Annotated in this window: 48 protein-coding genes and 2 pseudogenes; 11 read left to right on the top strand and 39 right to left on the bottom strand. The window is 71.7% G+C overall.

All coding sequences use genetic code 11. The annotated features are described in order from the left end of the window. Window positions 1-24 precede the first annotated feature (24 nt). A complete protein-coding gene (fdxA, locus tag ACN6LD_RS14220) occupies window positions 25-345 on the bottom strand; it encodes a ferredoxin (protein ID WP_007495984.1) in 321 nt (106 codons plus the stop codon). 141 nt (window positions 346-486) lie between these two features. On the opposite strand from fdxA, the gene ACN6LD_RS14215 reads away from it, so the two are divergent. Both ACN6LD_RS14215 and ACN6LD_RS14210 read left to right on the top strand, forming a co-directional pair. Then, window positions 487-1,554 carry a GNAT family N-acetyltransferase gene (locus tag ACN6LD_RS14215; RefSeq protein WP_319188773.1) on the top strand — a complete coding sequence of 356 codons (1,068 nt, stop codon included), beginning with the start codon at window positions 487-489 and terminating at the stop codon, window positions 1,552-1,554. Continuing rightward, window positions 1,551-2,393 carry a transglutaminase-like domain-containing protein gene (locus tag ACN6LD_RS14210; RefSeq protein ID WP_319188775.1) on the top strand — a complete coding sequence of 281 codons (843 nt, stop codon included), beginning with the start codon at window positions 1,551-1,553 and terminating at the stop codon, window positions 2,391-2,393. The genes ACN6LD_RS14215 and ACN6LD_RS14210 overlap by 4 nt, the downstream gene beginning before the upstream one ends. A 506-nt stretch (window positions 2,394-2,899) precedes the next feature. Here ACN6LD_RS14210 and ACN6LD_RS14205 read toward each other — a convergent pair. From ACN6LD_RS14205 to ACN6LD_RS14160, 10 genes and pseudogenes are all read right to left on the bottom strand, one after another. Next, complete coding sequence (locus tag ACN6LD_RS14205) at window positions 2,900-3,514, bottom strand: response regulator (protein ID WP_445043338.1); 615 nt, start codon at window positions 3,512-3,514, stop codon at window positions 2,900-2,902. Next, a complete protein-coding gene (locus ACN6LD_RS14200) occupies window positions 3,511-4,710 on the bottom strand; it encodes a sensor histidine kinase (protein WP_445043347.1) in 1,200 nt (399 codons plus the stop codon). The genes ACN6LD_RS14205 and ACN6LD_RS14200 overlap by 4 nt, the downstream gene beginning before the upstream one ends. A 5-nt stretch (window positions 4,711-4,715) precedes the next feature. Continuing rightward, entirely contained in the window at window positions 4,716-5,456 is a 741-nt protein-coding gene (locus ACN6LD_RS14195; protein ID WP_107442064.1) for an ABC transporter permease, read from the bottom strand. Further along, the gene (locus tag ACN6LD_RS14190; protein WP_319193771.1) at window positions 5,453-6,391 is read right to left on the bottom strand and encodes an ABC transporter ATP-binding protein; all 939 of its coding nucleotides are present in this window, start codon (window positions 6,389-6,391) and stop codon (window positions 5,453-5,455) included. Before ACN6LD_RS14190 ends, ACN6LD_RS14195 begins: the two co-directional genes overlap by 4 nt. Window positions 6,392-6,481: 90 nt before the next feature. Beyond that, complete coding sequence (locus ACN6LD_RS14185) at window positions 6,482-8,914, bottom strand: hypothetical protein (protein ID WP_445043337.1); 2,433 nt, start codon at window positions 8,912-8,914, stop codon at window positions 6,482-6,484. A gap of 153 nt (window positions 8,915-9,067) precedes the next feature. Continuing rightward, window positions 9,068-9,478, bottom strand: coding sequence for a DUF6113 family protein (locus tag ACN6LD_RS14180; protein WP_319193767.1), 411 nt, complete (start codon window positions 9,476-9,478; stop codon window positions 9,068-9,070). Beyond that, window positions 9,478-10,362: an N-acetyl-1-D-myo-inositol-2-amino-2-deoxy-alpha-D-glucopyranoside deacetylase gene (mshB, locus tag ACN6LD_RS14175; protein WP_319193766.1), complete on the bottom strand. Its 885-nt coding sequence runs from the start codon at window positions 10,360-10,362 to the stop codon at window positions 9,478-9,480. Before mshB ends, ACN6LD_RS14180 begins: the two co-directional genes overlap by 1 nt. Before the next feature lie 129 nt (window positions 10,363-10,491). Next, window positions 10,492-11,372: pseudogene (locus tag ACN6LD_RS14170) on the bottom strand (hypothetical protein). A 24-nt stretch (window positions 11,373-11,396) separates the two neighbouring features. Beyond that, entirely contained in the window at window positions 11,397-12,266 is an 870-nt protein-coding gene (locus tag ACN6LD_RS14165; RefSeq protein ID WP_445043336.1) for a helix-turn-helix domain-containing protein, read from the bottom strand. A gap of 319 nt (window positions 12,267-12,585) precedes the next feature. Next, window positions 12,586-13,047, bottom strand: coding sequence for an ATP-binding protein (locus tag ACN6LD_RS14160; protein ID WP_445043335.1), 462 nt, complete (start codon window positions 13,045-13,047; stop codon window positions 12,586-12,588). A gap of 120 nt (window positions 13,048-13,167) precedes the next feature. Here ACN6LD_RS14160 and ACN6LD_RS14155 point away from each other — a divergent pair, with 120 nt between their 5' ends. Together ACN6LD_RS14155 and ACN6LD_RS14150 are read left to right on the top strand one after the other, a co-directional pair. Continuing rightward, the gene (locus ACN6LD_RS14155) at window positions 13,168-14,046 is read left to right on the top strand and encodes a helix-turn-helix domain-containing protein (RefSeq protein ID WP_445043334.1); all 879 of its coding nucleotides are present in this window, start codon (window positions 13,168-13,170) and stop codon (window positions 14,044-14,046) included. After that, on the top strand, window positions 14,043-14,252 hold the full coding sequence (locus ACN6LD_RS14150) for a DUF397 domain-containing protein (RefSeq protein WP_445043333.1): 210 nt from the start codon (window positions 14,043-14,045) through the stop codon (window positions 14,250-14,252). Before ACN6LD_RS14155 ends, ACN6LD_RS14150 begins: the two co-directional genes overlap by 4 nt. Before the next feature lie 5 nt (window positions 14,253-14,257). Here the strand turns inward: ACN6LD_RS14150 and ACN6LD_RS14145 are convergent, their stop codons facing one another. Next, entirely contained in the window at window positions 14,258-14,452 is a 195-nt protein-coding gene (locus ACN6LD_RS14145; RefSeq protein WP_062641281.1) for a hypothetical protein, read from the bottom strand. Between the two features lie 180 nt (window positions 14,453-14,632). Between ACN6LD_RS14145 and ACN6LD_RS14140 the strand changes: the two genes are divergently transcribed. Continuing rightward, window positions 14,633-16,750, top strand: coding sequence for a prolyl oligopeptidase family serine peptidase (locus tag ACN6LD_RS14140; protein WP_445043332.1), 2,118 nt, complete (start codon window positions 14,633-14,635; stop codon window positions 16,748-16,750). A 199-nt stretch (window positions 16,751-16,949) separates the two neighbouring features. Here the strand turns inward: ACN6LD_RS14140 and ACN6LD_RS14135 are convergent, their stop codons facing one another. From ACN6LD_RS14135 to ACN6LD_RS14085, 11 genes are all read right to left on the bottom strand, one after another. Then, a complete protein-coding gene (locus tag ACN6LD_RS14135; RefSeq protein WP_445043331.1) occupies window positions 16,950-17,990 on the bottom strand; it encodes an ABC transporter ATP-binding protein in 1,041 nt (346 codons plus the stop codon). Further along, on the bottom strand, window positions 17,983-18,966 hold the full coding sequence (locus ACN6LD_RS14130) for an ABC transporter ATP-binding protein (RefSeq protein ID WP_319193753.1): 984 nt from the start codon (window positions 18,964-18,966) through the stop codon (window positions 17,983-17,985). The genes ACN6LD_RS14135 and ACN6LD_RS14130 overlap by 8 nt, the downstream gene beginning before the upstream one ends. Before the next feature lie 7 nt (window positions 18,967-18,973). Beyond that, window positions 18,974-19,987: an ABC transporter permease gene (locus ACN6LD_RS14125; RefSeq protein ID WP_319193751.1), complete on the bottom strand. Its 1,014-nt coding sequence runs from the start codon at window positions 19,985-19,987 to the stop codon at window positions 18,974-18,976. Further along, complete coding sequence (locus tag ACN6LD_RS14120; protein ID WP_319193749.1) at window positions 19,980-20,903, bottom strand: ABC transporter permease; 924 nt, start codon at window positions 20,901-20,903, stop codon at window positions 19,980-19,982. Before ACN6LD_RS14120 ends, ACN6LD_RS14125 begins: the two co-directional genes overlap by 8 nt. 6 nt (window positions 20,904-20,909) lie before the next feature. Then, window positions 20,910-22,550: a peptide ABC transporter substrate-binding protein gene (locus tag ACN6LD_RS14115; protein WP_319193747.1), complete on the bottom strand. Its 1,641-nt coding sequence runs from the start codon at window positions 22,548-22,550 to the stop codon at window positions 20,910-20,912. A 421-nt stretch (window positions 22,551-22,971) separates the two neighbouring features. Beyond that, window positions 22,972-23,394, bottom strand: a complete 423-nt coding sequence (locus ACN6LD_RS14110; protein ID WP_445043330.1) for a VOC family protein — start codon at window positions 23,392-23,394, stop codon at window positions 22,972-22,974. Between the two features lie 152 nt (window positions 23,395-23,546). Beyond that, complete coding sequence (locus ACN6LD_RS14105) at window positions 23,547-24,695, bottom strand: ABC transporter ATP-binding protein (protein WP_445043329.1); 1,149 nt, start codon at window positions 24,693-24,695, stop codon at window positions 23,547-23,549. Next, window positions 24,688-25,734, bottom strand: a complete 1,047-nt coding sequence (locus ACN6LD_RS14100; RefSeq protein ID WP_319194075.1) for an ABC transporter ATP-binding protein — start codon at window positions 25,732-25,734, stop codon at window positions 24,688-24,690. Before ACN6LD_RS14100 ends, ACN6LD_RS14105 begins: the two co-directional genes overlap by 8 nt. 51 nt (window positions 25,735-25,785) lie before the next feature. Next, entirely contained in the window at window positions 25,786-26,709 is a 924-nt protein-coding gene (locus ACN6LD_RS14095) for an ABC transporter permease (RefSeq protein ID WP_057584382.1), read from the bottom strand. 33 nt (window positions 26,710-26,742) lie between these two features. After that, window positions 26,743-27,669 carry an ABC transporter permease gene (locus ACN6LD_RS14090; RefSeq protein ID WP_319194077.1) on the bottom strand — a complete coding sequence of 309 codons (927 nt, stop codon included), beginning with the start codon at window positions 27,667-27,669 and terminating at the stop codon, window positions 26,743-26,745. A 187-nt stretch (window positions 27,670-27,856) separates the two neighbouring features. Next, the gene (locus tag ACN6LD_RS14085) at window positions 27,857-29,509 is read right to left on the bottom strand and encodes a peptide ABC transporter substrate-binding protein (protein WP_445043328.1); all 1,653 of its coding nucleotides are present in this window, start codon (window positions 29,507-29,509) and stop codon (window positions 27,857-27,859) included. Between the two features lie 635 nt (window positions 29,510-30,144). Here ACN6LD_RS14085 and ACN6LD_RS14080 point away from each other — a divergent pair. Next, on the top strand, window positions 30,145-30,945 hold the full coding sequence (locus tag ACN6LD_RS14080) for a HEAT repeat domain-containing protein (protein ID WP_319194080.1): 801 nt from the start codon (window positions 30,145-30,147) through the stop codon (window positions 30,943-30,945). A gap of 185 nt (window positions 30,946-31,130) precedes the next feature. On the opposite strand, the gene typA is transcribed toward ACN6LD_RS14080, so the two are convergent. Together typA and ACN6LD_RS14070 are read right to left on the bottom strand one after the other, a co-directional pair. Beyond that, window positions 31,131-33,038, bottom strand: a complete 1,908-nt coding sequence (gene typA, locus ACN6LD_RS14075) for a translational GTPase TypA (RefSeq protein WP_057584386.1) — start codon at window positions 33,036-33,038, stop codon at window positions 31,131-31,133. Between the two features lie 161 nt (window positions 33,039-33,199). After that, a complete protein-coding gene (locus ACN6LD_RS14070) occupies window positions 33,200-35,629 on the bottom strand; it encodes an ABC transporter family substrate-binding protein (protein WP_445043327.1) in 2,430 nt (809 codons plus the stop codon). Between the two features lie 298 nt (window positions 35,630-35,927). Here ACN6LD_RS14070 and ACN6LD_RS14065 point away from each other — a divergent pair, with 298 nt between their 5' ends. From ACN6LD_RS14065 to ACN6LD_RS14050, 4 genes are read left to right on the top strand one after another with little or no spacing between them, the layout of a single operon-like run. After that, window positions 35,928-36,218, top strand: a complete 291-nt coding sequence (locus tag ACN6LD_RS14065) for a hypothetical protein (RefSeq protein WP_057584388.1) — start codon at window positions 35,928-35,930, stop codon at window positions 36,216-36,218. 46 nt (window positions 36,219-36,264) lie between these two features. Further along, entirely contained in the window at window positions 36,265-37,098 is an 834-nt protein-coding gene (locus ACN6LD_RS14060) for a hypothetical protein (protein ID WP_445043326.1), read from the top strand. A gap of 32 nt (window positions 37,099-37,130) precedes the next feature. Continuing rightward, entirely contained in the window at window positions 37,131-39,098 is a 1,968-nt protein-coding gene (locus tag ACN6LD_RS14055; RefSeq protein WP_319194084.1) for a fumarate reductase/succinate dehydrogenase flavoprotein subunit, read from the top strand. Beyond that, window positions 39,095-39,868, top strand: coding sequence for a succinate dehydrogenase/fumarate reductase iron-sulfur subunit (locus tag ACN6LD_RS14050; protein WP_319194085.1), 774 nt, complete (start codon window positions 39,095-39,097; stop codon window positions 39,866-39,868). Before ACN6LD_RS14055 ends, ACN6LD_RS14050 begins: the two co-directional genes overlap by 4 nt. On the opposite strand, the gene ACN6LD_RS14045 is transcribed toward ACN6LD_RS14050, so the two are convergent. Together ACN6LD_RS14045 and ACN6LD_RS14040 are read right to left on the bottom strand one after the other, a co-directional pair. Continuing rightward, window positions 39,846-40,181, bottom strand: coding sequence for a hypothetical protein (locus ACN6LD_RS14045; protein ID WP_445043325.1), 336 nt, complete (start codon window positions 40,179-40,181; stop codon window positions 39,846-39,848). The two genes, ACN6LD_RS14050 and ACN6LD_RS14045, sit on opposite strands and share 23 nt — an antisense overlap. A gap of 63 nt (window positions 40,182-40,244) precedes the next feature. Continuing rightward, on the bottom strand, window positions 40,245-41,621 hold the full coding sequence (locus ACN6LD_RS14040) for a hypothetical protein (RefSeq protein WP_445043324.1): 1,377 nt from the start codon (window positions 41,619-41,621) through the stop codon (window positions 40,245-40,247). 424 nt (window positions 41,622-42,045) lie between these two features. On the opposite strand from ACN6LD_RS14040, the gene ACN6LD_RS14035 reads away from it, so the two are divergent. Continuing rightward, the gene (locus tag ACN6LD_RS14035; RefSeq protein WP_445043323.1) at window positions 42,046-43,620 is read left to right on the top strand and encodes a hypothetical protein; all 1,575 of its coding nucleotides are present in this window, start codon (window positions 42,046-42,048) and stop codon (window positions 43,618-43,620) included. A 189-nt stretch (window positions 43,621-43,809) separates the two neighbouring features. Here ACN6LD_RS14035 and ACN6LD_RS14030 read toward each other — a convergent pair whose 3' ends face one another. The 12 genes and pseudogenes from ACN6LD_RS14030 to ACN6LD_RS13975 form a co-directional block, all read right to left on the bottom strand. Next, window positions 43,810-46,425 carry a SpoIIE family protein phosphatase gene (locus ACN6LD_RS14030; protein ID WP_445043322.1) on the bottom strand — a complete coding sequence of 872 codons (2,616 nt, stop codon included), beginning with the start codon at window positions 46,423-46,425 and terminating at the stop codon, window positions 43,810-43,812. Window positions 46,426-46,694: 269 nt separating this feature from the next. After that, on the bottom strand, window positions 46,695-47,123 hold the full coding sequence (locus ACN6LD_RS14025; RefSeq protein WP_319197329.1) for an ATP-binding protein: 429 nt from the start codon (window positions 47,121-47,123) through the stop codon (window positions 46,695-46,697). Between the two features lie 112 nt (window positions 47,124-47,235). Then, on the bottom strand, window positions 47,236-47,643 hold the full coding sequence (locus ACN6LD_RS14020) for a (deoxy)nucleoside triphosphate pyrophosphohydrolase (protein WP_445043321.1): 408 nt from the start codon (window positions 47,641-47,643) through the stop codon (window positions 47,236-47,238). 214 nt (window positions 47,644-47,857) lie between these two features. Further along, window positions 47,858-48,025: pseudogene (locus tag ACN6LD_RS14015) on the bottom strand (SPOR domain-containing protein); the annotation flags it as partial. A gap of 382 nt (window positions 48,026-48,407) precedes the next feature. Then, entirely contained in the window at window positions 48,408-49,160 is a 753-nt protein-coding gene (locus tag ACN6LD_RS14010) for a GntR family transcriptional regulator (RefSeq protein WP_057584397.1), read from the bottom strand. Between the two features lie 147 nt (window positions 49,161-49,307). After that, window positions 49,308-50,600, bottom strand: coding sequence for a DUF4190 domain-containing protein (locus tag ACN6LD_RS14005; RefSeq protein ID WP_445043320.1), 1,293 nt, complete (start codon window positions 50,598-50,600; stop codon window positions 49,308-49,310). Between the two features lie 239 nt (window positions 50,601-50,839). Beyond that, window positions 50,840-52,960: a DEAD/DEAH box helicase gene (locus tag ACN6LD_RS14000; RefSeq protein ID WP_319195239.1), complete on the bottom strand. Its 2,121-nt coding sequence runs from the start codon at window positions 52,958-52,960 to the stop codon at window positions 50,840-50,842. A 331-nt stretch (window positions 52,961-53,291) separates the two neighbouring features. Then, window positions 53,292-53,765, bottom strand: a complete 474-nt coding sequence (locus ACN6LD_RS13995) for a S26 family signal peptidase (RefSeq protein WP_319195240.1) — start codon at window positions 53,763-53,765, stop codon at window positions 53,292-53,294. Further along, entirely contained in the window at window positions 53,762-55,594 is a 1,833-nt protein-coding gene (locus ACN6LD_RS13990; protein ID WP_319195242.1) for an ABC transporter ATP-binding protein, read from the bottom strand. Before ACN6LD_RS13990 ends, ACN6LD_RS13995 begins: the two co-directional genes overlap by 4 nt. Further along, the gene (locus ACN6LD_RS13985; protein ID WP_445043319.1) at window positions 55,591-56,142 is read right to left on the bottom strand and encodes a peroxiredoxin family protein; all 552 of its coding nucleotides are present in this window, start codon (window positions 56,140-56,142) and stop codon (window positions 55,591-55,593) included. The genes ACN6LD_RS13990 and ACN6LD_RS13985 overlap by 4 nt, the downstream gene beginning before the upstream one ends. Window positions 56,143-56,157: 15 nt before the next feature. Continuing rightward, entirely contained in the window at window positions 56,158-56,688 is a 531-nt protein-coding gene (locus ACN6LD_RS13980; protein WP_445043318.1) for a MauE/DoxX family redox-associated membrane protein, read from the bottom strand. Window positions 56,689-56,761: 73 nt separating this feature from the next. Continuing rightward, window positions 56,762-56,941, bottom strand: a complete 180-nt coding sequence (locus ACN6LD_RS13975) for a hypothetical protein (RefSeq protein WP_107442103.1) — start codon at window positions 56,939-56,941, stop codon at window positions 56,762-56,764. Window positions 56,942-56,995 lie beyond the last annotated feature (54 nt).

The following is a 56,995-nucleotide window of genomic DNA, read 5'->3' as shown; positions in this document are numbered from 1 at the left end:
GGCACGGTGGCGGGCCGCCGCGGTTTACTCGGCCTGCGGCGGCAGCGCGGCGACGAAGGGGTGGTCGCGCTCGATCAGCCCCAGCTTGCTGGCGCCGCCGGGCGAGCCGAGCTCGTCGAAGAACTCGACGTTCGCCTTGTAGTAGTCCTTCCACTCCTCCGGAGTGTCGTCCTCGTAGAAGATCGCCTCGACCGGGCAGACCGGCTCACAGGCGCCGCAGTCGACGCATTCGTCCGGGTGGATGTACAAGGACCGCTGGCCCTCGTAGATGCAGTCGACCGGGCACTCTTCGATGCAGGCCTTGTCCTTCACGTCGACACAAGGCTGCGCGATGACGTAGGTCACGCTGTCGTTCCTCCTCGATTGGGCGCTGGCGGGCCTCCTCAGGCTCCGCCGCCTGGCGCGCGGGAGCGCGGCGTCGTCGATGCCCGCCACCTAGTATCTCCGTTCTTGGGCATGATCCGAACAGGAGGGGTGAACCGACCTGTGGAAATCTCGGCCGCCGGACGTCTCGAGGTCCGCATCACCGCTGCTGACGTGGGAAAACGCGTCTCCGTGCGGTGCTTGACCGACGCTGGAGCCGTCGACGGGAAATTCACCGACACGGTCGGGGTTCTCACATCATGGGACGACGGTGTGCTCACGGTCACACGGAAGAGTGGGGAGAGCGTCCGCATTGACGCGTCCTCGCTGGTCGCGGGGAAGGTCGTGCCCGCCGCCCCGGCCCGCCGCCGCGGGCCCGCCGCCGGCTACCGGGAGCTGGCCGGCGTCGCCGCGCGGGCCTGGCGGCCGGTGGAGAGCGCCCGGCTCGGCGCGTGGGAGCTGCGGGCGTCCGCCGGGTTCACCCGCCGGGCCAACTCCGTGCTGCCGCTCGGCGACCCCGGCATGCCCCTCGACGCGGCCCTGGACGCCGTACGGGCCTGGTACGGCGCACGCGGGCTGCCCGCCTACGTGCAGACGGCGACCGGCGCCGAGGGAACCGAGGAGCTGCTCTGCGCGGAGCTGGAGCGGCGCGGGTGGCAGCGTGAGGTGACGGCGGAGCTGTGGGTCGGCGCACTGGCGCCGGTCGCCGACCGGGCTGAGGCCGAGGGTGTGGTCCTGGCCCGGGAGGCCGACGAGGCGTGGCTGGAGCGGTACGGGCGCAAGGGGGTGAGCGAGGTGGCCCTGCGGGTGCTGGCGGGCACGTCCTCCCACTCCGGCGAAGCCGCGAGCGGGACAGGGCCGTCGGTGTGGTTCGCGTCGGCGCCCGCGCCGGAGGGCGGCGCCCCGGCCGCGATCGGACGGTGTGTCGTGGACGGCCGCTGGGCCGGCTTCGCAGCCGTCGAGGTGGCTCCGGAGCACCGCCGCCGGGGACTCGCCACGACGGTGATGGCCGCGCTGGCCCGCACGGCGCTGGACGAGGGAGCGTCGGCGGCCTGGCTGCAGGTGGAGGAGGAGAACGCGGGAGCGCGCGCTCTCTACGCCGGGATGGGCTTCGCGGCCCACCACGCCTACCACCACTACCGGGAGCCGGCCGGGGCGTCCACGCACAGCCCGTCGTCGGAGGCGTCGTGAGCGGATTCGAGTGGGCGCAGGTGCGGGAGCGGTTCTCGGCCGAGGCGCGTTCCGAGCGGCCCGATCTGGCGCTGCTGTGCCTGCTGGTCGGAGCGGCGGCGGACCCGGCCGCGGGCGAGGACGGTCTGGACGCCGGGCAGATCGAGCTGGACCGGCTCGCGGGGCAGGTCCCGTACCGGCCCGGCGGGCCGGCGGCGTGGGCGGAGGCCTTGCGGGAGCTGCTCGGCGAACGGTGCGGGTTCCGCGGTTCCGCGGCGGACTACGACCGGCTGGACTCGTCGCTGCTGGACCGGGTGCTGGTACGGCGGCGGGGGCTGCCGATCCTGCTGTCCGTGGTGTGGGTGGAGGTCGCGCGGCGCGCCGGGGCGCCGGTGTACGGGGTGGCGCTGCCGGGGCACTTCGTGGCCGGCTTCGGACCCCCCGAGGATCTCGGGCGGCAGGTGCTCGTCGACCCCTTCGACGGGGGACGGCTGCTGACCGGCGAGGACGCCGGCCTGCTGGTCACCGGTGCGACGGGCGCGCCGCTGGAGCCGTCGATGCTGACGCCCGCGGAACCGCTGGACGTCGTGATGCGGATCCTGAACAACATCCGGTCGTGGGCCGCCGCCCGGCCCGAGCGGTCGGATGTCGCCCTGTGGGCCGTGGAGTTGGCGTTGGCAGTGCCCTCGCATCCGGCCCGGCTGCGGTACGAGCGCGGGCAGTTGCTGGTGCGTCGGGGGGATTTCCTCGGCGGGGCCGCCGAGCTGGAGGAGTACGCGGGGCTGGTCGAGGTCGTGGACGAGGGCACGGCGGAGCGGGTGCGCGGCGAGGCGTTCGCCGCCCGGGCCCTGCTGAACTGAACGCGCGGGCCGCGGTCGCCTCCCCGGCGGGCACAGGTCACGGCTGCCGCCCCGTCCAGGGGCACGGGCCGCGGTCAGGTCCGCGGAGCACGGCCCACAGTCACGTGCGAGGAGCGCGCAGGCTGCGGTCGCGTGCGGGGAGTGCGCGGCCCACAGTCACGTCCGGCGAGCACGCTGGAGCCGCAGTCAGGCCGACGAGCACGCCGGGCCCACAGTCACGTCCGGCGAGCACGCAGGGGCCGCAGTCAGGCCGACGAGCACGCCGGGCCCACAGTCACGTCCGGCGAGCACGCAGGGGCCGCAGTCAGGCCGGCGAGCACGCAGGGCCCACAGTCACGTCCGGCGAGCGCGCTGGGGCCGCGGTCAGGTCCGGCGAGCGCCGGGCTCGGTCACGTCCGGCGCGTGCGGTCGTGGGCGGGAGTGCGCGGGTCGTGGACGAGGAGTCCGCCGAGGGCGGGGGCAGGGGTGGGGCGGGCGGGCGCGGTCGTCGCCGTGCGGCGCGTTCGTCAGAGCCAGCCCTTCTCCCGCGCGATCCGCACCGCCTCCGCGCGGTTGCGCACCGCCAGTTTCTGTATCGCCGTCGACAGGTAGTTGCGGACCGTTCCCTGGGACAGGTGCAGGGCCGCCGCCAGTTCGGCGTTGGTCGAGCCGTCGGCCGCCGCCCGCAGGACCTCCCGTTCCCGGTCGGTGAGCGGGTTGGCGCCGCCCGCCAGGGCCGCCGCCGCCAGCGTGGGGTCGATGACCCGCTCGCCCGCCAGCACCCGGCGCACCGCCTCCGCGAGTTGCGCCGCGGGCGCGTCCTTGACGAGGAAGGCGTCGGCGCCGGCCTCCATGGCACTGCGCAGATAGCCGGGGCGGCCGAAGGTCGTCAGCACGACCAGCTTCAACCCCGGCATCTCCTTGTGGAGTTGCGCGGCCGCCTCGATGCCCGTCGCACCCGGCATCTCGATGTCGAGGAGGGCGACGTCGGCGTCGTGGGCGCGGGCGGCGGCGAGGACCTCGTCGCCGCGCGCCACCTGGGCGACCACCTCGATGTCGTCCTCGAGGCCGAGCAGGGCCGCCAGGGCCTCGCGGACCATCGACTGGTCCTCGGCCAGCAGAACCTTGATCGTGCCACTCATGAGCGGGATCCTACGTCCGGCAGGTCGCCGGCCGGGACCCGGGCGACCAGGCGGAAGCCGCGCTTGAGGCGCTCCGTCTCCAGCACGCCGCCCGCCTTCTCCAGACGCTCCGTCAGGCCGGTCAGGCCGTTGCCGGGGCCCTTGCCCGAGCCGCCGGATCCGTCGTCCTCGACGGAGAGTTCGAGGACGGGGCCGTCGAGGGTCTGGCGGCGCACGACGTCCACCGTGCAGCGGGCGGCGCCGCTGTGCCGAACGACGTTGGTGATCGCCTCGCGCAGGGTCCAGGCGAGGGCGGACTCGCTGTCCTCGGGGACGCCGTCCAGGCCCGGTTCGGCGGGCAGCCCGGCGGCGATGCCGGCCGCCGTCAACGCGACCTGAGCGCCGGCGAGTTCGGCGGCCAGCCGGGGGCGGCGGTATCCGGTGACCGCCTCACGGACGTCGACCAGGGCCTGTCGGCTGACCTGTTCGATGTCGGCGACCTGCCGGGCCGCCTTGTCGGGGTGGTCGGGGAGCATCCGGCCGGCCAGCTCGCTCTTGAGCGTGATGAGGGACAGCGAGTGTCCGAGCAGATCGTGCAGGTCCCTGGCCAGACGCAACCGCTCCTCGTTCGCCGCCAGTTGGGCGACCGTGGCCCGCGCCTTGCGCAACTCGACCGTGGTGCGCACCAGCTGGCTCACGCCCGTCATCGCGAAACCGATGAGCAGGACCAGCAGGAGCAGGTTCAGGGCCTCCTCCTCGTCGCTGCGCAGTCCGACGACGAGGAGCACCGCGCCCGTGCCCGGAATCGTCCAGAGCGCCAGCCGCATCGGAAGCACGCTTCCGCAGGCGACGGAGACGTAGCAGTACAGGCCGAGCCAGGCGGAGCCGAGGGTCAGGGAGAGGACGGTGGCCAGCACGGCCATGGAGCCGATGAGGGCGCCGACCGCCTTCGTGGGGTACGGCGTGTCCCCCATGTTCCGGAACAGCAGCGCGAGGTAGACCGCGACGAACACCGCGAGTCCGAACCAGCCGGCCGCCGTCCCGGAAGCGGTGTGCTTCCCCGAGACGAGATCGTGCACGGGCGAGCTGAGGAAGACCAGCCAGACCCCGATCCAGAGCAGCTTGCGCCGCCACAGTTCCCGCCGGTTGCGGGCGGGCCGGCCCGGCAGGAACCGGGCGCCCTCCAGGTCCTCCAGGCTGCGCGGGTCGTCCGTCATGGCGCTCACGCCTTCAGGGTGTCCTTCCGGTACAGCCAGGCCGCGCCGCCCGTGAACAGGGCGAAGAAGACGGCCAGGATCACGATGTCCTCGGCATGCGGGGCCCGGCTCTGCTCGATCGCCTGCCCCAGGGCAGCGTACGCGTGCGTGGGCACCCACCTGGCGATGTCCTGCAGCCAGCCCGGGAAGGTGGTCGTGGGCATCCACAGACCGCCGAGGATCGACAGGCCGAAGTAGGTGATCATCGTGATGGGGCGGACGGCGTCCCCGGTCGCGAGGTAGCCGATCGCCACGCCCAGGGCGGCGAAGACGAGGCTGCCGGCCCAGATCGCGCCGGTGAGCGCGGCCCACTGCCAGGCGTCCAGCCGTACGTCCTTCACGACCGCCGCGACGGCGAAGACGACGACGATGGAAGGCAGGCTGACCACGGCGGCGCTCGCGGTCTTGGCGAGGACGTAGCCGCGGCCCGGGAGGGTGGTCAGCCGCAGCTGCCGTACCCAGCCGCTCTGCCGTTCCTTGGCGATGCGCTCGCTGTTGCCCATCAGGACGGCCGTGAGGGCGCCGAAGGAGGCCATCGAGACCATCATGTACGTCGGGAGCGTGAGGCCCGTGCCGTCGATCTTCTCCTTGCTGTCGGAGCTGCCCGCGATCAGCAGGAACAGCACGGACGGGTAGATCACCGAGAAGAACAGGAACTTGCGGTTGCGCAGGGCGCGGGTGAGTTCCAGCTTGATCAGGCCGTTCACCGGGTCTTCGCCTCCTCGGCGGTGGTGAGGGCGACGAAGGCCTGTTCCAGGCCGAGCCCTGCGACTTCGAGATTGTGCGGGTAGAGGCCGAGTCCGTAGACCGCGTGGACGGTGGCGTCGGCGTCGGCGGACTGGATGCGCACGGTCCGGCGCGACCCGGCTGCGGAGCCGCTGTGGGACACGGTCAGCGAGGTGAGGAACGGCAGGGCGCGCAGCGCGGCCTCGTCTGTCTCGCCCTCCAGGTCGAAGGCGATGCGGCGGGCGCCGGCCTTCGCCTTGATCTCGGCCGCCGTGCCGTCGGCGAGCAGCCGGCCCCGGTGCAGGACCAGCACCCGGTCGGCGATGGCGTCGGCCTCTTCGAGGTAGTGGGTGGCGAACAGGACCGTGCGGCCCTGGTCGGCCTGTTCGCGCATGGTGGCCCAGAACGCCTGCCGGGTGGTGACGTCCATGCCGGTGGTGGGCTCGTCCAGGACGATGAGGTCGCTGTCGCCTGCGGTGGCGAGGGCGAACCGCACGCGCTGGGCCTGGCCGCCGGAGAGCTTGTCGACCTTGCGGTCGGCGATCTGGGCGATGCCGGCGCGGGCCAGCACGTCGGCGGGCCGGTACGGCTTCGGGTGCAGCCGGCAGGCGAGGCCGACCAGTTCGGCGACCGTCACCTCGTCCATCAGGCCGCCGCTCTGCAGCATCGCGCCGACCCGCCCGGCGACGATCGCCTCGCGCGGGGTGGCGCCGAAGAGCCGGACGGCGCCGCTGTCGGGGTGCTTGAGGCCGAGCAGCAGGTCGAGGGAGGTGGACTTGCCGGCGCCGTTGGGGCCGAGGAGCGCCACGGTCTCCCCCGGCCGCAGGTCGAGCGTCAGGCCGTCAACGGCCCGTACGTCGCCGAAGCTCTTGGTCACCTGGTCGAACCCGACCACCGGTGCTGTCTGCGTCGTCATGACGTCATCGTCGCCGCGACGGCCCCCGGGGCGGCAGTGTCGGACGTCCGGGGTGGCGCATGACAGATGTCATGCGGCCCCCCGCTCGGGTCAGCTGGGGTCGGTGTCGATGATCCCGACCCGGTTGGTTTTGCTGATCAGGGCCGGGCGCAGGGCGCTGATCACGTCCTCCACGGTGACCGGCGTCTTCTGGCCGGTGCCGCGGGTGATCAGCACGCCGTTGAACGCGCCGCCGTAGAGCTCCTTCAGCGCGGCCTTGTCGTAGCTCTCCACCAGCTTGCCGTCGATCGCCTTGACGCCGAGGAACTTCCACAGCGAGTTCTTCGGGCTCATCGGGACGGCGTGCGCCGCGTCGGTCTGCACGGTGACCTTGCCCGACATCGCCGGTTCGGCGAACTCCTTCATCATGCGGTCGACCTCGGCGTTCGAGATGGTCGGCTGCTTGGTGGTCGTCGGCACCGTCACCGCGGCGGCGGTGCCGGTCTCCACCTGGCTGCGGTAGGCGTCCACCACGGCCGACTCGGCCTTCGCCGCGTCGATGCCCTTGCCCGCCTTGCCGTAGACGGGGACGGCCTTGCCCGACGTGAACTCGATGGTGCCGTCCTGGGCCGAGCCGGAGCCGCCCGCGGCGTTCTTCAGGGCCGCCTGGAGCTTCTCCTCGTCCACCGGCATCGCGGGCTCGACCTCACGGTGCTGCCCGAACAGCGAGCCGATCACGGAGACCGGGTTGTAGTCGCTCCCGGCGGCGGCGTCGACGGTGGCCTGCATGTCGAACTGCAGGCCCGCCTGGTCCGGCTTGAGGGTGACCGTGTCGCCGCCGACGGACAGCTTCAGCGTCTGCGCGGCCCGCTTGGCGAACGCGTCGTCGAGCTTCTTGACGGCGTCGTCGCGGGTGCCGCCGCCGATGTCGACGCCGAGCACGGTGGTGCCCTTGGGCACGTCGGAGTGGTTCATCAGCAGGCCCGCGCCGTAGACGCCGACGCCCGCGACGACCACCAGGCCGCCCAGCAGCGGGAGTTTGCTGCGGCCCTTCTTCTTTTTCTTCTTGGCGTCGCCGCCGGACGTGCTCTGCGCGCCCTGCCCCGGCCCCTTGGGCGGGGTGTGCGGCAGCGGCCCCTCGGAGGGCGCGCCGCCCGTGAAGGGGCCTTTGCTCCCGCCCTGGCCGCCGGCGGGCACGACGGGGATGCCGCTGGTGACGGTGTGCCCGGAGACGTTGTCGGCCGGACGGCCGCCGTAGCCGCCCGCGCCCGGTCCGGGGGCGGGCTTCTGCGGGGTGAGGATCGCGGTGTCGTCGCTCAGGCCGCCGCCGGGGAGCCGGCCGGATCCGGCGCCGGCTCCGACGCCGGGGGCGAGGGCCGCGGCACCCGGTCCGCCGGGGCCGGACGGCGCACCGGGGACGCCGCCGCGCACCGGAGGCACGATCGGGCCGTCGCCGGTGACCGGACCGCCGGTCGGGCCCGCGGGGCCGCCCTGGGGGCCGCCCCGGCCGCCGGGACCGCCCGGTCCTTCGGGGCCGTTGAAGTCGTAGGAGCCGCCGGGCCCGCCGGGGCCGGCCGGGAGGCCGCCCTGGCCGCCGGGGACGCCGCTCGGGGCCGGGAGGCCGTTCTGGCCGGTGCCGGAGAAGTACGGCAGGTCGTCTCGGCGCGACTCGCCGCCGCCCTGTGCCTGTCCCTGCGGCTGCCCCGGCTGCTGTCCCTGCCCCTGACCCTGGCCCGGAGTCCGGCCCTGGCCCTGGCCCTGGCCCGTGCGCGGGCCGTTGCCGAGCGGACCGCCGGCCAGCGCCTCGGTCACGTCGAAGGAGCCCGTGCCGCCGCCGTGTCCCGGCGCCACGGGGCCGCCGGTCGCACCGGTGAGCCCCGCGCCGTTGGCGCCGCCGGAGCGGGCGCCGCCCGGCACGCTCATGGAGCCGACCACCCCGCCGGGACGCCCCGCGCCCGGCCTCGCGCCGCCGGGCGCGCCGGCGCCGGGGTTCGGGCCTGCGGCGGGGTTCGGGCCTGCGGCGGGGGCGTTCGCGGACGCGCCGGCCCCGGCGGCCGAACCGCCCGGCAGTCCGGCTCCGTTGGTGCCGCCGCCGCTCTGACCGGGCTTGCCCGGCGCGGACTTGCGTGGCGCGAACCAGTCGCTCGTCTTGTCCTCGGCGCCGGACGCGGGGTCGCCGGGCAGCTCGAACGAGCCGGTGTCGGACGAGGCCGAGCCGACGGCGCCCGTGGGGGCCGCCTGCTGCGCGTCGACGCCGGTGTCGGTCTTGCCGCCCGGCCCGCTGTCGTCGCCCGCGCTCTCGGCGTCGGCCACGGGTGTGCGCACGACGACCGGCGGAATGGGCCGCGATCCCGGGATGTTGATGCGGATCCGGGTGGTCAGCGTGGTCTCGGTCTTGCGTTCCTCCGGCTGCGCGGCCGAACGGCCCGCGTCCGCACCGCCGTCGGACACCACGGGGGTGCCGTACGGCGGCGTACCCGAGGGGTATGCGGCTCCGCCGCGCCCGTTGGGCCCGGAGGACGGACTGTCAGTTTCACGACTCAAGGCAGGTTCTCCAGGTTGGCTCCGCCGCTCGCCACGACCTCACGGGCTGCTCGGCGGCGCGCACCACCATACTGGCCACTTCTGGCCCGTATCCCACGACCGCCGGAAGACCCACACGGGACTCGCACGGTCACGCCGGGGTGAAGTGGTACGTCACTTGCCAAGTCGGGCGTCGTCTCCGACCGGTTGCCGCCCTCCGCCGAGGGTGGCGCAGATCACAGCAAGGGCCATGCCGCCGAGCAGGAACAGATACGAGCCGCCGCCCGCGCCGAACAGGAAGTCGCCCTCCGGGCGGCCGGCGGTGGAGACGATGACGGAGATCATCCAGCCGGCGGCCGGCGCGACCGCCCCTGCGCGGCTGCCGAGGGCCCGCGCGCCGCCGACGAACAGCCCGGCGGCGCCCACGAGCGCGAGGAGCAGTCCGCCCGGGAACCAGCCGGCCTGGACGAGCGCTCCGGCGAGACCGGTGAGCGCGCCGAGCAGCAGCAGCCCGGCGTAGGCGGTCGCCCGCCCGGCGGGCGGCATCCGCAGCGGCTGGGCGAGCATCGAACCCCGGTCGGACATCAGGCCGCCTCCGCCGCGTCGGTCGTTCCGGCGAACAGGTCGGTCTCCCTGTTCCCGTGGCGCCCGGCCGCCTCGCCGCGGACGAGTTCGTAGTACTCGGTCGTGAAGAGGGGCTGGGCGAGGTCGTTGGAGAGGGCGAAGTACCGCTCCCCGGGGGCGACGGCGACCTGGGTGGCGTGCGCCCGCATCGCGGCGGCCTTGGCGGCGGCGTACCCGGCGCGCCCGTCGATCTCGGCGGTGACGCGGTCGTCGTCCACGACGCCCGGCACGTCGGACACGGCGGCGCTGCTCGCGAAGGGGAGGGCCGGCAGCTCCTCCCGCAGCCTGGCGAACGCGGCCTCGGCGACGGAGCGCGGGACGCGGTTCCAGTACACCTTCGGGATGCGCCATCCGGCGGCCTCGGCCAGCTCGGCGGCCCGCATGGCGACCCGGTGGGCCTGAATGTGGTCGGGGTGGCCGTAGCCGCCGTCCTCGTCGTAGGTGACGAGGACCTGGGGGCGCACCTCGAGGATCACCTCGACGAGGGACGCGGCCGCGTCGTCGACGTCGGCCTGCCAGAAACAGGCCGGGTCGTCGTTGTCGGCGAGGCCCATCATCCCCGAGTCGCCGTGCCGGCCCGGGCCGCCCAGCAGACGGACGTCGTGCACGCCGAGCTCGGCCATGGCCGCCTCGAGCTCCCCCCTGCGGTGCTCGCCCAGCGCGGCGCCGGTCAGATGCCGCAGCTCCGGCGGGATGACCTCGCCGCGTTCGCCGAGCGTGCAGGTGACCAGGGTCACGTGGGCGCCCTCGGCCGCGTATCTGGCCATGGTCGCGCCGTTGTTGATCGACTCGTCGTCCGGGTGCGCGTGCACCAGCAACAGACGCCGTGAGGGCAGTTCCGTCATGGGGCCAACCCTACGAGGCGGCGCCCCTCAACCGGTCATCCACCCGCCCGCTCGTCGCCTCTCGCCGTCGAGTCCGTGGACGATGGCGAGGGGCGATGCGCTGCCGAGGGCGATGCGCTCGATCCGGGCTCAGGCGTCTTCTCGGTCGCCGGCGAAGATCTCTTCGGCGGACGACGCGGTGACGGCCCGGGTCAGCCATTCCCGCAGGAGATCGGGGTCGTCGCAGCCGGCGACGCGCTCGCGCACCTCGTCGGAGACGTCGAGGCCACGCGCCTCGAGGACGAGCACGATGTCCTCGGCACCCCGCTGGGCCCGACCCTCGTCACGGAACTCTTCGAAGATGTACGACTTGTACGGGGAAAGGTCCACAGCCACCGGGTTCCTCCAGAGTTCCGCGGCCCGACGATTGCCACCGAGGCCTTGAGCAATGAATTCGATGATCGTGACGACGACCGCCTCGGGAGCGTCGTGCAATGCGGTGGACAGGGTTTTCAGTATCCCACCGACATCTTCTTCTTTCGCGTGAGTGATGGCGGACAGCGCGGCCAGCGCCAAGTCGGCCCGAGCGTCGTCCGGGTCGGTGATCAAGGGCATGTTGTGCGGACCGACCACCAGCGGGCGCAGGGTGAGGGAGGGCCACTGCTCTGGTCCGAGGATCATGGGCCGCGCGGCCCACTCCGCCGTGGTCCGGTCCTGGCAGACGACCAGCAGCAAAGGCGGGACCTTGTACTTCGTGTAGAGGAAGGACAGGTAGTAGGCCCAGCTGGCGGGCTTGTCCGGGTCCTTCGCGCTCTGTGCTTCAACAACCAGCAAGAACGACTCGTCGCCGTCGAAACGCAGCAGTGTGTCGACACGGCGTTCGACGGGCTGGGTCTCGGTGAGATCGGTCGGCAGAACCGTCACACGCTCGGGTGGGATGAACGGGAGGCCAAGCACCTTGGAGACCCCGTCGAAAAGGCCCGATACTCCTGAAAAATTCGATGCATCGCCTCATGGGATGCGCTGACCATGCGTTTTCTTTACTTGTGGGGTTTTCAGAGAGTTGTCGGCGACTGCTCTCTGCAGTCGCGGCAGCGGGCGCCCGGCTCGGGTGAGCGGATGCCGCGGTCGCAGCCGTCGCAGTTCCGCATCTGGTGCGGGGCGGGCGACGGCGGGGCCGCGGGTCGTCGGAACGGCGGCGGTGGCGGCAGCAGGGCCGTGAGCCGGTGTGCGAGAAGGGCTGCGGGGCGGCGGACGCCTTCGGGCGGCAGGTCGGCGGTGAGGGCCTGGCGTACCGCGGCGGGGCTGACGTCCCGCTCCAGCCAGGCGGCGACGCCGGGGGCGAGGTGGGCGGTGTCGCAGGCGGAGAGGAGAAGGCCGGGATCGTGACGGCGCAGGCCGGCGAGGAGGTCCGTTGCCGTCTGGAGCAGAGCGGGCGCGGGGTGGCCGGGGCGTGGGACGGCGGGGAGCGGCTTGCGGGGTGCGCGGGCCTTCGGCTTGGCCGGGGTCGCGGTGCCCTGGGCGTGTTCGGCGGCCGCCGGTCGGCGGTCGTGGCGGCCGGGCTGGTTGCAGGAGACCGTTCGGGTGACGATCCGGCCGCCCGGGATCCGGGAGCGCTCGCGGCGCAGATAGCCGTGGGACTCCAGTTCGCGCAGGGCGGCGGCGATGCGGGTCGCGCCCTCGGGGAAGCGGGCGCTGAGGGACTTGATGTCGACGCGGGCGCCCTTGGGAAGCGACTGGATGTGCACGCCCAGCCCGATCGCCAGAAGCGACAGCTCCCGGTGCTGGGCGAGGTGGTTGCCGATCACCGTGAAGCGGGCGGTGTGACGGGCGTTGTCGTGGGTGAGTCCGCCCGCGCGGGGGTGGTTTTTGCCCGCGTTACGGGACTCAGCGCATGGGGGCGCGCTAGGGTTTTCGGTGTCCATCGGGAAGTTGGCCTTCCTCGGTGGTCAGGCCCTCGCACTGGGATTGCCGTCCCGGCGGGGGCCGTCGCATGTCTGGGTGGTGGTGCTGCGCTGGTCCTGCGCTGCGCTGAGCGTAAGGCAGGCAACCCGTCACGAATCCAGTCGAGTTGGGCATATTCACTCGCGGGAGTGAGTTTGCTCGACGGGCGGGAGGGGTGGGGCTTGGTCGGGTCCTTTCTCCGTCGTCCTGGTCCTTGGGAATGAGCGCCACTTGCACCGAAGCCCGAGACTCCGGGTTCCGGTGACGGACGCGCGTCGTTCCGTCCGGGCCTTGCGGCGGTCAGGAGTCGCGGCGACCCTGAACGGCATCCGGCGGGAGTACGAGTTCGGCCCAGACCGTCTTGCGCGGGCGCAGCTCCGGAGCCCAGCCCCACCGGTCGGCGAGCGCCTCGACCAGGAGCAGCCCGCGTCCCGACTCGGACTCGGCGTCGGCGTCGGGACGCGGCGCCCGGGGCGGGCGGTCCCCCGCCGTGTCGGTGACCTCGATGCGCAGCGTGTTCGCGATGACGTACAGCGTGAGCCGGAAGTCCCGGCCCGGTACGCGCCCGTGGGTCACCGCGTTCGCCGCGAGTTCGGCGACGAGCTGGCCGGCCGGGTCCACCGGCACGCCCCAGAAGCGCAGTTGCTCGACGGTGAGCAGGCGGGCGAGGCGCGCTCCACGAGGGGTGGGAGACAGCCGCACGCTGAAGTTGCGGAAGTGCTGGCCGGGTCGGGTCCCGGAGGAGACGGATTCCTGGATCACGTCACTCAGAGTGGCCGTTCCCGCTTACCGTGAACAGTGACGGAGCCGTTGCGTACGGTGACTGTCCGGGCGTTGTCCGGTCGTGTCGGAACTGTCGGTTCGGGTGACGGAGGAGTGCGCATGACCCAGGTGAACGGCAAGCCGATCCAGCTCAAGGAGGAAGCGGACGAGCCGGGTTGGGAGGTGGATCCGGACGACGACTGGGGTGTCGCCGTCGTGGAGACGGTGGGGCGACAGCTGAAGCTGCGGCGCGAGGCCGTGGGGATGCGCGCGGCCGACTTCGGGTTGGCGGTCGGGTACGGCGAGGACCTCGTCTACAAGATCGAGAGCGGGAAGCGGATCCCCCGCCCCGAGTACCTGGACAAGGCCGACAGGGTGCTGGGAGCGGGCGGACTGCTCTCGGCGATGAAGGAGGACGTGAAGAAGGTCCGGTACCCGAAGAACGTCCGTGAGATCGCCAAGCTGGAGGCTCAGGCGGTCGAGCTCGGGGTGTATGTCGGGCTGAGCCTGCATGGGCTGTTGCAGACGCCGGAGCACGCGCGGGCGCTGTTCGAGGTCTGGCAGCCTGTCTACTCACCGGAGGAGGCGGAGCGGCGGGTGGCTGCCCGCATGGCCCGGAAATCGATCTTCGAGCGGTCGCCTGCCCCAGCTCTCAGCTTCGTCCAGGAAGAGGCGACACTGCGTCGGCCGGTCGGAGGCACAATGGTGTGGCGTCAGCAGCTCGAACATCTGCTGGAGGTGGGACAGTTGCGCCACGTCACACTTCAGGTGATGCCGACGAGCTCCGAGGCTCACCCTGGGCTCAGCGGAAAGATCGAGGTGCTGAAGTTTCCGGACGGCACGGCAGTGGGCCGTTCCGACGGCGCGTACAACGGCCGACCGATCTCGGATCCGAAGCAGCTGCGAATCCTTGAGCTGCGGTATGGCACCATCCGGGCCCAGGCTCTCACGCCGCGGGAGTCGCTGACCTTCATCGAGAAACTGCTGGGAGAGACATGATCCACAAGGGTTCCGCTGGGGAGAACTCCGAGTTGGCGTGGTTCAAGAGCAGCTACAGCGACGGCCCCGACGGCGACTCCTGCGTAGAGATCGCCACCGCCCCCGGCACCGTCCACGTCCGCGACTCCAAGCACACCGCCGGCCCCCGCCTCCGGCTCTCGCCGGAAGCCTGGGCCGACTTCGTGCCGTTCGCGTCCGAGAACTGACGGCGTCAGAACTTGATGCTGCCGATCATGCTCGCCACGCTCGTCGTCAGGTCGCTGATGGTGGGAGCGATCGTCGAGGACGCCAGATAGAAGCCGAGCAGGATGCAGACGACAGCGTGACCGCCCTTCAGTCCCGACTTCTTGACCAACAAGAAGACGACGATCGCCAGCAGCACCACCGCCGAAATCGAGAGTGCCACGGCGGCTCACCTCCAAGGACCCGGGAAACGTGGGGGAAAACAGAGCGAGGGAACACGTAAATCCATACGACTGCCAGCAGGTTCATACCCACTCAGCGCTAGTGATCATAACTACGTGTGGGCGCGCATCTCTCGGCGCACAGCCGCACAAGGGGGTCGCATGGCCAATATGGTCGGGGGATGACGACCGAGTCCGACTCCTTCCCCCGCAGGCACGCCCGCACCCAGCGGTTCACTCTCGGCGCGCCGCGCTCGTTCACCGTGGCCCCCGACGGTTCCCGCGTCGTGTTCCTGCGCTCCGGCTCCGGCACGGACCGCGCGGGCGCGCTCTGGGTCCTCGATCCGGCGGACGGCACGGAACGCCTGGCCGCCGACCCGCGCGCCCTCCTCGGGGGCGCCTCGGAAGACCTGTCGACCGAGGAGCGGGCACGCCGTGAACGCAGCCGCGAGGCCGGTGAGGGCATCGTCGGCTACGCCACCGACGCGGGTGTGGAGCTGGCGTCTTTCACCTTGTCAGGGCGGCTTTTCACGGCCGAGCTGAGGGCCGGGACGGCCGCCGAGCTGCCGGTCGCCGGGCCGGTGATCGACCCTCGCCCGTCCCCCGACGGGCGACTCGTCGCCTATGTCGCCGGGGGCGCTCTGCGGGTGGTGGGCGCGGAGGGCGAGGGCGACCGGGCGGTGGCGGAGCCGGAATCGGAGCCGGTTTCCTATGGATTGGCCGAGTTCATCGCGGCCGAGGAGATGGCCCGCTCGCGCGGGTTCTGGTGGTCTCCGGAATCGGATCGGCTGCTGGTCGCCCGGGTGGACGACACGCCGGTGGAGCAGTGGTGGATCTCCGATCCGGCCCAGCCGAAACGTGACCCACGACACGTGCGATATCCGGCGGCCGGGACGCCCAACGCTGACGTACGGCTGTTCGTGTTCGGTCTCGACGGGGTGCGCACGGAGGTCGTCTGGGATCGTGCGCGCTATCCGTATCTGGCGCGAGTGCACTGGTCAGGGGCGGGGGCGCCGCTGCTGCTCGTACAGGCGCGCGACCAGCGAAGTCAGCTGTTCCTGGCGGTGGACACCGACTCCGGAGCGACCCGGATGGTGCATGCCGACGAAGATCGGATTTGGCTGGAACTTTTCCCTGGGGTGCCCTGCTGGAGCCCTTCGGGACAGCTGGTCCGGATCGCCGACGAGGGCGGCGCGCGGGTCCTCACGGTCGGCGAACGCCCGCTGACCGGCGATCAGTTGCACGTACGGGCGGTCCTGGACGTCACGGCCGACGACGTGCTGGTGGCCGCCTCCGCCGGGGCGGGCGCGGCGGCGCCCGAGGTCGGCGAGGTGCACGTCTACCGGGTGAACGAGCTCGGCGTGGAGCGCCTCTCCCAGGAGCCCGGCGTACACGGGGCGGTCCGCGCCGGGAACGTGACCGTGCTGACGTCGGCGGTCCTGGACCGGCCGGGCACCGTGGCGCGGGTGCTGCGGGACGGGAAGCCCGCCGCGTCCGTCGGGTCCTGTGCGGCGGATCCCGGACTGTCCCCCCGCGTGAAGCTCGTCGAGGGGGGCGCACGACGCATTCCGTGCGCCGTGCTGATGCCTGCGGACCACCGCGGTGACGCCCCTCTGCCCGTGCTCATGGACCCCTACGGCGGTCCGCACGGCCAGCGGGTGGTCGCCGCGCACAACGCGCACCTCACCTCCCAGTGGTTCGCCGACCAGGGCTTCGCGGTGATCGTCGCCGACGGCCGGGGCACGCCCGGCCGCTCGCCCGGCTGGGAGAAGGCGATCCACCACGACTTCACGGTCGCCCTCGACGACCAGATCGAGGCGCTGGAGGATCTGGCGAAGAGCCACCCCCTCGACCTCTCCCGGGTGGCGATCCGCGGCTGGTCCTTCGGCGGCTGGCTCGCCGCCCTCGCCGTGCTGCGCCGACCCGACGTCTTCCACGCGGGCATCGCCGGCGCCCCGGTGGCCGACTGGCGGCTCTACGACACCCACTACACCGAGCGATACCTCGGAGATCCGGCGACGTCGCCGGCGGCGTACGCGAAGAGTTCGCTGGTCGCCGACGAGGGGCTCGCCGAGACCGCCGAACCGCACCGGCCGCTGATGATCGTCCACGGCCTGGCCGACGACAACGTGGTCGTCGCGCACGCCCTGCGGCTGTCCTCGGCCCTGCTGGCGGCCGGCCGCCCGCACGAGGTGCTCCCCCTGTCGGGCGTCACCCACATGACCCCGCAGGAACAGGTCGCGGAGAACCTGCTCCTCCTCCAGGTGGACTTCCTCAAGCGCGCTCTCGGACTGCGCTGAGCAGCGGCGCTCGTCACCACGGGCAACGGGCCGGGGCGACATGCGCCCCGGCCCGTTTACGGCACCCGCACGGCCGTACGCTGTTCAGCCTGACGCGTCCGTATATCGGAATCGGGTCGGCCAAGTTGCCTGCGTGTTAACGCGGTTGCTGCGCAAATGTGCGGTTGCGTCGACCCGTCCGGTCGCGGCCCGGTCTCCGTCAGGTCTGTGGTTCCTCCGGCGGGACCACCTGCTTCAGCTCGGCGAAGTGGCACGCCGAGTCGTGCGCCTCGGGCCCCGTGGCGTGGCGGAACTCCGCCGGGACGGCCAGCGCCGGCACCTCCAGCGCGCAGCGCTCCTGCGCCTTCCAGCAGCGGGTGCGGAAGCGGCAGCCGGAGGGGACGTTCGTCGGGGACGGCACGTCGCCCACCAGGATGATCCGCTCCCGGTGCTCACGCGCCTCCGGGTCCGGCAAGGGCACCGCGGACAGCAGGGCCTGGGTGTACGGGTGCGTGGGGTGGTCGTAGATCTCGGCGTCGCGGCCGATCTCCACGATCCGCCCGAGGTACATGACCCCGACCCGGTCCGAGATGTGCCGGACGATCGACAGGTCGTGCGCGATGAACAGATAGGACAGGTCGAACTCGCTCTGCAGCCGGTCCAGCAGGTTGATCACCTGCGCCTGGACCGACACGTCCAGCGCGGACACCGGCTCGTCGGCGACGATCACCTCGGGGCGCAGGGCCAGCCCCCGCGCGATGCCGATGCGCTGGCGCTGGCCGCCGGAGAACTGGTGCGGGTACCGGTTGATGTACTCCGGGTTGAGGCCGACGACGTCCAGCAGGTCCTGGACCTTGCGCCGCCGGTCGCCCTTCGGGGCCACCTCGGGGTGGATCTCGTACGGCTCCCCGATGATGTCGCCCACCGTCATCCGGGGGTTGAGGGAGGTGTACGGGTCCTGGAACACCATCTGGATGTTGCGCCGGACCGCCTTGAGGGCGCGCCCGGACAGCTTGGTGATGTCCTCGCCCTTGTAGCGGATCTCGCCGGCCGTCGGCTTCTCCAGGTTGACCAGCATCTTGGCGACGGTCGACTTGCCGCAGCCCGACTCCCCGACGATGCCGAGGGTCTCGCCGCGGTGCAGGGTCAGGTCGACCCCGTCGACGGCCTTCACCGCGCCGACCTGCTTCTTGAAGAGGATGCCCCGGGTCAGCGGGTAGTGCTTGACGAGCCCGCTGACCTCCAGAATCGGCTCAGCCATGCAGGCACTCCCTCCAGAAGTGGCAGGCGCTGGTGCGGTCCGCGTCGGAGTCCTCGACGTCGTACAGCGGCGGGACGTCCGTACGGCACACCTCCCGGGCCATCGGGCAGCGCGGGTTGAAGGCGCAGCCGGGCGGGATGTGCATGAGGTTGGGCGGCAGGCCCTTGATGGCGTAGAGCTCCTGGCCCTTCTGGTCGAGCCGCGGGATGGAGTCGAGCAGGCCGCGGGTGTAGGGGTGGGCCGGCGCCTTGTAGATGTCGTGCACGGGGGCCGACTCCACGATCCGGCCCGCGTACATGACGGCGATGCGGTCGGCGACGTCCGCGACCACGCCGAGGTCGTGGGTGATGAGGATGAGGCCCATGTGGTACTCGCGCTGCAACTCCGCGAGCAGGTCCATGACCTGTGCCTGCACCGTGACGTCGAGGGCGGTGGTGGGCTCGTCGGCGATGATGAGCGCCGGTTCCAGGGCCATCGCCATCGCGATCATGATGCGCTGGCGCATGCCGCCGGAGAACTGGTGCGGGTAGTCCTTGACCCGTTCCCGGGCGGCCGGGATGCGGACGCGGTCCATCAGTTCGACGGCCCTGGCGCGCGCGTCCTTCCTCGACATCCCGCGGTGCACGACGAACATCTCGCCGAGCTGGTCGCCGACCGAGAGCACGGGGTTCAGGGACGACAGGGCGTCCTGGAAGATCATGGCCATCTCGGCCCCCCGCACCTTGCGGCGCTCGTCCTCCTTGAGCTTCAGCAGGTCCCTGCCCTGGAAGAGGATCTCGCCGGAGGTGATCCGGCCGGGCGGCACGTCGAGGATGCCCATGATCGCCTGGGCGGTGACGGACTTGCCGGACCCGGACTCGCCGAGCACCGCCAGCGTCTCCCCCGCGTCCACGCCGTAGCTGACGCCGTTGACGGCCCGGGCGATCCCGTCCCGGGTGCGGAACTCCACGTGCAGGTCACGCACTTCGAGCAGCATCCGCCCGTCACCTCAGCTTCGGATCGAGGGCGTCGCGGACCGCGTCGCCGAGCATGATGAAGGCCAGGACCGTGAGGGCCAGGGCGCCCGAGGGCCACAGCAGGGCGTGCGGGGCGTTGCGGATGTACGGGGAGGCGGCGGAGATGTCGATGCCCCAGGAGACCGTCGGCGGTTTCAGACCGACGCCGAGGTAGGACAGGGTCGCCTCCAGCGCGATGTACGTGCCGAGCGCGATGGTCGCCACGACGATCACCGGGGCGACCGCGTTGGGCGTGATGTGCCGCAGCAGCAGCCGGGAGTGGGAGGCGCCGAGGGCGCGGGCCGCCTGGACGTAGTCGTTCTGCTTGGCGGTGATCACCGAGCCGCGGGCGATGCGGGAGATCTGCGGCCAGCCGAGCAGCACCATGAACCCGATGACGGGCCAGACGGTGTTGCTGGTCACCACGGAGAGCAGGACGAGGCCGCCGAGGACGACGGGGATGGCGAAGAAGACGTCGGTGATCCGGGACAGGATCGCGTCCCAGGAACCGCCGAAGAAGCCCGCGAGGCCGCCGAGCACGCTGCCGAAGAGCGCGACGCCGAGCGTGGCGAGGACGCCGACCGTCACGGACGTACGAGCGCCGTAGACGACCCGTGTGTAGACGTCGCAGCCCTGACCGTCGAAGCCGAAGGGATGGCCGGGCTGGGAGCCCTCCTGGGCCTTGGACAGGTTGCACTTGAGGGGGCTCAGCCAGGTGATGGATCCGGGCCACAGGGAGATGAACACCAGGAACAGGATGACCAGCCCGGAGACGATGAAGACGGGGTTGCGGCGCAGGTCCCGCCAGGCGTCGGACCACAGGGAGCGTGCCTTCTCGGACGGGCCGGCGCCCTGCGGCCCGCCCGGGGTCTTCTCCAGCGTCTCCCCCTCCGCCGTGGCGAGGTCCATCGCACCGCCCATGCCGGTGTCGGCGATGGCGCCGTCCTCCGGCGTGCGGCCCGCGCCCGGCAGACGGTGCTCCGGCGGCGTCGGCTCAGGCATAGCGGATCCTCGGGTCGAGTACGGCGTACAGGAGGTCGACGAGCAGATTGGCCACCAGGAACACCAGGACGAGGACGGTCACGAAACCGACGACGGTCTGGGTGTTCTGGCGGAGGATCCCCTGGTAGAGCTGGAAGCCCACGCCGTGGATGTTGAAGATGCGCTCGGTGACGATCGCGCCGCCCATCAGAGCCCCGATGTCGGTGCCGATGAAGGTGACCACAGGGATGAGGGAGTTGCGCAGCAGATGCCGGGTGACGACCCGGCGGTGCGGCAGCCCCTTGGCGACGGCCGTGCGGACGTAGTCGGACCGCTTGTTCTCCGCGATCGACGTGCGGGTCAGCCGGGTGACGTACGCGAGCGACACGGACGCCAGCACCAGCCCCGGCACGATCAGTTCGCCGAACTCGGCGTCCGAGGAGACCGACGGCTTGATCCAGCCCCACTCCACGCCGAGCAGCAGTTGCAGCAGCAGACCGGTGACGAAGGTGGGGACGGAGATCACCACGAGGGTCAGCAACAGAACCCCGGTGTCGACGGGCCGGCCCCGGCGCAGGCCCGTCACGACGCCCAGGGTGATGCCGATGACGATCTCGAAGACGATCGCGACGATGGTCAGCCGGATGGTGACCGGGAACGCCGTCGACATCAGCTCGGTGACCGGCTGGCCGTTGAACGCCGTACCGAAGTCTCCGGTGAAGACGTTCCCCATGTAGGTCAGGTACTGCTGCCACACCGGCTTGTCGAGGCCGAACTCCTTCTTCAGCTGGGCGGCGGTGGCCGGGTCGCACTGCCGGTCACCGCACAGGCCCGCGATGGGGTCGCCCATCACGTTCACCATCAGGAAGATCAGCAGCGTTGCCCCGATGAACACGGGGATCATCTGGAGCAGACGCCGGATCACATACCGGCCCACGGCGGGTCAGCTGACCTTGATCTCGTTGTAGACCGGGACGGAGAACGGGTTGAGCTTGACGTTCGAGAGCCGCTCGGAGTAGCCGGCGCTGCCGTTCTGGTACCAGAGCGGGATGGCGGCCATGTTGTCGCGGACGACCTCCTCCGCCTTCTGGAACGTCTCCACGGCCTTCGCGGTGTCGGTCTCGGCGTTCGCCTGGTTGACGAGCGAGTCGAAGTCCTTGTTCGACCACTTGCCGTCGTTGGAGGAGGCGTTCGTGTAGTAGAGCGGCTGGAGGAAGTTCTGGATGAGGGGGTAGTCCATCTGCCACCCCGCCCGGAACGGGCCGCTCATCTTCCGGTCGGTGATCTGGTTGCGGAAGTCGGCGAAGGTGCCGACCGGGTTGCCGACGCAGGCCTTGTCGTTGTCGAGCGCGTTGTTGATCGAGTTGCAGACGGCGTCGACCCACTGCTTGTGGGACCCGGTGTCCGCGTTGTAGCTGATCTTCACCTGGCCGCCGGGGAGTCCGCCGCCCTCCTTGATGAGCTGCTTCGCGGCCGCGGGGTCGTAGTCGCAGGCGTCCCCGCACAGGCCTTCCTTGAAGCCGCCGTCCTCGCCGAGCACCGGGGAGGTCCAGTCGGTGGCCGGGGTGCGGGTCTTCTGGAAGATCGTCTCGGTGATCTGCTCACGGTCGATCGCGCGGGACAGACCGGTGCGGACCTTGGCCGAGCCGGCGGTGTTCCACTTCGGGTCGTAGAACGGGAAGGCGAGGGTCTGGATGATGCCGGCCGGGGTGTTGAGGTAGCGGTCGCCGAGGTCGGCCTTGACGTTCTTGAGCTGGGCCGCGGGCACGTCGTCGACCAGGTCGAGGTTGCCGGCCATCAGGTCGGTGTAGGCGGTGTTGTTGTCGGTGTAGACCTTGAGGGTCACCCCGCCGTTCTGCGCCTTGTCCTCGCCCGGGTAGTCGGCCCACTTCTTCAGCTCCATCTGGGAGCCCTTGGCGTAGGACGCGATCGTGTAGGGCCCGTTGCCGACCGGCTTCTCCAGCCAGCCGGAGTGGTCGCTGAAGAAGCTCTGCGGCAGCGGGGCGAAGGCGGGGTAACCCAGCGTGTCGGGGAAGGTCGAGAACTTCTGCGTGAGCTTGACGGTGAAGGTCTGGTCGTTCACGACCTTGAGCCCGGAGAGGGTGTCGGCGGTCTGCTTGCCGCCCTCGGCGGGGTGCGTCTGGGCGTAGCCGTCGATGTACTCGAAGAAGTACGCGTTCTTCTGGTTGTTCTTCAGGCTCGCGCCGTAGTTCCAGGCGTCGACGAACGACTTCGCCGTCACCTTCTCGCCGTTGCTGAACGTCCAGCCGTTCTTGACGGTGATGGTGAAGTTCTGCGAGTCCGTGGTGGCGATCTTCTCGGCCAGCATGTCCTCGGCCGCGCCGGTCTCCGGGTTGTACCGCTTCAGGCTCCGGAAGATCATGTCGAGGACCTTGCCGCCCTGGACCTCGTTGGTGTTGGCGGGCTCCAGCGGGTTCTGCGGGTCACCCCAGGAGGAGCTGAGGACGGCGCCGGCGTCGCCGCTGCCGCCCCCGCTGTCGCTCCCCCCGCTGCCGCAGGCCGTCGCCGTGAGCGCTGCCGCGGCCGCGCATGCGACCCACTTGGCGTGCGTGGCTCCACGCATGGGATGCCTCCTCGTTGACTGCGCGCCTGTCGCCCTGTCACCTGATCCTTTACCAGGCGATATCGGTACATAAGCGATTCGACGCACTTTCACCCGTCCGTAGGGGTGCATCGGACGCACCCGGAGCACGACGCCCGAACGGGCGCACGGACACGGCCGCAGGAAGGGGAGCGTGCGGGGGCCGGGGCGTCGGGCTGGCGTGGACGCGCGCGGGGCGCAGTCCTCCGGGCAAGGGCCTGGCCGGCGGGCGGGGCGCAGGCCGGTGGGCGAGGCGCGGGTCGACGGACGGCGGGCACGGCGCGGGCGGGAGCCTGGGCCGGCGGGCGAGGCACTCGTGCGGGGCGCGGGGCGGTGCGCGAGGGGTGGACGCGCGTGGGGCGCAGTGCTTCCGGCGAGAGGCCGGCCGGGGTGCGGGGCTCGGTTACGCGGGGTTCGGGCGGTGCTCGTCGGGGCCCTCGGGCGGGCGGGCCACCAGCTCGACCTCGAAGCCGTCGGAGTTCTCGAGGTAGGCCGCGTAGTGCTCCGGACCGCCCGCGTGCGGATACCGCTCGGCGAACAGGGGCCTCCAGCCGTGCCCGGGCGCCTGCGCCACGAGGGCGTCGAGTGCCGACGGGCTCGCGGCATGGAAGGCGAGGTGGTTGAGGCCGGGGCGCAGCCGGTCGTGGCCGCCGTCGTCCCTCATCGCCGGGGACTGCTCGACGACGAGGTAGGTCGGACCGAGCCGCCAGCTGCGGCCCCGGTCCCAGTCCTGGTACAGCTCGTACCCGAGACCGCCGAGCAGCCAGCCCCACTCCCTGGACGCCCGTGGCAGATCCGGGACCCACAGCTCGACGTGGTGCAGCATCGTGTCGTCCTTGGTCTTACGTGTTCATGCCCGGTCGGCGCGCGGCGGGGAACGGGGCGGGGAACGGGGCGGGGAAGGGGTGCCGACGATAGCGGCCTCCGGCAGCACTGGCTGCCGGAGGCCGCTATCGGGTGTGAGCGCTCGGCTCGACGTCAGGCCGCGTGGACGACGTCCTTCTCCTCGGCGAAGTGGCAGGCCGACTCATGGGCGGCCGGCGTGTCGGAGCCCTTGAACCGCTCCGGGATCGCGAGCAGCGGGACCTCCTGCGAACACTTGTCCTCGGCCTTCCAGCAGCGGGTGCGGAAGCGGCAGCCCGACGGCGGGTTGGCCGGGGAGGGGACGTCACCGGACAGGATGATCCGCTCGCGGTGCTCGCGGGCCGCCGGGTCCGGCACCGGCACGGCCGACAGCAGCGCCTGCGTGTAGGGATGCGTCGGGTGATCGTAGATCTGCTCGTCGGAGCCGATCTCGGCGATCTTGCCGAGGTACATCACGCCGACGCGGTCGGAGATGTGCCGGACGATCGACAGGTCGTGCGCGATGAAGAGGTAGGAGAGGTTGAACTCCTCCTGCAGTCGCTCCATCAGGTTGATGACCTGCGCCTGGACCGACACGTCCAGGGCCGAGACCGGCTCGTCGCAGATGATGATCTCCGGGTTGAGCGCGAGGCCGCGCGCGATGCCGATGCGCTGGCGCTGGCCGCCGGAGAACTGGTGCGGGTACCGGTTGATGTACTCCGGGTTGAGGCCGACGACGTCCAGCAGTTCCTGGACCTTGCGCCGCCGGTCGCCCTTGGGGGCCACCTCGGGGTGGATGTCGTACGGCTCCCCGATGATGTCGCCCACGGTCATCCGGGGGTTGAGGGAGGTGTACGGGTCCTGGAACACCATCTGGATGTTGCGCCGGACGGCCTTGAGGGCGCGCCCGGACAGCTTGGTGATGTCCTGGCCCTTGTAGAAGATCTCGCCGGCGGTGGCCGCCTCAAGGTTCATCAGGAGCTTGGCGACGGTCGACTTGCCGCAGCCGGACTCGCCGACGATGCCCAGGGTCTCGCCCTGGTGCAGGTCGAAGGAGACGCCGTCGACGGCCTTGACCGCGCCGACCTGCCGCTTGAACAGGATGCCCTGGGTCAGCGGGAAGTGCTTGACCAGGTTGCGCACCTGGAGGATGGGCTCGCCGCGCTCGACGGGGGCTTCGATCGCGGCGACGGCCTCCGTCTCCGACTGCACGTCGACGGCCTCCACTTCGGAGACGTTCGGTGTGGCGTCCTGGCGCTCGTCGTTCTTGCTGAGCTCAGCCATGGATCGTCTCCTTCCAGAAGTGGCATGCCGAACCTCGGCCGACCAGCTCGGTGCCGTCCTGCTCGGTCACCGGAAGCAGCGCCGGGACCTCCGTACGGCAGATGTCCTGTGCCTTGGGGCAGCGCGGGTTGAAGGCGCAACCGGCGGGGATGTTCAGCAGGTTGGGCGGCAGACCCTTGATCGCGTACAGCTCCTGGCCCTTCTGGTCCAGGCGCGGGATCGAGTCCAGCAGGCCGCGGGTGTACGGGTGCGCGGGCCGCTTGTACAGCTCGTGCACCGGCGCGGTCTCGACGATGCGGCCGGCGTACATGACCGCGATCTTGTCGGCCACGTCCGCGACCACGCCGAGGTCGTGGGTGATGAGGATCAGACCCATCTGGTACTCGCGCTGCAGCTCCGCGAGCAGGTCCATGACCTGGGCCTGCACCGTCACGTCGAGCGCGGTGGTCGGCTCGTCGGCGATGATCAGGTCCGGTTCCATCGCCAGCGCCATGGCGATCATGATGCGCTGGCGCATACCGCCGGAGAACTGGTGCGGGTAGTCGCCGACGCGCTGACGCGCGGCGGGTATGCGCACCCGGTCCATCAGGTCGATGGCCCTGGCCTTGGCGTCCTTGCGGGACAGCCCCTGGTGGGCCCGGAACATCTCGCCCAGCTGGAAGCCGACGGAGAGCACGGGGTTGAGGGACGACAGCGCGTCCTGGAAGATCATCGCCATCTTGGCGCCGCGCAGCTTGCGCCGCTCGCTCTCCGGCAGGCTCAGGATGTCCTGGCCCTGGAAGAAGATCTCGCCCTTGCTGATCCGCCCGGGAGGGCTGTCCAGGATGCCCATGATGGCCTGCGCCGTGACGGACTTGCCGGAGCCCGACTCGCCAAGGACGGCGAGCGTCTCGCCCGCGTTGACGCTGTAGTTGACGCCGTTGACCGCCTTGGTCACGGAGTCGCGGATCTTGAACTCCACGTGCAGGTCGCGGACTTCGAGAAGGGGTGCGGACCCGTCCGGCCCGGCGTTCGAGGGAGCCTGCTCCAGGCTGGTCATGCCATCACCTTCGTCTTGCTTGCTCAAGGGGGTTCGACTCATGGCTGCGGGTCACCGGAGCTTCGGGTCGAGCGCGTCGCGAAGACCGTTGCCCAGCAGGATGAAGCCCAGCGCGGTGATGACGATCGCGATGCTGGGGTAGGTCCACATGTAGTCCTTGACTCCCATGAACCCGCGACCGGCGGCGATCATGTTGCCCCACTCCGCGACCTCGGGGTCGACACCGACGCCCAGGTAGGACAGCGACGCCTCGGCCACGATCGCGATGCCGACGTTGCTGGTGCCGTACACCAGGACGGAGGTCAGCGAGTTGGGCAGGATGTGCTTGCGGATGATCCGGCTCTGACTGGCGCCCAATGCCTTCGCCGCGTGCACGTAGTCCATCTCGCGCACCGACAGGATCTGACTGCGCAGCAGCCGGGCGAACGTCGCCCAGGAGAAGATGCCCAGCGACAGGACCACCGGCATCACGCCACGGCCCATGAGCAGGATGATGACGATGGCGCCGATCAGCAGCGGGAAGGCGAAGAAGATGTCCGCCACGCGCATGATCACGGTGTCCAGCCAGCGACCGTAGTAACCGGCCAGCGCGCCGAAGAGGATGCCGAGGGTCATCGCGACGAGGATCGAGGCGAGACCGACGATCATGGCGATGCGGCTGCCGTAGATGAGGCGGGAGAGCTGGTCGCGGCCGAGCGAGTCGGTGCCGAGCCAGTGTCCCGCGCCCGGGGACTGCAGGGTCGCGTTCAGGTCCTGCTCGAGGGGGTCGTGCGGCGCGAGCAGGGGCGCGAATATCGCGGCGAGGATGAGGACGACGATGATGGCCAGGCCGAGCACGGCGAGCTTGTTCTGCACGAAGCGGTGCCGGATGTCGGACCACTGGCTGACCCTGACGACGCTGGGTTCGGCGTCCTTGGAGGCCGAGACGGGGTCGGCCGTCTTCGGCTCGCCCGCGCCTGTGGCGAGTTCGGTCATGGTGTGACTCCTAGATGGGGGCGGCCCTACGGGTCAGGCCAGTCGGATACGCGGGTCCAGAGCGGCGTACAGCAGGTCGACGACCAGGTTCAGCACGACGAAGACCGCCACGCTGATGGTCACCACGCCCACGATGACGGGGTTGTTGTTCTGCTGGATCGCCTGGATCAGCGCAAGACCGATGCCGTTCCAGTTGAAGATCGTCTCGGTGATGATCGCTCCGCCGAGGAGACCACCGAAGGAGATGCCCAGATAGGTGATCACGGGGATGACCGAGTTGCGCAGGATGTGCCGCGAGAGCACCGTGCGCCGGGGAAGTCCCTTGGCGACGGCCGTCTTGACGTAGTCGGCGCCCAGGACTTCGAGCATCGTGCTGCGGGCCAGCTGGGCGACGAGTGCCGCGTCGATGATCGCCAGCGTCACGGCCGGCAGGACGATCGAGTTGAAGCTGTCGTCGGCGATCAGCGGGAACCAGCCCAGCTCGATGACGAAGACGCGCTGCATGATCATGCCGAGCACGATGGAGGGGACGCCGATCGCCAGTGTGGTGATGAACGTCGCCGACACGTCCCAGATCGAGTACCTGCGCATCGCCGCCAGCACACCGACGGAAATGCCGATGATGATGTCGAGAATGATCGCGGCGGTGGCCAGCTTGGCCGTGTTGGCCAGCTTCGGGCCGAGGATCTCGGAGACCGGCCGGCTCTGCGTGTAGTCCTGGCCGAGGTCTCCCTGGACGAGTTTGCCCACGTAGTTGCCGTACTGCACGATCAGCGGGTCGTCGAGTCCGTACTGCTTGTGCAGCTGCGCGATCACCGCGGGGTCGCGTGCCTTGTCGCTGCCCGCGATCTGCCCGACGGGGTCACCCGGGAGCACGAACAGGCAGGCGAACAGGATCATCGTCGCTCCGAGCACGACGACGACCAACTGGCCCAGCCTGCGGACCACATACCTTCCCATGACTTGCCTCTCTGCCTCGCTGCCGCTTCGTGGCAGCTCCCTCCCCCCAGGTTGGTGGGGCGGTAGGGGTAAGGGGCGGGAGAGTGGATCACACCGCTCCCGACGGTCGTCGAGGGCCGTGGCATCCGAGAGTGCGTCTCGGTTCCCACGGCCCCCGTCTCCAGACGCCGCGTCGCGCGGCGCCCGGTTACTTCATGCTGATCTCGGCGAGGTTCGGGTCCTCGTGGAAGTCCATCTTGATGTCGGCGAACTTCTTGGTGTTGGCGAGACGCAGCTGGGTGCGGTTCCACAGCGGGATCAGGGCCATGTCGTCCATGGCGAGCTTCTCCGCCTGCTTGTACAGGTCGTTGCGGCCGGCCTCGGACTCGGTGGCGCGGGCCTTGGCGAGCAGCGCGTCGAACGTCGGGTTGCTGTAACGGCCGCGGTTGTCACCGGTGACCTTGCCCGACGCGTCCTTGTTGATGGAGGCGGTGTCGAGCAGCGGGTACAGGAAGTTGTCCGGCGTCGGGTAGTCCGCGCCCCACGCGAAGCGGTACATGCCCGTGGCGCCCGGCTTCTGCTGGTCGGCGAGCAGCTCGGCGAACGGCTTGCCGGTCGCCTTCACCTTCAGGCCGAGGACCTTCTCGACCTGCTGCTTGACGGCCTGGATCCACTCCTCGTGGCCCGCGCCCGTGTTGTAGCCGAGCTCGAGGGTGGTGCCGGGGGTGAGACCGGCCTCCTTCGCGAGCTGCTTGGCCTTCGCCGGGTCCGACTTGATGCAGGACTGGCACAGGTCCTTCTGGTACACGCTGGCGAAGGCGGGCGGCAGGATCGTCGTCGACTTGGTCTGCATGCCCTGGAAGACGCCCTTGATGATGGCGTCCCGGTCGATCGCGTACGAGATGGCCTCGCGGGCCTTCTTGTCCTTGAGCGGACCGTTGTCGGTGATCGGGAGGAGGTAGTTCATCCCGTTCGTGTTCTCGTCGATCCACTCGCCCTGCGCGTCGTACTTGGCCTTGGCGGCCGGCAGCTGCGGGGTGGGCATACGGGCCCAGTCGAAGGTGCCCGCCTCGAAGCCCTGGTACTCCAGCGTGACGCCGTTGTTGGAGTTGAGGATGGAGATCTTGACCTCGTCGAGCTTGGCCTTGGTCAGACCGTAGTCGTCGTTGCGGACGAGAGTGATCGACCCGTTGTGCTGCCAGACGCCCTTCATCTTGAAGGGGCCGTTGCCGATCGGCGCGTCGTTGTACGTCTTGTTCTTCGCGTCGCCCGCGACCTTGGGCACCGGGCTGAAGACCGTGTGCGTGGTCTTGACGTAGAACTCGAAGTCCGGGGCGGAGAGCTTCACCTGGAGGGTGTTGGCGTCCGGGGCGCTCAGGCCGGACATGGTGGTCGCCTTGCCCGCCTGGACGTCGTCGAAGCCCGCGATGCCGGCCAGGTGGTAAGCGACGTCGGAAGCCGCCGTCTTCTGCACCACGCGGTTCCAGCCGCGGATGAACGACTCGGCGTCCACCGCTTCGCCGTTGGAGAACTTGGTGCCCGGCTTGATCTTGAAGGTCCAGGTCTTGCCGTCCGCGCTGACCTCCTTGGAGGTGGCGAGGGCCGGAATGACCTTGCCGTCGGCGGTCGGCTCGTACAGCCCCGTGAAGAGGTTGTCCGTGACCAGGATGCCCTCGGACTCCTGGGAGTTGTACGGGTCGATGGCGACCGGCTCCGTGATGCCCAGCCGGAAGGTGCCGCCGGCCTTGCCCGCGCCCTTGCCGCTGCTGCTGCTGTCGTCGTCACTGCCACCACAGGCAGTCGCGGCGAGAGCAATGACGATAGCCCCCGCCACCCACTTGGCGCTGTTGGCACCACGCATGGGGTTCCTCCTCGTGAGTCCTGGTTTTCACCGCAAAAGGGAGCACACAGCACTCACCCGGTCGACAAGGACGGAGAAGGTGGAGTACCCCCGCAGGCTCGTGAGTCGCCGCCCCCTGCAGCGCATGACCCGTCAACCCCGAGCTCTACGCGCCTAACTATCTGGCATGGAATCTGACCGAACCACACCCACGAGGTCTCGGTTCGATCACACCTGGCGTGTACTTCTTCCAAAATCCGGACAAACAGTTAGCAGAAAGATCCCTGCGAAACGGACTTGTTACACATCTATCGGGGATCACTGTCCGTATTCCGGACGCCACAGAAGGAAAATCAGTTGCGCCCGCACGCCCGGGCGTATCGGCCGGCTCGGGGCGCCCCTCATGGGGCGTCCGGCGGCTCACGGAGGCGCGCCGATGCCGCGCTGACTCTCCGTTCACACAGCAGGTTAGTAGGGAAAGTCGCTCGAAGCGGACTCCGGGCCCAGAACGAAGGGTTTTCCCTACGTGTTCCTTAACACCGGCCGCACAGCGCCCTGGCGGTCCCGGCGGCCTTCCGAACCGCCGTCACCCGTGGCGCCGCCCCCGGCCCGACCGGCGCGGACGCCGCGTCCCGGGCACCCCTACCATGCAGGCCATGGCGATGTTCGTGCATCTGACCTCGGCGGCGAACGCGCCGCGCATCCGGCGCTCCGGCGTCCGCGCGGCCGGCCGCGGACAGCAGGGCGCGCGCGGAGTGCACTGCTTCCCGGTGCTGCCGTCGCACACCCTCACTCATCAATGGCTGCGTGAGCTGGCCCGGTTCGGCAGCCGGGGCGGCCTGGTCGCCGTCCACGTGCGGCTGGACGACGCCGAGCCGGTGCTCACCGGCCACTACCGGGACGCAGCCCGGGGCGCGCAGGCGACGGTCACCGCAGCCGAGGCGGTACGGCGGATCGCGGCGCTCGAAGACCCGCGGGGGCACGAGGTGTTCGTGCCCCGGGCGATCGCCCCGCGCGAGGTGCACCGGATCCGCAGGGCCCCGCAGACGGTCGGCTGGCGGTATCTGCCGGACGCGCACGGCACCAGGCCCTGCACCTGTTTCGGCTGCCGGGTGCGCGGCGGACACGGGGCCCGGCGGCTGCGCGAGCGGCTGCCGCATCCCCTGGACGGTCCGCCCCCGCCGCCGCGGGCGCTGCTCGCCCGGGTGGCGTCCGCCGGGGAGCCCGGGGATCCGGTCGTGCTGCGGGAGGCGCTGCACTGGTTCGGCATGCGCAGACGCGGCCCGCTCGCCGAACTGGCCCCGCTCCAGGCGCATCCCGACCCGTCGGTGCGGGAGGACCTGGTGTGGGCCGTGGCCGGCTGGACCACTCCCGGAGTCGCCGGCCTGCTGGACCGCCTCGCCGCGGACCCGGACCCGGACGTCCGGGAGGCGGTGCTCGCCGTCCGCGAACCCTGACGCAGGCCGTACGGCCGCGGTCTCGCCCCAGGCCCGACGTCCCGGCCGCCCCGCCCGCGACGGTTCGCACAGAACCCGGGCGCCCCCATGGCGGGGGAACCCGGGCTGCGGAGCGTGCTGCGGCGGTGAACTGCCCGCGGATCAGCCGTGCTCGGCGCTGATCAGCCGGCCGTGACCGGTGCGGGTCAGCCGTGCTTGGCGCGGCTGGCGGTGCGGGCGCGGTCGCGCTGGTCGAGCACGACCTTGCGGATGCGAACCGCCTCCGGGGTCACCTCGACGCACTCGTCGTCGCGGCAGAACTCCAGCGACTGCTCGAGCGACAGCTTGCGCGGCGGCACGATCGCCTCGAACGAGTCGGCCGAGGACGACCGCATGTTCGTGAGCTTCTTCTCCTTGGTGATGTTCACGTCCATGTCGTCGGAGCGCGAGTTCTCGCCGACGATCATGCCCTCGTACACCTCGGTGCCGGGGTCGGTGAACAGCACACCGCGCTCCTGCAGGTTCGTCATCGCGAAGGCGGTGACGGCGCCGGCGCGGTCGGCGACCAGCGAGCCGTTGTTACGGGTCGTCAGCGTGCCGAACCACGGCTCGTGGCCCTCGTGGATGGAGTGCGCGATACCCGTGCCGCGCGTGCCGGTCAGGAACTCGGTACGGAAGCCGATGAGACCGCGGGAGGGAACGACGAACTCCATGCGGACCCAGCCCGAGCCGTGGTTGGACATGTTGTCCATCCGGCCCTTGCGGACGCCCATGAGCTGCGTGACGGCGCCCATGTGCTCCTCGGGCACGTCGATCGTCATGCGCTCGACGGGCTCGTAGACCTTGCCGTCGACGTCCTTGGTGACGACCTGCGGCTTGCCGATGGTCAGCTCGAAGCCCTCGCGGCGCATCTGCTCGACCAGGATGGCCAGCGCCAGCTCGCCGCGGCCCTGCACCTCCCAGGCGTCGGGACGCTCGGTGTCCAGGACGCGCAGCGAGACGTTGCCGACCAGCTCGCGGTCGAGGCGGTCCTTGACCTGACGGGCCGTGACCTTGCGGTCCTTGACCGCGGCCTTGTTGTCGGCGCCCTTGCCGGTGCCGCCACGGCCGACCAGCGGCGAGGTGTTGGTGCCGATGGTCATCGAGATGGCCGGCTCGTCGACCGTGATGAGCGGCAGCGCGATCGGGTTCTCGGGGTCGGCGAGGGTCTCGCCGATCATGATCTCCGGGATGCCGGCGACGGCGCAGATGTCGCCCGGGCCGGCCTTCTCGGCGGGCTTGCGGGTGAGCGCCTCGGTCATCAGCAGCTCGGTGATGCGCACGTTGGACATCGAGCCGTCACGCTTGATCCACGTGACGGTCTGGCCCTTGCGCAGCTCGCCCTCCTCGACGCGCAGCAGCGCGATACGACCGAGGAAGTTGTCGGCGTCCAGGTTGGTGACGTGCGCCTGGAGCGGGGCCTCCTCGTCGTACTCGGGGGCCGGGACGTGCGACAGGATCGTGGAGAAGAAGGGCTCCAGGCTGTCGCTGTCCTTCGGGACCGTGCCGTCCTCCGGCTTGGTCAGCGAGGCGACGCCGTCGCGGGCGCAGGCGTAGACGATCGGGAACTCGATCTGGTCCTCGTCGGCGTCGAGGTCGAGGAAGAGGTCGTAGGCCTCGTTGACGACCTCGTCGATGCGCGAGTCGGGGCGGTCCGTCTTGTTGATGCACAGGATGACGGGCAGGCGGGCCTGCAGCGCCTTGCGCAGCACGAAGCGGGTCTGGGGCAGCGGACCCTCGGAGGCGTCCACCAGCAGCACGACGGCGTCCACCATCGACAGGCCGCGCTCGACCTCACCGCCGAAGTCGGCGTGGCCGGGGGTGTCGATGATGTTGATGGTGACGACGTCCCCCCCGTCCTTGGGGTGGTACTTCACCGCCGTGTTCTTGGCGAGGATCGTGATGCCCTTCTCACGCTCCAGGTCGTTCGAGTCCATCATGCGGTCGTCGAGCGACTCGGCGGCGTGCGCGGCGAAGGCGCCCGCCTGCTTGAGCATGGCGTCGACCAGAGTCGTCTTGCCGTGGTCGACGTGGGCGACGATGGCTACGTTGCGAATGTCGTGGCGCGTGGCCATAAAGCGGCGTTCTCCCGGAGTGTGAGGGCGACCCTGCTGCGTACGTCTGTTTACGCGGGCCCTGCCGGGCTTGACACGCCACGGCCTCACCCCATGGTACGTGGCCCTGCGGGGGACGGCCTCCGCAGGGCCACCGGGGTCAGCGGCCGCTCACGTCCCGATCACTTGCGGGAGGCACTCGCAGAGGGGCTCCCTGCCTGGCCGGAGGGGGTCTTCGCGCTCTTCTTCAGGAAGCCCATGTCCTCGTAGACGGGGGTCTGGAATCCGAAGGCGCCCACGTTCACCACGTTCTTGCGCACCGCCGTGAGCTGGGGACGCTGGTAGAGAGGAATCGATCCGGCAGCCGCCCAGATCCGCGAGTCCGCCTTGCGGAGCAGGGAGCGGCTGCGGCCCTCGTCCAGGGTCGCGAGGGCCTGATCGAACAGCTGGTCGACCTGGTCGGTGCCGACCCGCGTGTAGTTCTGCTCGACGCTCAGCGAGCCGTCGGCGGCCGGCTGCGGCTTGGCGTAGATCGGCCGGGCGTCGGTGGCGGGGAAGGCGGACGCCGGCCAGGAGTACAGGGCGAGGTCGTACTGGCCGGACGCGATGTGGTCCTTGAAGTAGCTCTCGTCCGGGACCTTGGTGATCTCCGTGCGGATGCCGACCTTCGCCAGCATCTTCGTGATCCGGCCGGCGACCGTCTCCAGGGACTCGGATCCCGGCCCGGACGGCAGCACGAACCGCAGGCTGAGCGCCTTGCCGTCCTTGGCCAGCGCCTTGCCCGCGGTGCCGGCCGGGGCTGCGGTGCCCTTCGGGACGGCGGTGCCCGTCGGCCCGCCGGAGCTCTTGGGGGCGGCGGTGCCCTTCGGGGCGTAGGCGCCGGGGAAGCCGCCCCGGTGCGCCTGCCGGTACTGCGTGCCGTCCTGGGCGAGCCGGTGGCCGCCGTCCGCGCCCCGGGCGCTGTTCCTCGCGTTCTCGCTGCCCGCCGCGCGGGTCGTCTCCTCGCGGCCGGTCGCGGCGGGCGCCTTGTCGTCCTCGCCGACGACGTCGGCGCCCTCGTCCTCGGAGTCGCCGCCGGCCTTCTTCCCCGCGGAGCCGGCCGCCTTCTCGCCCTTGTCCTTGACCGGGCCGCCGAGCACCCAGCCGGCGTCCGCGAGCAGGGCCCGCGCCTCTGCGGCGTCCTGGTCGCCCAGCGCTCCGCTGTTGTCGGCGTAGACATCCTGTCCGGCGAGGGCGAGGTGACTGCCGACGGGTTCCGCGGGCAGCCCCAGCGGCTTCAGCACGAGCTCGGCCAGTTCCCCGCGGTCCAGGGCCCGGGCCACGGCCCGCCGCACCCGCTCGTCCGCGAGCGGCCCGTTCTCGCCGTTCAGGGCCAGCTGGGTGTAGGCGGGCTCGAGCGATCTGCGCACCTCGACGTCGCGCAGCGCCTTCTGCTGCTGCTCGAACTTCGCGACCGCCTTGCGCAGGTCGGCGAGGGCCTTCGCGTCACCCCCGGCCGAGTCCTTTTCCTTGTCGTCGCCCTTGCCCTTGCCCTTGCCCTTGTCGTTGTCCTCGCTCGTGTCCTCGGCTTTGGTCTTGCTCTTCTCCTTGCTCTTGCTCTTGCTCTTGTCTTCGTCGTCGTCGGCCGTGGCCTCGGCCAGGCCGTGGGCCCGGGCCCACGCCCGCAGGGCCTGCTCGGCGTCCCGCCCGGAGCCGGTGAGGGCGCCGGCCGGCGGTCCGGCCGCGCCGCCCGCCGCGCCGTCGACGCGCTGCGCCGTGGCCGGGTCCACCTCGGCCACGTCGATCTTCCCGTCGGCCAGCGCGGAGGCCCGCTCGTCGGGCTTGACGGCCGTCAGCGCGATCTCGGAGAGCTTGGCCGGCTTGCCCCACCAGCGCGGGTTGCGGGCGAGGCGCACCTGGTGGTTCTTGGTGTCGACCTTCTGGACCAGGAACGGTCCGGCGGTCACCTTCAGCTTGCGCCGCGCCCCGTCGTTGAAGGCGTCCGGCGTTCCCATGACGTCCTTCGGGTACAGCGGGGAGAAGAGCGAGCGCCAGTCGGCGTAGGGGCGGCTGAAGGTGACCCTGACCTCCAGGTCGTCAGCCCCGCGCTCGATCTTCTCGATGCGCTCGTAACCCGCGTTGCGGGCGGTCCAGTAGGCGCTGTCCTTGCCGGACAGGGCACGCCACTGGGCGGCGAAGTCGGCGGCGCCGATCTCCCGGCCGTCGCTCCAGACGGCCTGCTGGCTGAGCTTGTACAGGACGACCTGTCTGGGCTCGGTGTCGACGACCTTCGCGGACTCCAGATAGTCCGCGTCGCGCTGCGGCCTGCCCTGCGCGTCGATCCGGAACATCGACGGCAGCACGGCCTGGGCGACCCGGGTCGTGGCGGTGTCGGCGTCCGCCTGGAAGGTGTTGAGCGTCTCGGGCATCGCGTCCACGGCCCAGCGCAGCGTCCCGCCGTCGGCGACCTGGGCGCGGGCGGTCCGGGCGATGTCCTGGCGGGCCAGTGGGCGGCCCGCCTCGTCCGTGGACCCGCAGCCGGTCAGCAGGGGCGCCGCGAGCACGCCCGCGGACAGGAAGGCGACCGAGCGCATGACCGAACGCAGTCCGACGCTGTCGTAGGACTTCGACATCTCTGGTACCTCCGGGGAGCCGCTGGCAGTGCGTTCTGATCACATTTGGCGGTATTTTGGAGTTGATCAGATCTACGACTTACTGAAGAGGAAAGGGTTCGCCTGCCGGGAGCGACACGGCGGCAGGGCCCCGCAACCCCACTCGTGCGGAGCAACGCACTCCCTCCGCACTCCCTCCGCACCCCTCCGTATCCGCCAATCACTGCACACGCCTTCACATCCACCGGTGTGACGCGCAACACTCGCAGGCGCATGAACGTTGCCGTCCCGGGCCTGCCCACGGAAGCGAGGTCATGTCATGTCCGTGCACGACGACCTGACAACCGTCCAGCGTTGCCTCGACGACCTCTCCCGGTCCGTCGGCCGCCTGGAACAGCAGATCGGCAGCGGCGGCCTGGAGATGCGCCGCGTCCGCACCGACGCGGACCACCTGCGGGAGAGCGTCGCGCTGCTGCGCGAAGCCGCCGCGCATCCCGGTGCGCCGCGCAAGCCCGAACTGGTCACCATCCCCGACACCCCCTACGACGACTCCCTGTGGATCGACACGGACGACGAGGGACTCGGCGCCCGGGACCGACACGCCCCCTGACCCGAGCCTCCCGACCCGAGCCTCCCGACCCGACCGGAGTCCTGCGTTGGCCACTGGTACGGAACCCGCCTCCACCGACCCCCATCCCCCGAGCGGCGTACGCGGCGCCGGCCGCGCCGCGATCGCCGCGTCCCACCTGCGGACCGACCGCTGGTGGCTGGCGCCCGCCGCCACCGCCGCCGGTCTGCTGGCGTTCGTCGTCTACTCGACCTGGCGGGCCTTCGCGAACGCCGACTACTACGCGGCCCCCTACGTCTCGCCGTTCTACTCCCCGTGCCTGGCGGAGAACTGCGACACCATGCGGCACGGCCCCAACGCGGAGCTCTTCGGCGCGTGGTGGGGGATCTCCCCCGCGATCATCATCCTGATCTTCCCGCTCGGCTTCCGGCTGACCTGCTACTACTACCGCAAGGCCTACTACCGGGGCTTCTGGGCCTCGCCCCCGGCCTGCGCGGTGGCCGAGCCGCACAGGAAGTACACCGGCGAGACCCGTTTCCCGCTGATCCTGCAGAACGTCCACCGGTACTTCTTCTACGCCGCGATCGTCGTCGCCGGGATCCTCACCTACGACACCGTGCTCGCCTTCCGCGACGAGCACTACGCGTGGGGGCACATGGGGCTCGGCACCCTCGTCTTCCTGCTGAACATCGGGCTGATCTGGGCGTACACGATCTCCTGCCACTCCTGCCGGCACATCGTCGGCGGCAAGCTGAAGCACTTCTCGAGGCACCCCGTGCGCTACCGGGCGTGGCAGTTCGTCGGCAGGCTCAACGCCCGTCACATGCAGCTGGCCTGGGCTTCGCTGGTGAGCGTGGCGCTCGCCGACTTCTACGTCTATCTCGTCGCGTCCGGTGTGTTCGACGATCCGAGGTTTTTCTAGATGCTGCCGAACCTGATGAGTGGGGCCTGCTGATGTCCGTGGTCGACCGCCAGGAGTGGGACGTCGTCGTGGTCGGCGCGGGAGGCGCCGGACTGCGGGCCGCCATCGAGGCCCGTGAACGGGGCGCCCGCACCGCCGTCATCTGCAAGTCGCTGTTCGGCAAGGCGCACACGGTGATGGCCGAGGGCGGCATCGCGGCGGCGATGGCCAACGCCAACGAGCACGACAACTGGCAGGTCCACTTCCGCGACACCCTGCGCGGCGGCAAGTTCCTCAACCAGTGGCGGATGGCCGAGCTGCACGCCCAGGAGGCCCCGGACCGGGTCTGGGAGCTGGAGACCTGGGGCGCCCTCTTCGACCGCACCGCCGACGGCCGGATCTCCCAGCGCAACTTCGGCGGCCACGAGTACCCGCGCCTCGCCCACGTCGGCGACCGGACGGGCCTGGAGCTGATCCGCACCCTCCAGCAGAAGATCGTCTCGCTCCAGCAGGAGGATCACCGGGAGAGCGGCGACTACGAGGCACGGCTGAAGGTCTTCCAGGAGTGCACGGTCACCCGGATCCTGAAAGACGGCTCGAGGGTGAGCGGAGTCTTCGCCTACGAGCGCGAGAGCGGCCGCTTCTTCGTCCTGCAGGCGCCCGCCGTGGTCATCGCGACCGGCGGCATCGGCAAGTCCTTCAAGGTGACGTCGAACTCGTGGGAGTACACCGGCGACGGCCACGCGCTGGCCCTGCTGGCCGGAGCGCCCCTGCTCAACATGGAGTTCGTGCAGTTCCACCCGACGGGCATGGTCTGGCCGCCGTCGGTGAAGGGCATCCTCGTCACGGAGTCCGTCCGCGGGGACGGCGGGGTGCTGCGCAACTCCGAGGGCAAGCGGTTCATGTTCGACTACGTCCCCGACGTCTTCAAGGAGAAGTACGCCGAGTCGGAGGAGGAGGGCGACCGCTGGTACGAGGACCCGGACCACAACCGGCGTCCGCCGGAGCTGCTCCCCCGCGACGAGGTGGCCCGCGCCATCAACTCCGAGGTGAAGGCGGGTCGCGGCTCCCCGCACGGCGGGGTCTTCCTGGACGTGTCGACGCGGATGCCCGCCGAGGTCATCAAGCGCCGGCTGCCCTCGATGTACCACCAGTTCAAGGAGCTCGCGGACGTCGACATCACCGCCGAGGCCATGGAGGTGGGGCCGACCTGCCACTACGTGATGGGCGGCATCGCGGTCGACTCCGACACGGCGGCCGCGCGCGGGGTGCCGGGGCTGTTCGCGTCGGGCGAGGTGGCCGGCGGCATGCACGGCTCCAACCGGCTCGGCGGCAACTCCCTCTCCGACCTGCTGGTGTTCGGCCGGCGGGCGGGCCTGCACGCGGCCGAGTACGCGGCGGCGACGACGTACGAGCGCCCGCCGGTGGACGAGGCGCAGGTGGACGCGGCGGCCGCCGAGGCGCTGCGCCCCTTCTCCGCCGAGACGGCCGGCGCGGGGCCCGCGAGCGGCGACCCCGGGACCGCCCACGCGAGCGGCCCGGCGGAGAACCCGTACACCCTCCATCAGGAACTCCAGCAGACGATGAACGACCTGGTCGGCATCATCCGCCGGGAGGCCGAGATGGAGGAGGCCCTGCACCGGCTGGCGCAGCTGCGGGCACGGGCCCGGCGGGCCGGCGTCGAGGGCCACCGCCAGTTCAACCCCGGCTGGCACCTGGCGCTCGACCTGCGGAACATGCTGCTGGTCAGCGAGTGCGTGGCGCGGGCGGCGCTGGAACGCACCGAGTCGCGCGGCGGCCACACCCGCGAGGACTGTCCGGCGATGGAGCGGACCTGGCGCAACGTCAACCTGCTCTGCCGGCTCGCCGATCCCACCGAGGGCGCGGCGGCCGACGACCCGCGGCGCGGCCGGATCCAGCTCGTCCGCGAGACCACCGAACCCGTCCGCCCCGACCTGCTCGCCCTCTTCGAGAAGGAGGAGCTGGTCAAGTACCTCACCGAAGAGGAGCTGTGCGAATGAGCGGCTACGAGGCACGGTTCCGGGTCTGGCGGGGTGACACGGAGGGCGGCGGTCTGGAGGACTTCGCCGTCGAGGTCAACGACGGCGAGGTGGTGCTGGACATCATCCACCGGCTGCAGTCCACGCAGGCGCCCGACCTCGCCGTCCGCTGGAACTGCAAGGCGGGCAAGTGCGGTTCGTGCTCGGCGGAGATCAACGGGCGGCCCCGGCTGATGTGCATGACGCGCATGTCGGTGTTCACCCCCGACGAGACGATCACCGTGACCCCGCTGCGCGCCTTCCCGGTGATCCGCGACCTGGTCACGGACGTCGGGTTCAACTACCGGAAGGCCAGGGAGGTGCCGTCGTTCGTGCCGCCCGAGGGGGTCGGGCCCGGCGAGTACCGGATGTTCCAGGAGGACGTGGACCGTTCGCAGGAGTTCCGCAAGTGCATCGAGTGCTTCCTGTGCCAGGACACCTGCCATGTCGTGCGCGACCACGAGGAGAACAAGACGGCGTTCGCCGGCCCCCGCTTCCTCATGCGGGTCGCCGAGCTGGACATGCACCCGCTGGACGGGGCCGAGGCGAGCGGCCTGGACCGCAAGCGCACGGCCCAGGACGAGCACGGCCTCGGCTACTGCAACATCACCAAGTGCTGCACGGAGGTCTGCCCCGAGGGCATCAAGATCACCGACAACGCGCTGATCCCGCTGAAGGAACGCGCGGTCGACCGCAAGTACGACCCGCTGGTGTGGCTGGGCTCGAAGATCAGGAGACGGTCGGGGTCGTAGACGCGGGGGGCGACTGAGGCGTGCGACCGGGGCGCCGGGCGAGCGTCTGCAGGCCGAGCCCGGCCAAGTTGACGGCCATCCCGGCGAGCGGGATGTAGAAGTTCACCATCGGTCGGTCGGTGGCCAGCGGGCCCAGGAACATGAACAGGCCCAGGCCCCCGGCGCTCATCAGGGCGCCGGTCCCCCACAGCCTCGGCCGCAGCACCCGCCTGCGGCCGAGCGGCGGCGCCCACTCCCGGGTGACGCCCGCGACGCCCATCGCCCCCATGATCGTCACACAGACGACGCTGACGCCCACCAATGCCCAGTACATGACTTCATGATCCCAGCGCCCCCGGCGTTCACCAGGGGTGCGGCGGGTAAAAAGCCCGTCCTTCTATCGGACCCAACCGTCCTGGTACGACGTCCAGTCGGTCTCCGTCGCCGCGAAGTCCACGTACGCCGCCACGCCGAAGTTCTCGCGGTCGGCGTCGGTGTGGGACAGGCCCAGCCGGACGCCCCGGACGGCGGCGGCGACCGTCTCCGCGTGCGCCCAGTGGCCGAAGCGGTTCTCGCGGTAGAAGGGCAGGCCCATCAGCAGGTCGGTGGAGCGCGGGGTGACCTCCAGGGCGAGGGACGTCTGCTGGGCGACGTAGCCGCCGTACGTGCTCTGCAGCGGCTGCATGGTGTCGTACGACATCACGGCGATCTGGTCGACGCGGCGGGCGACCTGGCCGAAGAACTTCTGCGACCACCACTTGGGGTGCCCGGTGGTCGCGCCCCAGAAGGAGTGGAACCCGGGCACCGGGTCGATCTGGTGGGCCGCGACGGAGAGCTGGGCGTGCTGCGCGCGGGTGACGGCGCGCAGGGAGTCGAGCAACGTGAGGTAGTCGGCGTCGTCGGAGTGGAGGGGTTCGAGGTCGAAGTGGGCGCCCTCGAAACCGGCCGCCAGGATCTCGCGGGTGGACCGTACGACGGCGGCGCGGGTCTCCGGCCGTTCCAGTCGCATGCCGTCCGGGGTCTCCGTGGCGAGCACGTCGCCGAGCCAGGCCTGGACGCGCAGTTTCGGCGCCTTCCGGTGCACCGCGGCTATGAACCACCGCGCGTTCGCGTAGGCGGACTTCGGCAGCGTGCCGTCGTGCTCCAGGGGCCCGGCGTGCACATAGAGGTCCCGCATGCCGGTGTCGGCGAGGCGGCGGGCCAGGGTGTCGACGTCGGCGTCGGTCTTGCGGCCGTCCACCCAGGCGTGGCCCAGCCAGACGGCGTCCTTGCCGCGGGTGTACGTGCCGTCGGCCGGATCGCCCAGGTAGTTCACGCGCAACGCGGCCTCGGCGACGAGGATCGGCGCCAGGAGCAGCAGGACGAGGACGAGGGCGGCGCGGCGGACCCGGCGCAGGCGACGTCGGGCCGGCCGGCGGCCCCCGGAAGCCCCGGGGTCGTCACCGGGGTCGTCGGCACCGCCGCCACCGCCCTCGGCGCCGGACGCGGGCGGCGCGTCACCGGGCGCGGGGGTGGGGGCCGGGACGCGGGTGGGGGCGGGGGCCTGACCGGCGGCCTCGGCGGCGGGGCTTACGGGGGCGACGGGAGCGACGGGGCCAGTACCGGCGTCCGCGGCGTGTGCGGGGGCGGCGACGCCCGTGCCGGGGGCGGCTTCCGGTACGACGGGGGCGGGGTCGGTGTCCGCGCCTGTGTCCGTGCCCGTGCCCGTGCCTGTGTCCGTGTCCGTGCCTGTGTCCGTGCCTGTGTCCGTGCCTGTGTCCGTGTCCGTGTTCACATCGGCGTCTGCGGTGGGGTCCGCCGCTGCGGGGGCAGGGCCGGGCCGTTGCCTGGGCGTCGGTTGAGCCCGCACGACCCGGTCCTCCGCCGGCTCCGGCTTGGGCTTCGGCTCCGGCTTCGTCGTGGACTTCGGCTCAGACTCCGGCCTCGTTGTGGACTCCGGCTCCGGCTTCGGCTCCGGCTCCGGCTTGGGCTTCGGCTCCGGCTTCGTCGTGGACTCCGGCTCAGACTCCGGCCTCCTTGTGGACTCCGGCTCCGGCTTCGGCTCCGGCTTCGTCGTCGGCTTCGGAATCGGCTTCGGCTCCGTGCGTTCCGGCGATCGGTCCATCCCGGTCACCCCTCCCGTGTCGTCGCGCCCCATCGCCCCCGGCCCGGGTGCATCCCGCTCGCGTGACCGGATTCGCGGCCATACGCTCCCAAATGTGACCTCTTCCCTGCATCGAGGCCGACCGCGGCGTCCCGGGCCGCACATATCCGTGCGGGTGGCGCACGCCGTGCTGGGCTGCGCGATCGGGCTCGTGTGGCTGGTGTTGCCAGGGATGACGTCGGGCGACGACGCTCCGGTTGCGATCAAGGAGCCGGCGTCCGCAGCGGGCACCGTCGCGGCCGCCGGGGAGGAAGAGGACGAGACGTCCACCGCCGACCTGGTGCTGCCGCTCGTGGCGGTCGCCGCGGTCGGTGCGATCGCCGGCTACGGGTATGTGCGCCGGGTCCGGCGGGCCCGCAGCCGGACCACCCCCGGCGGGTCGGGCGGTCCCCCGCCGCCGGGTTCCGCCCCGCCCCTCACAGCCCTCGACGGGCGGGCCCGCGCCGCGCTGGTCGAGGCCGACGACCGCATCCGCGCGGCCCGCACCGAACTCGACCACGCCGAGACCCTGTTCGGCAGGGACCCCGTGACGCCCCTACGCCTGACCGTCCAGGAGGCAGGGACCGAACTCGCCGCCGCGTTCCGGATGCGCCTGCGCTACGACGAGGGCACGCCGGCCGAGGACGCGGCCCGGGCGCACGCCCTCGCGGGGATCGTCGGTCGGTGCGAGGAGACGACACGGCGGCTGGACTCGGTGGCCGACGCGTTGGCGCGGCTGCGAGGCCCCGACGGCGGGCCGGGGGATGCGCTGGGCGTCGCCGAGGGCAGGTTCCGGGAGCTGACCGGGCGCGTGGCGGCCTCGGAGACCGTCCTCGCGGGCCTGCGGACGCGGTACGCGCCCACCGCCACCGCCACCGTCATCGGGAACGTCGAACAGTGCAAGGACCGGTTGCTGTTCGCCACCGTCCGGCTGAACGAGGCCCGTCAGGCCGCCGATGCGGGACGGGCCGGCACGGCGGCGACCCATCTGCGGGCCGCCGAGGCCGCCGTCGCCCAGGCCGCGGTCCTGCTCGGCGGGGTCGACCGGCTCGCCGCGCTGCTGAAGGCGGCCGAGCAGACGGTGCCGGCCGCCCTGACCGGTGCGGAGGCGGAGCTGTCCGCGGCACGGGCGGCCGAGGCATCCGGCCCGCCGCAGGAGGCCCTGCTGCGGCACGCGGACGTCGTCCTGGCCTCCGTGCGGCAGGAGCTGACGGCAGGCCGGCCCGCCGACCCGGTCGGCATGCTGCGCCGGATCGTGCGGGCCACGGAGCCGTTCGCCCCGGGGCGCAGCGGCGTGCTGCGGGCCGCCGCGCTGATCACCGCCCGCACCGCAACGGGCGCGGCGTCGGACTTCGTCGAGACGCACCGCGGTGCGGTCGGCGCCGCCGCCCGTACCCGGCTGGCCGAGGCGGAACGTCTCCTCGCCGCGAACGATCCGGCCGACCGCCGGGCCGCCGACGACCTCGCGCTGGAGTCGCTGGAGCTGGCCGAGCAGGACGTGCGAACGCACGGCAACCCCGCCCCCGCGCCGGAGGGGACGGCCGGCGGGATCGGTGCGGCCGGTGGCGTGCTGGGCGGCATCGTCCCGCCCGAGCCCCCCGCCGACGCCCCGCCCGCGAACCCCACCACCCCGCCCTCCGCCGACACGTGAGCCCATGGCGGCACGTGAGCGTGCAGGCGGCACGTGAGCGCGCAGGCGGCAAGGGAGGCTGACGGGGCGCGGGTGGCCGGGGAGGCGAGGGGCCGCGCCAGGATCGGGTCGCCGCCTGCGGCGGGGCCGCCGACGGGCGATGGCCGTCCTGCCGTCCGCCCCCGGGCCCCGCCCGCGCCTGAGCGGGGGTCAGAAGAGACTCAGCAACGCCTCCGCCGGGTCCGCCAGGCCCGTCTCGCCGTCCGGCAGCGGCAGTTCGAACCACACCGTCTTCCCGCGCGGTGTCCGGCGGGAGCCCCAGGCCGCCGCCAGGAGGCCGACGAGCTGGAGGCCGCGGCCGCCCTCGTCGGTGTCCCGGGCGCGGCGCCGGCGCGGCTGGACGAGACCGGCGTCCCAGACCTCGCACACCAGGGTGCGGTCCAGCAGCAGCCGTAGTCTGATCTCCCCCTCGCCGTACCGCAGTGCGTTGGTGACGAGTTCGCTGACCAGCAGTTCCGTCGTGTCGACGAGGGGTTCGAGGCCCCAGGCGAGCAGCCGGCCGCGTGCGTGCTCCCGGGCCCGGCCCACGCTGCGCGGCTCGCGGGGGAGGGTCCAGTCGCCGACCGAGTCGGCGGGCAGGCCCTGCACCCGGGCCATCAGCAGCGCGATGTCGTCCTCGCCGTGGTGCGAGTCGAGGGTGCTGAGGACGTGGTCGCAGACGTCCTCGAGGGGCGCGGAGGGATCGGTGAGAGCTCCCACGAACGCGTTGAGTCCCTCGTCCAGCGGATGGTCGCGGGACTCGACCAGGCCGTCCGTGTAGAGCGCCAGCAGCGCGCCCTCGGGGAGTTCGACCTCGACCTCCTCGAAGGGCTCGCCGCCCACGCCGAGCGGCATGCCGGGCGGCACGTCGAGCATCAGCGCGGGCTCGCCGGGCTCGACGAGGACCGGAGGAAGATGACCCGCGTTGGCGAAGGTGCAGCGGCGGGTCACCGAGTCGTAGACCGCGTAGACGCAGGTCGCGAGATACACCTCGGACAGATCGGCCTCCCGGGGGCGGCGGGCGGCCCTGGTCGCCTGCTGGACGCCTCCGGGGGTGCCGAGGCCGCGCGCGATCTCGTCCAGCGCGGAGAGCACCTCAGCCGGTTCGAGGTCCAGCAGGGCCAGCGTGCGGACGGCCGTACGCAGTTCGCCCATCGCGACCGCGGCCCGCAGACCGCGGCCCATCACGTCCCCCACCACCAACGCGGTGCGGTGACCGGGCAGTTCGATGACGTCGAACCAGTCGCCGCCGACCTCGCTGGGACGGCCGGTCGAGACGTTGCCGGGCAGATAGCGGCAGGCGATGTCCAGGCCGGACGCCACGGGGTCGCCGGGCGGCAGCAGCGACCGCTGCAGTATCAGCGCCCGTTCGTGCTCGCGCCGGTACAGACGGGCGTTGTCGATGCAGACCGCCGCCCGCGCCGCGAGTTCCACCGCCAGATCGCGGTCCCGGTCCCCGAACGGTTCGCTGCCCTTCGTCCGTGAGAACTGCGCGAGGCCGACGACGGTGTCGTGGGCGACCATCGGGACGGCGATCGTGCCCTGCACGAGGCCGCCCTCGTCGCCGGGGACGGTCTGCGGGCGGGCGGTGCGCAAGGCGTCGGCGCAGGGCGAGTTGAACGGGAAGTGGTGGACCGCGCCGACGGCGACGGGCGCGCCCGCCCCGGGGAAGGGCGCGTCGGAGACCGCGGACGAGAAGGCGACCCTGCGCAGTTCCGCGCTGCCGTCGGCGAGGCCGGGCGGAGTCTCGTCGCCGGCCAGGAGCCCCTGGTAGAGGTCGACGGTGGCGAGGTCGCAGAAGCCGGGCACGACGACGTCGAGGAGTTCGCGCGCGGTCGTCTCCAGGTCGAGGGAGTTCCCGATACGGGCTCCCGCGTCGTTCAGAAGGGCGAGATTGCGCCGCGCGGCGGCGGCCTCGCGGGCGGCGGCGCGCCGGGCGGTGATGTCGGTGCCGAGCCAGGCGACGCCGATCGGGCGGCCGCTGCCGCTGTGCACGCGGTAGAGGTTGATCGACCAGTGCCGGCGCTCGTCGGAGCCCGGCACGAAGCCCGTGACGTGCATGTCCGTGATGGAGTCGCCGGTCTGCAGCACCCGGCGCAGGGTCGCGCTGACCCGGTCGGCCTCGGACCGGGGCAGGTAGTCGTGGACGCCCTTGCCGCGGTGGTCGTCGGGGGCGCCGCCGAAGACGGACGCGAACCGGTGGTTGGCGCGGCGGACCCGCAGGTCGGGGTCGATCAGCAGGAACCCGAACGGCGATTGGCCGAAAATGGCCTGCGAGGCGGCGAGATCCGTCTCGATGCTGCGGAGCGTGCGGACGTCGACGACGATGCACACGGCGGCCTTCTCGCCGTCCAGGCTGCGCGTCGGCATGACGTACACCTCGGCGAGGCCCTGCTCGCCGCGCCCGCCGCCGGGCACCGGGTCCGGCATCCGGAACGGGACCACACCGGTCCACTCCCGCCCGTCCAGGATCTCGGCCATCTTGCGCTGGCCGCGCTCGCGCAGGTCCGGATCGATGAACGCGTCGATGGGGTCCATGCCCACGGCCCGGTCGGCGGGGATGCCGAAGATCTGCTCGGCGCGCAGGCTCCACTGGTCGACGAGACCGTCGGGGCCGATGGAGAACGAGGCGACCTTGATGTAGTCGTAGATCGAGCCGGGCGGGCTGCTCTGCCATATGGCGTCGCCGGGCTCGCCGTCCGGGAGAGCGCCGGGCACGGCGGCCTCGGCCCTCGCGCCGCCCGACGGGTCCTCGGACTCCGTGGCCTTCGCTGGTATCTCGCTCACGCGAACCGTCCCCTCCAGCTCACCGCGCCCGGCACCGGTCACCGGCGGCGGCTGCCCGCAGTATCCAGCACTACGGGGCCGCACGACACGGTGTTCACGATCACAGCACGGTCCAGGCTTTTTCCGGCCCGTCCTGCGACGACACTTCCCGTCTTCTAACCAGCGGACACGTCGTCGAACCACACCTTCCGGCACCGGTCGGCGACCGGAACCCGACGGCGACAGCCTCGGCCCCGCTGTACACCGGCTCATCCCCGCACCGGGGCGCGTCAATCCGGCACGGCGAGCTCGAACCACACGGTCTTGCCGGTGGCTCCCGGACGGGTACCCCAGCGGCGTGAGGAGGAGGCGACCAGCTGCAGTCCGCGCCCGCTCTCGTCCTCGGGCCGGGCGATCCGCTCCCGGGGCGGATCGGGCAGCGGGTCGGAGACCTCCACCAGGAGGACGCCCTCCAGTCGCGCGGGGCGGACCAGGCTGACGCCGATGGGACCGGTGGCGTGCCGCAGGGCGTTGGTGACCAGTTCGCTGACCAACAGCGCGGCGAGGTCGCCCACGCTGTCGAGGCCCCAGTCGCGCAGCTGCTCACGCACGGCGCGGCGCGCGGTGCGCACCGCGCCGGGGTCCGCGGGGAACGTCCACTCGGCGCGGTCGCCTTCGGTGTCGATCACGCCGATCACTTCCCGGGCCAGCGAGTACACCCCTGTCCGATTTCATGGGGTTAAGGGGCACATACCCGATATCCGGGAGGCAGTACCGCCGCACGGGTCCCGCTGTGGCACGAACGGCGTACGACAGTGACCCGGCTGCCGGTCAGCGCGCCCCGGGAACCCTCGAGAGCGTCTCGCGGACCGCGGGAACGTCCTGGTCGAGCCAGTCGACGTGCCAGATCTCGTCCGGGGTGAGCCAGCGCAGCGCGTCGTGGTCCTGGAGGGGCCGCGCGGCGGCGGAGCCGGGGCGCAGCCTGGCGCTCCACACCTGGAGCACATACGGCGGCTTCAGGGGCCACTCCCCCGGGATGCGCTCGACGACCTCCGCGGCGACGCCGAGTTCCTCGCGCAGCTCGCGCGTGAGGGCCGCCTCGGGCGTCTCGCCCTCCTCGACCTTGCCGCCAGGCAGTTCCCAGCGCCCGGCGAGCTCCGGCGGCGCGCTGCGGCGGGCGGCGAGCAGACGGCCGCCGTCGAACAGGGCGGCTCCCACCACCACGATCCGTTCCGTCATGCGCCGGAGCCTACGGGAGGAGCCGCGCAACTCGACCGGAGGGCGGTCCGGTTCCGCAGGACGGTCCGGTTCCGGTGGCGGTTCAGTTGCGGGTGCCGTCTCCGTTGTGCGCCTGCACCTGCGTCTGCACCTGGCCCGGCCCCTGGGGCTGCGCCGGGACCTGACCCTGACTCTGCCCGTGGCCCTGCGCCTGGGTTTGCCCGTGACTCTGCCCCTGGCCGACGCGCTCGACCCAGTACAGCTGCTTGTGGCCGCGGCCGTCGAGGCTGTCCGCGATCTTCTGGGCCTCGGCCCTGGTCGCATACCGGCCCACGCGGTAGCGATTGCCGTTGTCGTCCTGCCGTATCACGTGCCAAGGCAGAGAGATGGTGCTGTCGTTCATCGCGCCGCACGCCCCCTTCCCGCCCCCGACCGCCCGGATCCCGTCCACGGCACGCCGTGCGCCCCGCCTTCCAAGGAAACCGCAATCCGCATATGCCCGAGCGTACGCCTTACCTTTACGCAGCGAACACGGAATTACACAAAGAGGTACGCAACCAGCCAGGACGCAGGGGGCGCACGAGGCCGGACGCGCCGTACGCGCGCCGCGATGTGTCCGGTCGGCGGGGGTCTGGGCACCTAGGGGGCGACCTGCGGGAACGTCCGGAAACGACCGGATTCCGACGGCGCGCGGGCAGGCCCGGACCGTGGGGTTTCCGGAGGCAACTGCCGGAAGGGTGTGCGCCGTCGGTGCGCATGCGTTACCGCACCGCCTGCTGCGGCGGCTACTTCACCGGCAGGTGGTAGGCGACCCGGTACCGGTCGGCGGGGATCACCACGTCGGCCGTCTCGACCGGGCGGCCCGAGGCGTAGTAAGTGCGCTGCACGACCAGGACGACATGGCCGGGGACGCCGCCGAGAGCGAGCAGCTCCTCGGCGAGGCCGGGTCGTGCGCCCACCTCCTCCGCGACGTTGTCGACGATGACGTCGATCGCGCGCATGCGCTCCACGACGCCCATGCCGCCGAGCGGCCCCTCCTCGGGCAGCATGACGGGCGTGCGGCCGGTGACCGCGAGGGGCTCCCACGAGGTGGAGAGCATCATCGCCTCGCCGGCCTCACGAAAGACGTACCGGGTGCGCATCACGCGGTCGCCGGCCTGGATGCCGAGCCGCTCCGCGACGGCGACGCCCGCCTCGGTCTGCTCGCTGCTGGACTCCCATGTGCCGCGCGTGTGCGCCTCGGCCTGCTCCTGCCGGAAGGGCGTCGCGCCGCTGACCGGCCGGTAGCCGGAGCGGGCGATCCGGCGCGGCACGGGCCGCTCACGCACATACGTGCCCGAACCGGAACGGCCCTCGACCAGCCCCTCGGCCATCAGCACCTTGCGCGCCTCGAGGGCGACGGTGTCGGAGACGCCGTACTCCTCGCGGATTCTCGCCTGGGAGGGAAGCCGGGTGTGCGGTGGCAGCGACCCGTCGGTGATCTTCTTGCGAAGATCACCCGCGACACGCAGATACGCCGGCTGCTCACCGAATGTCACTGGCCACTCCCATCAGGTTGTACAGACAGCTACAGCCTGGCAACCGTGGGTTGAGCCGTGCAAGTAAAGGCCAGAGAATCACTCGATGTGATGACATCCGTCGGCGAAACGCTTCACCCAGGCACTTTCTCCCCGCTGAGGACGTGATCACACATCCAGGCCGCCGTCGCCCCCGCCCCCGCCCGTGCCGTCCCCTGGGCCACCGCTCTCGTCGTCGTAGTCGGGCGGCGTGGTGGCCAGGCCCAGAGCCTCGCGGGCGGTGACGGTCGTGTCGCCGTCCACGACGCCGTAGGCGATCTCGTAGTGCCGGTAGAAGGCGTCCACGTCGGAGGCCTTCTCCGCCGCCGCCCACTCCTTGCCGGCTCGCTGCATGTCCTTCACCAGAGCGGCCATCGGCGCCCGGACCGTCGCGGACCAGGTGTGGCCGCCCAGCACGGCGGCCTGCGCGGCGGTGACGTCCCCGGTGTCGCCGGCCCAGGCCCGGTTGGCCGCCAGATCCTCTTCGGGGAGGTCCTCCGGCTCCTCGAAGAGCGTGTCGTCGACGGTGTCCATGGCCTTCAGGAACGCCAGTTGGTCGGCGTCGAGGGTGCTCTCGTCGGCGCGCAGCGAGCCGGTGAGGGTGCCTGCCTCGTCCACGTTGCCGAAGACGCAGGTGATCTCGCGGTCACCCCAGCTCCAGCTCTCGGAGGTGGGCGTGAGGTAGTAGACGTCGACCTCCTCCGCCAGCGCCCAGGAGTCCATCGCGTAGGCGTGCTGGAGCGTGAAGCACTTGTCGTCGGCCACGTCCACGACCTTGTCCTCGCCCGGGTAGTCGCCGCCGGACAGCGGGATCGTGGCGAACACCTCGGCGTCGTGCTCGCCGGAGCAGGGCACCTCGTCGACGTCGTAGACGTCCGTGCCGAAGGTGTCGCCGGGCACGTCGAAGCAGTCGCCCTCGGCGAGCGAGAAGCTGGAGCCGGCGCCCGCGCCGTCCTTGAACCCCTGCCAGAAGTCGGAGGCCCCGCCGGTGGCCAGCATCAGGATCCACAGCGCGAGACCGACGGAGGACAGGACGGCGCCGGCGATCGCCATTCCCCTGCCGCGTTCCCCGCGCCTCTTGATCTGCGCCAGCGCGACGATCCCGAGCACCAGACCCACGCCCGGCAGGAAACAGAGGATGCCGAGCACCAGGGCGGCGATGGCCACGCCGTTGATGACGGAGGACCGCCCGTAGGGGTTGTACCCCTGCCCCCACACCGGGTAGGGCGAGGCCCCGTACGGGGCCTGCGGGTACGGCCCCTGGGCGTACGGGTCGTGCGGGTAGGGCTGCTGGGGCGGGGCGAACGGGTCCTGGGGAGACGGGCCCTGCGGGTGGCCGCCCTGCGGGTAGGGGCCCGGCTGGGGCGGAGTCTGGTACGGGTCCTGGGGCTGGTGGGGCCCCGGGGGCGGAGGTATGGACACGAGTACCGTGCTCCTGGTTCAGACAGGTCGGGCTGTCGGGCTGTCGGGCTGTCGGGCTGTCGGGCAATGGGGCAATGGGGCGGGCAAGGTCGGGCAACGGGTCGGACGGTCGTGCGGTGGGGCCGGCGCGCAGGCGATGTCGCGGTTGCCGGGCGCGGCCGCCGGGGAGCGGAACCGACGTGCGACCGGCTGCGGCCGGCATGCGGCTGGGCGCATCGTAAGCCCGGGACGAGGCCGCGTTACCCGGCGTCCTGCGGCTGACCGGCGAGCCTGCGCTGCTCCTCCTCCACGATGCGGCGGGCGAGGCCGTCGTCGGAGACGTCGACCGCGTCCGGCGTCGCCTCCGCCGTGTCGCTGCGGCGGGCGTAGGCGTCGAAGAGCCGGGTCTTGTTCTCGAGGATGCGCAGCAGCCGGTCGTCCACGCTGTCCGTGACCAGCAGGCGGTGCACCTGGACCGTCCGCACCTGGCCCATGCGGTGCGCCCGCGCCACGGCCTGGTGCTCCAGGGTCGGCTTGATCTGCGGCTCGCACAGCACGACCACGGACGCGGCCTGCAGGTTGAGCCCGACGCCGCCCGACTCGATCTGGCAGAGCAGCACCGCGGGTCCCTCGGCGGCCGTGAAGTCGTCCACGAGCCGCTGCCGCCGGACGGCCGGGACGTCGCCGGCGACCGGACCGAACACGGCGTCGTCCAGCGCGCCCCGGACCGCGGTGAGCACATCGCGGAAGTAGGAGAACACGACGGTCTTCAGGCCGTTCTCCGTGGCCTCCCCGACCAGTTCGCGCAGCCGCTGGAGCTTCGCGGACCTCTCGGGGTCGGCGTAGGCGGCCCGGCGCATCGCCATGAAGTTCCCGGCCGCGACCGCCGCCCGGTAGGCGCCCTCGTCGGCGGCGCTGAACTCCTCCCACTCGTCCACGTGGATCAGCGCGGGGAGTTCGGTGAGCACGTCCTTCTGGTTGCGGCGCAGATAGGCGGGTGCGACGGCCTTGCGGAACACCTGCGGGCCGGCGGCCGCGTAGCTGTCGTGGATCTCGGGGACGAGGTCGGGCTGGAGGCAGCGCACCAGGGCGCGGAACTCCTCGACGCGGTTCTCCATCGGCGTGCCGGTGAGGAACAGGACGCGGTCGCACAGCCCGGTCCACACCGCGACCGAGCGGGCGCGCCGGGTCTGGGGGTTCTTGACGTAGTGCGCCTCGTCGACGACGAGGAGGCCGGGCGGCGGTCCCCCGTCCGGCTCGGGCAGGGTGTGCAGCACGTCGAAGGTGGTGACGGCGACCCCGCCGCGCTCGCGCCATTCGGCGTACGCGTCCCGCCGGTCCGGTCCGTGCACCGGCACCGCCCTGAGCGTGCTGCGGGCGCGGATCTCCCGGGTCCAGTTGATGAGCACGCCGGCCGGGCACACCACCAGGAAATGGGCGTGCCCCTCGGCCGCCAGGTGGGCGAGCACGGCGATCGCCTGGACCGTCTTGCCGAGTCCCATCTCGTCCCCGAGGACGACCCGGCGCCGGGCCAGCGCGAACCGCGCCCCGAAGGCCTGGTAGCCGCGCAGGGAGACCCGGCGGTGTGTGTCGTCGAGCTGTTGGGCGTGCACCTGCTCGGCCACGTCCGACGGCACGAAACCCTCGGCGGCCGCCGCGTCCGACGGGCGGGCGCAGATCTCCGCCAGCAGGCTGTAGTACTCGGCCGAGCGCACCTCGAAGTCGACCCACGGCTCGAGCTCGGAGGCCGGTTCGCGCAGCAGGTCGGCGGTGGCCTGCGCGAGGTGCAGCGCCACGCCGGCCTCGGCGGCCTCGGCCGTCAGCGCGGTCAGCTCGGTGACCGCGGTGCGCGCGGCCTCCCGGCGCGGCCGTCCGGCGAGGGCCAGCCGCAGCCGGCCGGTGGCCGGGCGGACCGCGGGCAGCAGTTCGCCGAGCCGCTTCTCGTACCGCTCGGCGGCGGCCACCGCGCGGGGCAGCTCGGGGCCGGCCTCGACGAGCCGGTACAGCGCGCCGACCAGGGCCGAGGCGGCGGGCTCGGGGTGGTCCACGTCGATCCTGACGGAGACGGTCTCCCCGACCGCGCGGGCGATCTGCCGGGCGGCGGCGAGGACCTGGTCGGCGGTCTGCGCGCCGACGCCGGGGATCAGCCGTAGCTGGTGGCGGCCGGCCTCGTACACCTCCCGGACCGAGCCGAAGCCGGCCCCCTCGACCGCCGCGAGCCGCAGCCGTCCCTCGGTGACGTCCTTCAGCCGGGTGAGCGCGATGGACCCGAGCTCGGCGGCGACGAGCGCGTCCCTGAGCGGTGTGTGAGCGGCACGGACGGCGTCCACGGCACGGGCGTGGTCGGTCCGCAGCGCGCAAGCGGCGTCGTGCAACCGCATACCGTCCGCATACAGCTCCCCCACCCGCGTCACGCCGCCCCCTCACCTGCGCCCCGAACACCTCCCATGCTCGCATCGAACGGGAGGTCCTGGACCCGGCGGGGGGTACGGCGGAAGGCGAACGGCAGGCGCCTGCGCACCCGATCGGCGACCGCCGCCGCCCCGGCCGCCCCGGCCGTCCCGCCCGGTGAGCCGCCGGACCGGCACCGGGGGCGGCGCCGCCGGAAGAGGCCGGTCCGCACCGGTGACGATCTCGTGGCCCGCGACCCGACCGGTGCCCTTCGGGATCAGCCTGGACCTCGACAAGCTCACCCCGTCCCGGCGCACCTGGCTAGGTGTACCGGGCAGCGGCTGCCCGCAGGCGGAACAGGACGGTTCCGATGAGTTTGTCCTCGGGGCAGTAGCCCAGCTGCTTGGAGTCCCTCGACCCCGGCTGCTCGCCCAGGAGGACGAGCATTCCCGGCGGCACGTGCGTGCCGGGGCACCGGCCGGCCCAGCGCGGCACGGGCTCTCCGGCGACGGCCACGATGCGTTTGACGTACCACGCGTCGCGCAGGTCGGGAGCCGGGCCCGTGACGGTGTGCCAGCCGTGCTCGGGGTGGGGTGCGACGACGACCGCCACCCGGCCCGTGGCGACCCGGCGGCTGCCGCGGAGCAGGAGGAGCCGGTCGCCGGGCATGAGGGTCGGCGACATGCTGTACCCGCGGACGGTCACCGCCACCAGCCGCCCACGCGCCAGGAACAGGGCCGCGGCGAGGACGAGGAGCGCCGCCGGGGTGAGGAGCAGCGGGGCCGCGGCCGTCACCGGACGGTCTCCTCGTAACCCTGGGCCTGCGTGGTGAAGAGCTCGGCATAGGCGCCGTGGGCGGTCATGAGCTGTTCATGGGTGCCCGCCTCCCGCACGGTCCCGTCGGCGATGACGACGATGGCGTCCGCGGCGCGGACGGTGTTGAGGCGGTGGGAGACGAGGATGCTCGTCGCGCCCTGACGGAGCGAGGCGAGCCGGTCGTGGACGTGACGTTCGGCGACCGCGTCGAGACCGGTGCCGGGTTCGTCGAGGATCATGAGATCGCGTTCGGAACGCATCAGGGCCCGGGCGAGCGCGAGGCGCTGCCACTGGCCGCCCGACAACTGGACGCCGGGGCTGCTGTCTTCGGTGTCGTCGGGGAAGAACATCCGGCTGAGCATGGTGTCGTACCCGTGGGGGAGGCGGGTGAGGGCGGTGTGGATGTCCGCGTCGTCGGCGGCGGCGCGGATGCGCCCGTGATCGTGGAGGGAGCCGAGGTCGCCGAGGCCGATGTTCTCCCCGGCGGTGAGGTCGTACTCCATCGGGTCCTGGAAGACGACGCTGACCCGCTCGCGCAGCTGGTCCGCGGGGAAGTCCCTGATGTCGATGCCGTCCCAGTGGATGCTGCCCCGCTGCGGGTCGTAGAGGCGGCACAGCAGTTTGACGAGGGTGCTCTTGCCGGCCCCGTTGAGTCCGACGACGGCCAGGCTGGTGCCGTGCGGGACGAACAGGCTGATTCCGCGGAGGATCCACGGTCCGTCGTCGCTGTAGCGGAACCAGACGTCCCGCAGTTCGAGGCCCTCGCGCAGGGGCGGGGGGGCGATCGGGGCGGCCGGGGCGGGGAGGTCGTCGCGGACCTGGACGACATGCAGGTAGTGGCTGAACATCAGGGCCGTCTGGTGGCTCTGGGCGATGCACCCCACCAGGCCGACGAGCGCCGTCTGCATGCCGGCGAGGGCCGCCACGAGGAGGGACACGTCACCGGCGGTGAGGACGTGGGCGGCCGCCTGGTGCACGCCCCAGACGAGTGCGGCGGTGGAGACGCCGGCTCCGAGGACGGCGAGGGCCGTCTCGTAGGTGACGAGGCGTCGGTCGAGACGTTCCTCCTGCCGGTTGATGCTGTCGAGATCGGTGCGCATGCGCTGCGCGAAGTAGCCGCCGAGGCCGTAGAGGCGGATCTCCTTCGCCGCTTGGGAGTCCGTGAGGAGCCCTCGGTAGAAGATCTGGCGGCGGGCGAGGCTGCTGGTGCGCCAGAACATGTCGGCGCGATGCCGGCTGTTGGCCAGATGCGCGAACAGGGCCGGAACGGCCGCGACGACGAGGACGGCGGCCAGGGTGGGGCTGACGAGCAGGAGACTCGTCAGGAAACCCGCCAGGGTGAGGACGCTCTGGGCGCCCTGGAGGGCCGCGCCGACCAGTCGCTCGGCCCCTTGCGCACTCTGGACGGCGAGTTGGACGCGGTCGTGGAAGGCGGGCTGCTCGAGCCTGGACAGTCCGCTGAGCCGGTTGACAGCCGTGAGCAGCTCGCTCTGCGCCCGGGTGGAGGTGGCGCGGCGGATACGGCCGTCGGCATAGGAGGAGACGGCCGAGGCGGCGGCGAGGAGGACCGTGAGCAGACCGATGCCGGCCGCCGCCCAGTTGAGGTCCGAGGCGCGGAACCCCTCCGCGGTGAGGCTGTCGACCACGTACTTGAGCAGCCAGGAGGCCGCCACGGGGGCTGCGCCCGCGATGACGACGGTGGCGACGCGGGCGGCGAGGGCCCCGGGGCAGGACCGCACCGTGAGGGCGAGCACGGCGCTGAGGCCCCGCAGGAGATCGGCGGGGCGGGAGGCGGACCGCCCGCTCATGCGGTGAGGAGGTCGAGCGCGGGCAGGGAGCCTTGGCCGATGCCCGTCCCGGTGACGGTCCCGTCGGCGTCGAGGAGGACGAACGAGGGGTGGTGGCGGACGCCGAAGGCGCCGGCGACGGGTCCGTCCGGCGGGTCGGTGGCGGTGAGTTCGGTGAACGGGCCGACCGCGTCGAGCAGGGAGCCGGCTTCCGCGGGCGGGCCGCTGACGACGGCGACGAGCCGTGCGCCTGACGGGGTGTTCGCCTCGGCCCACCGCTGGATCCCGGGAAGGCTTTCCCTGGTGGGCCCGCAGTCGGGGCGGAGGAAGCAGATGAGGGCGGGGTGCCCGGCCAGGGTGGCCGCACTGACGTCGCCCCCGGGGGTGTGCAGGGTGAACGCGGGGGCGCGGTCGCCCTCCTGGACGGCGAGGGCCGGCGGCCCCGGGGCCGCGGCGGCCGGGGCGGGGGCCATCATGGTCCGCCAGCGTCTGCTGACCGCGACGGTCAGGAGGGCGTTGACCAGGGTGACCGCGGCGAGAAGGGCGAGGCCGGCGATGGCGTGACTCACTCTGTGATCGTCCTTTCAGCGTTGGCCGGTGCGGGCGGAGAAGAAGAAGGCGAGGTCGTCGGTGAAGACGGCGAGCGTGGTGAGATAGCCGGCGACCGCGACGGCGAGCACCAGTGCCGGCGCGTCGTAGGGGGCGGTGGCGCCCTGGGTGAGGGCGATGACGCCGCCGAGGAGCGCGAGCACCGTGAGAACGGCGTTCCGTGCGACATGCCAGGGGCCCATGGGCACGGTGGTCCTGCTGCCGAAGCAGGGGCAGCCGGCCGGGCTGCCACGCCGCATGGTGGTGACGGCGACGACGCTGAACGCCGCGCACAGAGCGGCGGCGACGGCCAGCCCCGCGGTGATCGTCCGGGGCACGGCGAGGAGCACGGCGGCGAGGAGCTCGGCCGCGGGCACCAGGACGGCCAGCGCCGGCCGGGCGGCGGCGGGCACGGTGAGGTCGCCCAGTGCCGAGGCGAATCGGCGGCGGTCGCGCAGCTTGGCGAGGCCGGCCACGGCCAGCACGCAGATCAGGGTCAGGCGGCAGACGAGCAGCAGGTCGGACAAGGGTGACTCCGGGTGAAGGGGCGCTGGGCCGGCGGGCACGGGGCGGGCCGCACGCGGCCCGCCCCGTGGTGGTTCAGCAGTAGTCCCAGCTTCCGCAGCTGACCTTGCACGCGCCGGTGTAACAGCAGCGGCGGCAGCGCTGGGCGCTGGTGCTCCACTCGGTCCAGCAGTCCGGCGGGCAGCCCGCGTCCGCCACGGCCTTGGGCAGAATCCGCTCGATCAGACGGCCCGCACCGGCCTTGAGTGTGCGCATGGTTCTCCTCTTCCTGTGGGGATGGGATGTGCGTACTCCGCGGTGGGGGGGGGG

The organism is Streptomyces sp. SAS_272 (genome assembly GCF_052543235.1).
The sequence above is the reverse complement of the archived record's forward strand: the minus strand, read 5'-3'. Positions and strand labels throughout refer to the sequence as shown.

Excerpts from the sequence above, each read along its gene's own strand:
- ACN6LD_RS14090 (WP_319194077.1), bottom strand. The coding sequence starts at position 27,669 with ATGGGAAGGTATGTGGTCCGCAGGCTGGGCCAGTTGGTCGTCGTCGTG.
- ACN6LD_RS14155 (WP_445043334.1), top strand. The coding sequence starts at position 13,168 with ATGACCCAGGTGAACGGCAAGCCGATCCAGCTCAAGGAGGAAGCGGAC.
- ACN6LD_RS14130 (WP_319193753.1), bottom strand. The coding sequence starts at position 18,966 with ATGCTGCTCGAAGTGCGTGACCTGCACGTGGAGTTCCGCACCCGGGAC.
- ACN6LD_RS14020 (WP_445043321.1), bottom strand. The coding sequence starts at position 47,643 with ATGACGGAACGGATCGTGGTGGTGGGAGCCGCCCTGTTCGACGGCGGC.
- ACN6LD_RS14165 (WP_445043336.1), bottom strand. The coding sequence starts at position 12,266 with ATGGACACCGAAAACCCTAGCGCGCCCCCATGCGCTGAGTCCCGTAAC.
- ACN6LD_RS14150 (WP_445043333.1), top strand. The coding sequence starts at position 14,043 with ATGATCCACAAGGGTTCCGCTGGGGAGAACTCCGAGTTGGCGTGGTTC.
- ACN6LD_RS14070 (WP_445043327.1), bottom strand. The coding sequence starts at position 35,629 with ATGTCGAAGTCCTACGACAGCGTCGGACTGCGTTCGGTCATGCGCTCG.
- ACN6LD_RS14180 (WP_319193767.1), bottom strand. The coding sequence starts at position 9,478 with ATGTCCGACCGGGGTTCGATGCTCGCCCAGCCGCTGCGGATGCCGCCC.
- ACN6LD_RS14205 (WP_445043338.1), bottom strand. The coding sequence starts at position 3,514 with ATGAGTGGCACGATCAAGGTTCTGCTGGCCGAGGACCAGTCGATGGTC.
- ACN6LD_RS14080 (WP_319194080.1), top strand. The coding sequence starts at position 30,145 with ATGGCGATGTTCGTGCATCTGACCTCGGCGGCGAACGCGCCGCGCATC.
- typA (WP_057584386.1), bottom strand. The coding sequence starts at position 33,038 with ATGGCCACGCGCCACGACATTCGCAACGTAGCCATCGTCGCCCACGTC.
- ACN6LD_RS13975 (WP_107442103.1), bottom strand. The coding sequence starts at position 56,941 with ATGCGCACACTCAAGGCCGGTGCGGGCCGTCTGATCGAGCGGATTCTG.
- ACN6LD_RS14105 (WP_445043329.1), bottom strand. The coding sequence starts at position 24,695 with ATGGCTGAGCTCAGCAAGAACGACGAGCGCCAGGACGCCACACCGAAC.
- ACN6LD_RS14100 (WP_319194075.1), bottom strand. The coding sequence starts at position 25,734 with ATGACCAGCCTGGAGCAGGCTCCCTCGAACGCCGGGCCGGACGGGTCC.
- ACN6LD_RS14085 (WP_445043328.1), bottom strand. The coding sequence starts at position 29,509 with ATGCGTGGTGCCAACAGCGCCAAGTGGGTGGCGGGGGCTATCGTCATT.
- ACN6LD_RS14190 (WP_319193771.1), bottom strand. The coding sequence starts at position 6,391 with ATGACGACGCAGACAGCACCGGTGGTCGGGTTCGACCAGGTGACCAAG.
- ACN6LD_RS14135 (WP_445043331.1), bottom strand. The coding sequence starts at position 17,990 with ATGGCTGAGCCGATTCTGGAGGTCAGCGGGCTCGTCAAGCACTACCCG.
- ACN6LD_RS14065 (WP_057584388.1), top strand. The coding sequence starts at position 35,928 with ATGTCCGTGCACGACGACCTGACAACCGTCCAGCGTTGCCTCGACGAC.
- ACN6LD_RS14125 (WP_319193751.1), bottom strand. The coding sequence starts at position 19,987 with ATGCCTGAGCCGACGCCGCCGGAGCACCGTCTGCCGGGCGCGGGCCGC.
- ACN6LD_RS14045 (WP_445043325.1), bottom strand. The coding sequence starts at position 40,181 with ATGTACTGGGCATTGGTGGGCGTCAGCGTCGTCTGTGTGACGATCATG.
- ACN6LD_RS14110 (WP_445043330.1), bottom strand. The coding sequence starts at position 23,394 with ATGCTGCACCACGTCGAGCTGTGGGTCCCGGATCTGCCACGGGCGTCC.
- ACN6LD_RS14000 (WP_319195239.1), bottom strand. The coding sequence starts at position 52,960 with ATGCGGTTGCACGACGCCGCTTGCGCGCTGCGGACCGACCACGCCCGT.
- ACN6LD_RS14115 (WP_319193747.1), bottom strand. The coding sequence starts at position 22,550 with ATGCGTGGAGCCACGCACGCCAAGTGGGTCGCATGCGCGGCCGCGGCA.
- mshB (WP_319193766.1), bottom strand. The coding sequence starts at position 10,362 with ATGACGGAACTGCCCTCACGGCGTCTGTTGCTGGTGCACGCGCACCCG.
- ACN6LD_RS14200 (WP_445043347.1), bottom strand. The coding sequence starts at position 4,710 with ATGACGGACGACCCGCGCAGCCTGGAGGACCTGGAGGGCGCCCGGTTC.
- ACN6LD_RS14095 (WP_057584382.1), bottom strand. The coding sequence starts at position 26,709 with ATGACCGAACTCGCCACAGGCGCGGGCGAGCCGAAGACGGCCGACCCC.
- ACN6LD_RS14050 (WP_319194085.1), top strand. The coding sequence starts at position 39,095 with ATGAGCGGCTACGAGGCACGGTTCCGGGTCTGGCGGGGTGACACGGAG.
- ACN6LD_RS14140 (WP_445043332.1), top strand. The coding sequence starts at position 14,633 with ATGACGACCGAGTCCGACTCCTTCCCCCGCAGGCACGCCCGCACCCAG.
- ACN6LD_RS13990 (WP_319195242.1), bottom strand. The coding sequence starts at position 55,594 with ATGAGCGGGCGGTCCGCCTCCCGCCCCGCCGATCTCCTGCGGGGCCTC.
- ACN6LD_RS14055 (WP_319194084.1), top strand. The coding sequence starts at position 37,131 with ATGTCCGTGGTCGACCGCCAGGAGTGGGACGTCGTCGTGGTCGGCGCG.